This window comes from Acinetobacter sp. YH12241, from assembly GCF_013417535.1.
Classification (GTDB): Bacteria; Pseudomonadota; Gammaproteobacteria; order Pseudomonadales; family Moraxellaceae; genus Acinetobacter.
The window spans coordinates 1-46,801 of record NZ_VPDQ01000022.1 but is presented as its reverse complement, the minus strand read 5'-3'; the positions used below and the strand labels follow the sequence as shown (position 1 = coordinate 46,801).

Below are 46,801 nucleotides of genomic sequence, written 5' to 3'. Positions count from 1 at the left end.
GCTGTTTTGGAAGCAGGAATATCAACACAAAAGCATTGAATAATTTTTTTAATCTTGTAGTGACTTAATTTACTGTTTTCTATCATGATTCTAGACTAACATAATCATTTTGCTAGTCTAGAGCCTTTAATAATTTAAGTACTAAGTTTGCTTAATGAATAGACATGGATATTTTAAAAGAGAGCCAAGTTATACAAAAAATTGCTTAAATATCAGCAGAGCAAGCGTAGTATAGAAAGTATAGGTAATAAGAAGTAGCTAAAACTTAGAATCAGATTCAAATGAAAAGGAGTATAAGGTGGGTGGATCACATCATCATGATCATAGTCATGTAGAAGTTAGTGCGAAGAATGCCAAAAAACTGTCCATCGCCTTAGCCCTGACGACAGCCTTTTTAATTGTAGAAGTTATTGCCGGTTTTATGACTCAGAGTCTGGCCTTGCTTTCTGATGCAGCACATATGTTTACCGATGCCGCTGCATTGGCGATTGCACTGGCTGCGATTAAGATCGGGCAAAAACCCGCAGATGATAAACGTACCTTTGGCTACCAGCGATTTGAAATTCTGGCAGCTTTGTTTAATGCGATTATGCTATTTCTGGTGGCGATGTATATCTTGTTCGAAGCTTACCAGCGCCTGAGCCATCCCCCTGAAATTGAAAGTCTGGGCATGTTGATTGTCGCCATACTTGGACTGGTCATTAACCTGATCTCCATGAAAATTCTGGTTTCTAGCAGTCAGGAAAGCTTGAATATTAAAGGAGCTTATCTGGAAGTACTGAGTGATGCACTAGGTTCGGTGGGTGTCATTATTGGCGCAATCATCATCTATTTCAGCGGCTGGATGTGGATTGACACCGTGATTGCGGTCATGATCGGATTCTGGGTCATTCCACGGACATGGATTTTATTGAAACAGAGCATCAATATTCTGCTGGAAGGAGTTCCCGATGAAATCGATATTGAAAAACTGCGCCATGACCTACTGGCGCTAGACGGTGTTGAAGATATTCATCAGCTAAAAGTCTGGGCGATTACTTCCAAGAAAGTCATACTGACCGTTCATCTGGTTGCGCCAGAAGTTGACTATAAAAAGTTGCATCAGGAGGCGTTTGAGATGTTGCACCATGAACATCACATTACTGAGATGACATTGCAAATTGAAGCAGAAGATTGTCCCCCAGAACAGCATCGGCAATCAGCCCATTCGCATGAGCATCATGACCATAAAGAAAGCCATCAACATTAAGTTTAAAAAATTTTGCCATCACACTTAATGTATTTTTAAACTTCGATCTTTTATTTTAGCCTTTTAATAATGAAACAATTACATCTTTATAACTCGGTGGCGCTTTCACGTAATCGCGCTCTCGCAACATCTGATGCATTTTGGGCAGATTTTGATGCGGAACAGAGGCCATTAAATGATGTTCAATATGATAATTTACATGAATCGGTGCAACGAAAGCCCGCGCTAGCCAGCCTGCATGGGTGGTACGGGTATTAGTCAGTGCAGAATGGCTGGTTTCCAGGCCTGCATGTTCAGCCATTGCCCGTATACGGATAAACAGTGGGAAAGGAGTGATATAAGCTAACGGCCATAATAAATAAAGTTTTGGATGACCGCTGGCCCAAAGTGCGGAAAATAGGGCAGCATTGGAAATCAGCATGCCCGAGCTATTTTTTAACAGATTCTTTGCCAGTTCCAAGTTACTGCGATTACCACGAGGAATTGGTTTCGGATCATTGGAAACACTCCATTCCAGAAGTTCTAAATCCATCAAGACTCGGCCAGCCAGAAATTTTAGGCCGGATTGACCATTTAAATCTCTAAAGAATTTTCTAAATAATGATTGTTTAGTAATTGGAAAGTTTTTCACCAAACCTAAATCTGGATCATCAGGTTGAGAGGTGCGGGCATGATGTTTCAAATGATAAGGACGATATTTACCGACCTCATTCCAGATCGGACGGGCGCACAACCAGTCAGTGAAGTGTGTGTTTAGCCACTTGGTTTTAAACAGACTGTGGTGTGAGGCATCGTGCATTAAAATGGCCATAGCCAGCTGACGACCTGCCAGAATGGCTAATGCCAAGGCACATATCAATATTTTTCCCCAGACTGGTAAATATTCCCAGCTATAAGCGACTGTGCCAAAGGTCAAAACAATCACAGCCCAAGTTGAGCCTACTGCCAGAGCCCCCTGTAAGTCGGATGGGGTGGTCAGCTCTTTGATTTCTTCACGGCTAAATAGCTCTGTGACACTCACTTTACTGTTCATTATTCTGCCTTGATCTAGTTCTTGTATTTCTTGTCACTATATTTGAATTAAAATATTACAGTCAATTTATTTTTGTGAGTGTATAGGAAATAAATTATACGCCTTGCTGCTGAAAATATTGCTGCCATAACTGCTGGCCTTGCTCTTCCATACGCCGTACAGCCAGTTCAAACTTTTGTCGGGCTGGAGCGTCTAGCCACTCTTCAGGCAATAATGGATCTGCACGCAGACTAAATACGGCAGATTTCGCCAGATAAAAGGCAGTTTTAGCTGATTCAGCCAAGGATAAATATTCATGACTTTCAAACCACTGCTCAATTTCCTGACTAATATTTAAATAGGTTTGATGGAGACCATGAATATCCCAAAGTGCAGATACATGGGTGTGCTGATCGATCTCGCTAACCTGAAAAAATCGTGCGCCTTGATCTAGGCCAAACTTGACGGCTGCTGATTTAAGCTCGTTCAAACTGAGTTGTAAATTATCCGGGCGGATAAACACATTCTGTTCCAGCTCCTGAAATCCATAATAACGCAGGGCTTTTTCCCGTTTAGATAAGGCCGTACGATCTACTCGTCCCAACGCACCGGTATAAACCAGAATGTATTTGCCATCCCAAGCCGTAGCAGTCTGCATATTGGGATGTTTGTTCAGGCTGATAAAAGAAGTATCAAATTTTTTTTCAATTAACTGATAAATGCCGCGTTCTACTGACTGAATGATCTGATCCTGATTGAGTCGTGCGACTGCAACCCGCAAGCTGTTGTCAGAGATTCCTAATAAATCTGCTGCACATAACATCTGTTTGATGCTAACAGTAGAGTTATGTGAGGCATAGAGCAGGTCTAGCACCAGATGTCGGGCATTCAGTTTATAAGTCATGAAACTAGATCGTGATTAGAAAATGAGAAATTGGAAACTTTTTGTACAATAGCATTTTGAATAGGAAGAACCAAAGAGGAATACGACTAAAGTGTTTGTATATTCAGGCAATTAATTTTAATTAAAGGTAATGTTTATAAATAAAAATGACTAGATAAGGTCTTGGTTTTTTACTGGGACACAATATTTCACAATCAATAAGCTGGTCTAAGCAGCAAGTCAGCGAAAAAGACCTGAATCTGTTTTTATTTTTTTATTCTTGATTATTTTTAATCCCAGCTCCCTTGGGAGCTGGGATTACCTAAAAAAATAAATGAAGCGTTATTCCTAACGTCTACATGTTTGGGTATGAGAGGCAATGCCTCGCAAGAATTATCCTAACATTACATGTTAGGATAATTCGGACCACCAGCACCTTCCGGCACCACCCAGGTGATATTCTGAGAAGGATCCTTGATGTCACAAGTCTTGCAGTGTACACAGTTCGCCGCATTGATCTGGAAGCGTTTAGAACCATCATCATTTTCCATGATTTCGTAAACACCTGCAGGGCAGTAGCGCTGCGCAGGCTCATCCCATTTTGGCAGGTTGACGTTTACTGGAATTGAAGCATCGGTCAGTTTCAAATGTGCTGGCTGGTTTTCTTCATGGACTGTATTCGATACAAAGACTGAAGATAGACGGTCAAACGTCAGCTTGCCATCCGGTTTTGGATAGTTCGGCTTGAAGTTCACTGCATCCACCGTTTTCAGTGCACTGAAATCAGGAACTAAATCATGGAGCGTGAATGGAACTTTAAACACGTTCTGGTCGATGAAGTTGAATGCACCGCCCATCCATTGACCAAATTTGTGCATTGCCGGGCCAAAGTTACGTGCGCTATATAACTCTTCTTTCAGCCAGCTATTGTTGAACTTGTCTGTATAAGACGTGAGTTCTTTAACGAAGAAGTCTTCACCTTCAGTCACACGTGCAACTGCAAGATCACCACCTTTTTCTACACCAGCTTTGATCGCTTCAAAGACTGCTTCACCACATAACATGCCTGATTTCATCGCAGTGTGTGAGCCTTTGATTTTCGCAAAGTTCAGGAATCCAGCATCATCACCAATCAGTGAGCCACCCGGGAAGGTGAATTTCGGCAGAGAGTTGAAACCACCTTTGGTTACGGCACGCGCACCATAAGAAATACGCTTACCGCCTTCCAGATATTTTTTGATCAGTGGATGGGTTTTCCAGCGCTGCATTTCCATGAACGGGTACATGTGTGGGTTTTCATAAGAAAGATCCACGATCATGCCCAGAGTGACCTGGTTATTTTCAGCGTGGTATAACCACCAGCCGCCTGAAGAACCTGTTTCAGATAAAGGCCAGCCAGCACCGTGCATTACCAGACCTGGCTTGTGTTTGGCCGGATCAATTTCCCAAAGTTCTTTAATACCGATACCGTAGTGCTGAGGATCAGCATCTTTATCCAGATTAAACTTCTGGATTAAACGTTTACCTAAGTGACCACGGCAGCCTTCAGCAAAAATCGTATATTTCGCGTGAAGTTCGTAACCTGGGGTAAAGTTATGCGTTGGTTCACCATCTTTACCAATGCCCATATCACCAGTTTGGATGCCTTTGACTGAACCATCTTCATGATACAGAATTTCAGCAGCAGCAAAGCCCGGGAAGATCGAAACTTCCAGTTCTTCCGCTTTCTGGCCTAACCAACGCACCACGTTACCAAGAGAGATGACATAGTTGCCATCGTTGTGCATGGTTTTCGGTACCATCCAGTGAGGAGCTTCTTGTGATTTTTCATCTGAAAGAAGGAAGAAAGTTTTATCCTCTGTCACAGGAACATTTAAAGGCGCGCCTTCTTCTTTCCAGTTCGGGAACAGCTCGTTCATGGCACGAGGTTCAAGCACAGCACCAGAAAGAATATGAGCACCGACTTCGGAGCCTTTTTCCACGACACAAACGGACAGATCATTCAGGTTGTTTTCAATTGCAAGCTGACGGATTTTGATTGCCGCAGAAAGACCCGCAGGGCCTGCGCCTACGATGACTACGTCAAACTCCATCGATTCTCTAATAATATCTTCCATAATAAGAAATCCTGTTTCGCTTAGCGGTATTTTACCACAGTGAAAAAGTTTTTAAATAGAAAGTTGGGAATTGATTATGAAAAAAGCCTCCTAGGAGGCTTTTTCTAAAACGGATTAAGATTTTTGAGGATCGTAGAGTTTTTCTTTGATGAACAGGGCAGGAAGCAGACCACAGATAAAGTATGCAGCACCCATTACTAAGAAGCCAAGACCGATCGAACCGCCTGTTGCCAGATAACCAATCGTAGCTGGGGCAATTGCCGCACCTAAACGACCGACATTATATGCACCACCAATTGCTGTGCCGCGTACGTTGGTTGGGAAGCTTTCAGTCATATAAGTCGCATTCACACCATATGGAATACCATATAGGAAACCGAAGATCACCAATAAGTATAGAATGTTGTCTGGTGAGTTATAGAATACGATCAGTGGTAGGAAGATCGCAGTACCAATCGCACCGAAGGCATAAGTAAAACGACGTCCGAATTTATCTGCCATTAAGCCTGCAAGGATTTTACCTAGAATCATCGCGGTATAGGTACCGACCATGTAGGCAGTCATTTCCTTGAACTTCATACCCAGTTCACTTTCAAGGTATGTTGGCATCCAGTTGTTTACGCCATAGTAACCAAACTGAAGGAAACCGGCAGTCAAAGCCCATAAGATAAACATGTTACGGTTTTTCTTATCTTGGAAAATCAGCTTCCAGGTCGACTCAGTAGGTTTGTCAGTCACTTCAACTTTCTTGAAGCGGTTTTCTTGCCATGCCGCTGGTTCTGGTACCAGAATGTGCATCAAAATAGCCAAGGCAATTGGAATCGCAGCTACATAGAACAGCATGCGCCAGCCGTGATCTGGAATTAACCAGCCCGCAAGCAAGGTCGCAACGATATAGCCAACTGTCCAGCCAGCCTGTAATGTACCTAAAACGGTAGTACGATATTTAGTAGGTACGTACTCAGCCATTAAAGTATTCGATGCAATATACAAAGAACCCAAGCCAAGAGAAGCGAAGAAACGTAATGCACCAAATTGAGCAAAGCTTTGGGTAAAACCAAGACCACAAGTCAATGCCGAAAATAAAAGGATTGAGACAACGACGGTACGTACACGACCGAATTTATCACAAGCCCACCCTCCGAATATACCTCCAACTGCCATACCTGCAAGGGTAAAGCTTCCGAGCATCCCAGCTTCGACAGAGGTTAGGCCAAATTCAGCTTTAATACTGTTTAAGCTGTAGGAAAGCAGCATTAAATCCGCACCATCGACCAGCAGGGCGAGGAATGCAAAAATAAATGCGATTTTCCAGGTATTTGGGCCAATTTTTGAAATTGTATTCGTTATAGCCATCATCCATTACCTATAAAAAAGGCCTGATCGCAAGGAGAGTTGATCAGGCCAAACTTGTTACTGAGTCGCCTCGCGAATCATATTGCGAGCAATAATGACTTGCTGGATTTGCGTGGTTCCTTCATAAAGACGGAATAAACGCACATCGCGGTAGAAGCGCTCAATTGCATATTCACTGATGTAGCCCGCGCCACCATGGATTTGCACACCACGGTCAGCGACACGGCCACACATTTCTGTTGCAAACATTTTTGCGCATGATGCTTCAGTACTTACATTCTGGCCGGCATCACGACGACGCGCTGCATCAAGCACCATGCATTTCGCTGCATAAATTTCAGCTTTAGAATCTGCCAGCATGCCCTGGATCAGCTGGAAGTTGGCAATCGCCTGACCGAACTGCTTACGTTCAACGGCATATTGCAATGAATCTTCCAGCATACGGGTTGCAGCACCCACGCTCAGTGCAGCAATGTGGATACGGCCTTTATCCAGAACCTTCATCGCAGTTTTAAAGCCAACGCCTTCTACACCGCCAATCAAAGCTGATGCAGGGATACGGCAGTTTTCAAAGATCACGTCACAGGTATGTGCGCCTTTCTGGCCCATTTTCTTGTCACGTTTACCCAGTGAAATACCTGGCAAGTTACTGTTAACGATGAACGCTGAAATAGCTGCAGCACCTTTTAATTCAGGATTGGTACGTGCCATTACTGTGAATACACCCGCATGTGGCGCATTGGTAATGAAACGCTTGGTACCATTCAGAATGTACTCATCACCATCTTTTACAGCAGTAGTTTTAAGCGACGCTGCATCAGAACCAGAATCCGGTTCAGTCAGACAGAACGAGCCAATAATTTCACCGCTGGCAAGTTTTGGCAGGAAGTGCTGTTTTTGCTCTTCAGTACCATCGATGATCAGGCCAGATGCGCCGATACCGTTATTCGTACCAATCAATGAGCGGAAAGCAGGGGAAGTACGGCCCAGTTCAAAAGCGATATAGACTTCTTCTTCCATGGTCAGGCCAAGACCGTCATATTCTTCAGGAATGGTTAAACCAAATAAGCCCAACTCTTTCATTTGTTGCACGATTTCTGCTGGAATTTCATCCGTTTCTGCAACAATTTCTTCATTTGGGATTAATACGCCTTCTACAAACTGGCGAATCATATCTACCAACTGGTCTAAGGTTTCCTGATCACGAATCATGTCCTAACTCCGTATCTAGGATTTCGTTCTGTCCACATCTTGTCCAATGTGAATAAAAACTCATCACTAAGCTAAATTTATGCGGATACTAATTAAAATTAAAACAAGGATCAATATATACGAAAGTATATTTCGCTGTGCGATATTTATGTTTTACTTTAAAATTGGCTTTAAATAATTGATTTAATGTGATTAATGCTGTTTTTAAGGCGTTATAAAATATTTTTTGTTCAAATTTGAATAGTTTACTTTGAACTAAATTTATGTATATTGTTAATTAAATACCGCTGTGCGAAATGAGAAGATTATGGAAAGCACTGAAATTTTAAAATTGACTGTACAGGAAGATGGCGTCGCAATTGTTCAAATCCATCGCCCGGAAGCACGTAATGCCTTGAACCTGGAATTACGTCAGCAACTCTCTGAAGCATTTCAATACCTTTCAAAATTAGATGCTGTAAAAGCGATTATTTTGACCGGCGGTGAAAAAGTATTTGCTGCGGGTGCAGACATTAAAGATTTCACCACTGCAACTACAGCCCAAATGTATTTACGCCATACTGAACAATATTGGCAAAGCATTACTGATTGTCCGAAACCGATTATTGCAGCAGTCAATGGCTATGCACTCGGTGGTGGCTGTGAACTGGCCATGCATGCGGACATCATCATTGCCGGTGAAAGTGCCAAATTTGGTCAGCCTGAAGTGAAACTGGGCTTGATGCCAGGTGCAGGTGGGACACAACGTTTACTGCGCGCGATTGGTAAATATCAAACCATGCTTTGGGTATTGACCGGTAAATTGGTGAAAGCTGCTGAGGCTGAGCGTATGGGCTTGGTTTCTGAAGTCGTGGAAGATGAAAACACCATTACCCATGCGATTGAGATTGCTCAAACGATTGCGTCTTTCTCTCCAATTGCAGTGCAGCAAATTAAAGAAGTGACCAATCTTGGCCAAGATCAATCTTTACAAGGTGCTTTGGCATTGGAACGTAAAGCTTTCCAGATTTTATTTGATACCAAAGATCAGAAAGAAGGCGTGAATGCGTTCTTTGAAAAACGTCCTGCACAATACACTGGAGAATAAGACATGACCATTCAATCTATGGCGCTCATTGGTACTGGTGTAATGGGCATGGGTATCGCGCAAATCGCAGCCCAGGCAGGTCTGGAAGTGCGCTTATTCGATGCCAAAGCAGGTGCGGCAGAAGCAGGTTTGGCTAAACTTAAAGCTACGCTTGAAAAGCTGCAAGCCAAAGGTAAATTTACTGAAGAAGTTCTGAATGCAACTCTGGCACGTTTCAAAATCCTGAATAGCATTGAAGAAGTGGCTGGTGTTGATCTGGTGGTTGAAGCCATCATCGAAAATCTGGACATCAAGCAAGGTTTATTTAAACAGCTGGAAAGTATCGTATCTCCAGAAACCATTCTGGCAACCAATACCTCATCACTTTCAGTGACTGCTATTGCATCCAACCTTGAGCATCAAGGTCGTATGGCGGGATTCCATTTCTTTAATCCAGTGCCCTTGATGAAAATTGTCGAAGTGATTGCTGGCCTAGCAACAGATGAACAGGTCGTTGCAGATCTACTCGAACTGGCACAACGTATGGGGCACTTCGGTGTGCGTACCAAAGACACGCCTGGGTTTATTGTTAACCATGCCGGCCGTGCTTATGGTACGGAAGCACTGAAAATCCTAGGCGAAGGGATTGTCTCAGTTTCAGAAATCGACCGTATTCTGCGTGAAGGTGCCGGTTTCCGTATGGGACCACTGGAATTGTTTGACCTGACTGCACTGGATGTTTCTCATCCAGTGATGGAATCGATTTTCAACCAGTATTATCAGGAAGATCGTTATCGTCCAAGCGCTTTAACCCGTCAAATGCTGGCTGGTAAAAAAGTCGGTCGTAAAGTCGGTGAAGGCTTCTATAAATATCAGGATGGTCAAAAGACCAATGAAGCTCCGGCTCAGATTGCGCCTGAAGTAACTGAATTCAGCCCAGTCTGGATCAAAGCAGATCTTGAGCAGGATGCCAGCATCTTGCGTGACTATATCCGTGAGCAAGGCTTGATCATCGACAGTGCTGAAACTCCGGCAGCTGACAGTCTGATTCTATTGGCCACTTATGGTGAAGACACGACAACAGCTGCATTACGTTTTGAGGTTGATGCGACTCGTGCAATCAGCATTGATATGCTGACTGATTTTGCCAAGCACCGTACCATCATGCCTTCGATTGCAACTCAAAAAGCCTATATCGACCAAGCACATGCATTGTTTGCTAAAAATGGTCATGGCGTATCGGTAATTGCTGAAAGTATTGGCTTTGTCGCACAGCGCGTATTGGCAATGGTCGTGAATCTGGCTTGTGATATTGCCCAACAACAAATCGCAACTGCAGCCGATATCGATAAAGCAGTAAAACTTGGTCTGGGCTACCCACATGGACCAATTTCATGGGGTGATGTTTTGGGCGCAGAACGTATCCTGTTGATCCTGGAACGTATCCTGGCGAATACTGGTGACCAGCGTTATCGTCCAAGTACATGGTTACAACGCCGCGCCCGTTTAAAACTATCTCTTCTTCACACTGCAGCAGTTTAAGGAATCAAACTCATGTTAAATGCATATATTTATGATGGATTACGTACGCCATTTGGCCGTCATGCAGGAAGCCTGGCAAAGGTTCGTCCAGATGATTTAGCTGCACATGTGATTAAGGCATTGGTTGCAAAACATAATCTACCTGCTGATATTTTTGATGATGTGATTCTGGGGAATACTAACCAGGCCGGTGAAGACAGCCGTAATATTGCACGTCATGCAACGTTATTGGCGGGTCTAGATGTGAAAACGCCAGCACAAACTGTGAACCGTCTATGTGCTTCAGGTTTAGCAGCGGTGATTGATGCAGCTCGTGCGATTACTTGTAATGAAGGGGATATCTTCCTTGCAGGTGGTGTCGAGTCGATGTCTCGTGCACCGTTTGTCTTTGCCAAATCTGAAACACCATTTAGCCGTGATTTTAAAGTATTCGATTCAACCATCGGCGCACGTTTTCCGAACCCTGCCATTGAAAAACAGTTCGGCAATGACACCATGCCGCAAACTGGCGATAATGTAGCAGTAGAATACGGTGTAACCCGTGAAGATGCAGACCAGTTTGCTGCAGCATCACAAGCCAAATATGAAGCAGCTAAACAGGCAGGTTTCTTTGCTGACGAGATCGTGGGTGTTGAAGTGCCTCAAGGCCGTAAATTACCAGCAAAATTGGTCGATCAAGACGAACATCCACGTCCATCTTCTAACTTGGAAGCGCTACAGAAACTACGTCCACTGTTTGAAGGCGGTGTAGTGACTGCGGGTAATGCTTCTGGTGTCAATGATGGTGCAGCAGCGCTAATCATTGGTTCTGAAGCCGCTCAGGAAAAACTGGGCATCCAGCCAATGGCGAAAATCATCGCTTCAGCGGCTGCGGGTATTGAACCACGTATTATGGGCGCCGGTCCGGTTGATGCGATCAAACTAGCATTAAAACGTGCCAACTTGACGTTGGATGACATGGATATCATTGAAATCAATGAAGCATTCGCATCACAAGTTTTAGCATGCTTAAAAGGTCTGGGTGTGGCATTTGATGATGCTCGTGTGAACCCGAATGGTGGTGCGATTGCAGTTGGGCATCCACTCGGTGCTTCAGGTGCTCGTTTAGTGCTCAGCACCGCTCGTGAATTGCAGCGCAGCGGCAAAAAATATGCTGTGATTAGTCTGTGTATCGGTGTGGGCCAAGGTCTGGCACTGGTCATCGAACGCGTATAAACAAAGGAAAAACACATGGGTGCATTAGAGGGTATTCGCGTACTGGATTTAAGTCGCGTACTTGCAGGTCCTTGGTGTGGTCAAATCCTCGCGGATTTAGGCGCTGAAGTGATTAAAGTTGAACGTCCTAAAACGGGTGATGATACCCGTATGTGGGGACCACCTTGGATGAAAAATGACCATGGTGAAAATACACGTGAAGCGGCGTACTACCAGTCAGCCAACCGTAATAAAATGTCAGTTGCGATTGATATTTCAACGCCTGAAGGTCAGGAACTGGTCAAAGCACTGGCTGCTGATTCAGATGTGGTGATTGAAAATTACAAAGCGGGTTCATTGAAAAAATACGGTCTGGATTATGAAAGCCTCAGCGCGATTAATCCGAAACTGGTGTATTGCTCAATTACTGGCTTTGGTCAAACTGGCCCTCGTGCACCTGAACCAGGTTATGACTTTATCATCCAGGGGATGGGCGGTTTAATGTCTGTCACTGGTGAGAAAGATGACTTACCAGGTGGTGGACCACAAAAAGTTGGCGTGGCTTTTGCGGATTTGACGACGGGTTTGTACTCGACCATTGCCATTCAGGCTGCTTTGCTGAATCGTCATGTGACTGGCCTGGGTCAGCATATTGATATGGCACTGTTGGATGTGCAGGTTGCTTTGCTGGCAAACCAAGGGATGAACTACCTGGCTTCAGGTAAAATTCCAGGTCGTTATGGTAATGCGCATGCCAATATTGTGCCTTATCAAGTGTTCCGCGCTGCCGACCAAGACTTCATTATTGCCTGTGGTAATGACAAGCAATTTGTTGCCTTGAGCGCTGCAATTGGTTTGCCTGATTTACCGCAAGATCCACGTTTTGTGACCAATGCACTGCGTATTCAGCATCGTGCAGAAATCACAGAGCTGCTAGCCAAACATTTCTTAAGCAATACTGCGAAGCATTGGGTAGAAGCAATTCATGCAGTGAAAGTTCCGGTAGGCCTGATTAATAACCTTGAACAAGCTTTCCAGGAACCACAAGTGCAAGCGCGTAATATGCTGGTTGAGATCCCCCATCCGTTAAAAGAAAAATTAACGGTGATTGGCTCACCAATTAAATTATCGCGTACACCAGTGGAATATCGTAAAGCACCACCAATGTTAGGTGAGCATACGAATGAAATTCTTTCACGTGTCGTGGATGAGGAAAAACTGGAGGCCCTAAAAGCTCAAGGTATTGTTGGTTAATAAACAAGAAAACCCATAAGTCCAATAAAGAAGCAACTTAATCAAAGTTGCTTCTTTGCTATATACAAGATAATTATTTATAATTTCGCAATGCGAAACACTTATTATGAATTTGAAGGACGGTGAAGACATGTCTGATGATGTACCTGAAACCGATCAGTCGGAAGAAAAATTAATTGCGCCTTTGCGCCATGAGTTATTGCATCCGATCGAAGATATGCAGGATGAAAATGACCGTCAATTTATTACAGCTTTAGCACGTGGTCTGGAGTTACTGCGCTGCTTTAGTCCAAAACATCAGCATCTGGGCAATCAGGAACTGTCACAGATGACAGGTCTACCTAAACCGACGATTACCCGTTTAACCCATACCTTATCCCGTTTAGGATATTTAAAGCAGGTTCCGAATTCGAGCAAGTTTCAGCTCTCAGTCGGCGTACTGTCTTTTGGTTATTCGATGCTGTCGAATTTATCCTTGCGATCGGTTGCTCATCCATTAATGAAAAATCTGGCAGACTATGCTGAGGCAGCCGTTGCAATGGCGACCCGCGACCGATTGAACATGATTTATCTGGATGTGGTGCAGGGCAAAGGCAATGTCACCATGCGTCGTCAGGTAGGAACCCATTTGCCGATTCATTTAAGTTCAATGGGGCGTGCCTGTCTGGCTGCAATGCCAGAAGATGAGCGTGATTTTCTGCTTGATGCGATTCGCCGTAAACATGTTGAAGAATGGCCACAGATCCAAAAAAATCTGGAGAAGTCATTTAAAGACTATCAGGAATATGGTTTCTGCTTTTCAATCGGTGAATGGCATAAGGATGTGAATTCGGTTGCAGTTCCTTTTGTCCATGAACAGCATGGTCTACTGGTGTTTAACTGCGGCGGTCCAAGTTTTCTGCTCAATGAAGAGAAAATCAAAAATGATATTGCACCACGTTTATTACATATGGTGAACAATATTAGAAATGAATTGGGATAATACATTTCTCAATTGATTAATTTTAGAAAATAGTAGGTATTTCAATTAAATACCTGCTATAAAATATCTATAAAATTCATTGAAAATAATAACTCTTTTACCTGATAATAATTTATCATTATTTTACAAATACTTAATTAATTCCTCTATGGTAATTCATGAGTGTTTTTATCACTCATAAGACCTTAATTTAAATTAAAAATAGCTTGATAACTAAAGATGATAAGGGGTATGAAAACTAAGATGAAGACAATTACAACAGCTCTTTCTTTGGCGGTAGTTGTTATAATGGTGACTGCATGTGGTGGTGCAAAATCCTCTACAACAGTGAATACACCCCCGACTAATGGCGGTACTACACCGACTACGCTTGCTTATACCTATGACAAAGCTAAATTTAATGTTGTGGATAACGCTGCGCCTACTAAACAGGTAAGGATCGAGATTGCTGATCTTGATGTTCAAAAGAATGCATATCTGCAACATTCTGTCCAAAAGATATTTAAATACATTCAGGATTATCAGAATGGTACGATCACGGTTGAAGACCTGACCAATGCGGGGATCGCAATTCAAGATCCGTCACCAACATTTTGGCTGATGCTTCAACTGAAACTGATGTAACTGGTCTGGGCGCTTATGCAAAATGGCAATCTGACAAGGGTGTATATGTTTCAGGTAATGTGCAGCTTGGTTTCGGTGATGTTGAGTTTAACCGTACTGTGACTGATGGGCTTGATTCGGTGAAAGAATCCAATAAAGCTGATCTGTTTAAATACGGTGCTTATGCTGAACTGGGTTATGACTTCTTCGCTGACCGTCTGACTGTTTCACCATACATGGCTTTAAGCTATAACGCTGCAAAACTGGATGCGGTCAAAGAAGATACTGTTATTGGTCTGACTGTAAGTGATGTAGATGTGGCTGAAACTAAAGCGCATGTGAGTGTGCGTTTTGACTATGAGCTAAACCAGAATCTTTACCTGACTGGTTATGGTGAGTATGCCGATGCCTTTGATCGTGATAATGGCATGGTCACAATCTTGTCCAATGTAGATAATGCAATCCAGTATGGTTATCAGGCTCCGTCCTTTGACAAGGATTACCTCTTGTATGGTGTCGGTTTGAACTATACCAGTGGCAATAAATGGAACTTGGCGAGTTGACAGGCAATGCATCTGAATCAAGCGATTACCTGATTCAGTTAGGCTTGAAATACCACTTCTAAGTCCTGAAATGAAAAAGCCCTCTTAAGATAGGGGGCTTTTTTTAATTACTGAATTATGATTTTTCAATAATCAGGTGTAGCTTTCACGGATCATGCTGATGGTTTTACAGGTGGTATTTAGTAGATCATTATGGACTTTATTTCTGAAAGTCCTTAATTTCTTTACTCATACTGCAAATTGCAATTTAAGGCTCTTACGTTCCATGCATGATCTGTCTATGTAATAAAAAATAACCGCAGAAAAAGTCTTGAAAACTTTTCTTAAAACTTTATGAAAAATAATGCTTAGGTTAAGATGAACCATCATTTGTAAAAGCATTCTAGAAGACCTATGCAACCATTTGTTCTATATAACTCAGAGCAACGTAAAAAAGTAGAATTTGTGCCTCGTAAAGAAGGTCAGATTGATCTGTATGTCTGTGGGATGACGGTCTATGACTACTGTCATATTGGACATGCACGCACGGTGGTTGCATTTGACTATATTATCCGTTTCCTGCGCAGTCAGGGCTGGAAGGTGAAATACGTACGCAATATCACCGACATTGACGACAAGATTATTAAACGTGCCAATGAAAATGGGGAAAGCATTTCATCACTGACCAGCCGTTTTATTGATGCCATGAATGAAGACTTCGCCAAGCTGGGCTGTCTTGCACCAGATGTTGCACCAAAAGCCACTGACTATATCGATCAGATGCAAAATATGATTGATACACTAGTCCATAATGGCACAGCATATCCAGCCAATAATGGTGATGTTTATTTCGAAGTTGAAAAATTTGCCAAATACGGCCGCCTTTCAGGCCGTAAACTGGAAGATATGCAGGCAGGCGCTTCTGAACGTGTAGACGTCGAAGTTGAGAAAAAACACCCATTTGACTTTGTACTTTGGAAACATGCCAAAGAAAATGAACCTTCTTGGGCTTCACCATGGGGCAATGGTCGTCCAGGATGGCATATTGAATGTTCTGCGATGTCAACCTGCTGCCTGGGCAATCATTTTGATATTCATGGTGGCGGTGCTGATTTAAGCTTCCCGCATCATGAAAACGAGATTGCACAATCTGAAGCAGCGACAGGTGAGCAGTATGTGAACTACTGGATGCATGCCGGCTTCATCAATGTTGATGGTGAAAAGATGTCGAAGTCTTTGGGTAACTTCTTTACTATCCGTGATGTGATTGAAAAATTCCATCCGGAAGTGGTGCGTTACTTTATTGTGTCTTCACACTACCGCAGCCCAGTGAACTATTCTGATGTGGCCTTAAAAGAAGCGAAAAATACGCTGATGCGTTTCTATCATTCTTTCAAAGCTTATCAGGCAGTATATGGCGAACAACTGGTTGAAACTCTGGATCAAAGCTTTGTTGAGCGTTTCAATACAGCCATGTGTGATGACTTTAATACACCAGAAGCCATTGCTGTATTGTTTGAACTGAATAAAGAGCTGAATCGTGCAGTAAAAGATCAGAATCAGGAACAGGCTGCTGTTTATTATTCTACTCTGCGCCATCTCACCAATATTCTGGGTCTGGTACAGCACAATGTCGACGAATTCTTAAAGTCTGATATTGGTCAGGAAGCTTTAGGCTTGTCTGAAGAGCAGATTGAAGATCTGATCCAGCAACGTAAAGATGCCAAAAAAGAGAAAAACTTTGCTCGTGCCGATGAAATCCGCCAGTCTTTATTAGACCAAGGAGTGGTGCTGGAAGATACCCGTCAAGGAACTGTATGGCGTCGTGCTGATTAATTCGACAGTTGAATCAATAGAGAGTTGACAGTTAGCAGAAACTCTCTATAATTCACTCCCATATTGCGGGAATAGCTCAGTTGGTAGAGCACAACCTTGCCAAGGTTGGGGTCGCGAGTTCGAGTCTCGTTTCCCGCTCCAAAATTCAAAAAACCCTGATCGAAAGATTGGGGTTTTTTATTGCCTACGCAAAATAAAAAGGAAAATCAGAACTGATTAACATAATGAAATTCTGAATAATGAAGAGCTTTTGGTCAGGGAAATTTCTAAACATTCTGTTTAAGTTTTATGAAAAGCTCTACATTTTGAAACCTGACATTTGCATAGATATGATAAAATTGCGAAAATTATTTTTTGCTAGACTGAGTCAACTCTGTATAGAGTTAAGGTAAACCTACTTTGAACCCACCAAATATGCCAAATCAAATAGACTTCCAGAAAGTTGCACTTGAAACCTTGCGTATCGAAGAACAAGCATTACAGATTTTAGCCACGCAGATTGATGAGCGTTTTAGTCAGGCATGTGAAATTATCCTGCAGTGCAAAGGTCGTCTGGTGATTACCGGGATGGGGAAATCTGGGCATATTGGTCGTAAGATGGCGGCAACTTTTGCCTCTACGGGTACGCCTTCATTCTTCATGCACCCGGGCGAGGCAGGGCATGGTGATCTTGGCATGTTGGTACCGGGTGATGTACTGATTGCCATTTCAAACTCAGGCAAAAGCGATGAAATCATGATGCTGATGCCTCTGATCAAGCGTCTGGAAATTCCTTTAATTACCATTAGTGGTGATGCCAAAGGCCCAATGCCACAAAATGCTGATGTGGCTTTAACTCTGGGTCATCTTCAGGAAGCCTGTCCACTTGGTCTGGCACCGACTTCGAGTACAACGGCAACTTTAGCGCTGGGTGATGCACTGGCTGTCGCTCTTCTGGATGCACGGGGTTTTACTGCTGACGATTTTGCCTTGTCACATCCAGCAGGTGCCTTGGGTAAACGCTTATTGCTGCATGTAAAACACTTAATGCACACTGGTTCGGAATTGCCAAAAGTGTCACCAGATACACCAATGAATCAAGTTTTATACGAGATTTCAAATAAACGCCTAGGTTTAACCACAATTGTGGATCAAAATGACCTATTACTGGGTATTTTCACTGATGGTGACTTGCGCCGCCTGATCGACAAACAGCAAGGTTTTGATGTCAATTTACCGATTCAGGAAGTAATGACCAAAAATCCGCTGACGATTTCTCAGGAAGCGCGTGCTGTCGTTGCACTGGAAAAAATGAACGAACGTAAAATTAATCAATTTGTTGTGGTTGATGATGCCAATAAAGTCATTGGTGTAATTAGTATGCATGACCTGATTCAGGCTGGGGTAAATTAATAGATGGCATCTTATGTATTATTAGAGCAGGCACGTCATATTGAGGCACTGGTACTTGATGTAGATGGTATTTTAAGCGACGGTTTTGTCACATTGACCAATACGGGTGATGAGATCAAGTCTTTTGATATCCGTGATGGGCTGGGTATGAAACTGGTACAGCAAGCCGGAATCAAAGTGATCATTATCACTGGACGTCAAAGCAATATCGTACAAAAACGTATGTCGGATTTAGGTGTAGATCTGGTTTATCAGGGCCGCGAAGATAAAGGGACTGCTTTACGTGAAGCGTGTACTCAGCTCAATATCGACCCTGAAGACTGTTTATACATGGGTGATGACTGGCCTGATCTGTCTGCCTTCGCGATTGCAGGCATGAAAGTGACTGTTCCAAACGGGCATGTTGAAGTACGTCGTCGTGCTGATCTGGTAACGCAGGCCTATGGTGGTCGTGGTGCGGTACGCGAGATTTGTGACATGTTACTGATGTCCAAAGGTAAGTACCAAGAGTTACTTGAAAAATATACTCGTGCGCCTTATTAATAAGTCATACATCCTGGATTAAGTACACCGCTTATGGACACTAGAGTTTTATATCTTACGGCTATTATCATTGCCGCAATAAGTGGTGGTTATTACTATTACAGCGGTAAAGGCAACAAGTTGCAGACTGATTCTGCACGTAGCATGACCTATTCTGCGAATAATATTAACTTAACCCAAACTGATGAAAAGGGCATGTTGTCTGTTCGTGCCCAGGTCGACCAGCTTGAACAAAACCTGCAGCTAGAGACTTCAAGTCTCAAAAATCTGCAGGCAACGACCTATAAAGACGGTCAGATTGATGCGACATTCTTTGCCAAACAGGGCAACGGTTATGATGACAATACAAAAGTTGTACTTTCTCAAGAAGTGCTGGCGACCAAGATCATGCAAAATGGAAAAATGCAGTTCCGTACCGAGGAGCTGACCGCTTTTCCGAAAACACGTGAAATTGAAACCGATAAAACTGTCATTGTTGAATCTCCACAGGCTGAATTTATCAGTCAGGGCCTAAAAGCCAATCTTAATGATGGTCAATACGAATTCTTTAATATTCGAGGAAAGTATGAACCAAATTCCTAGAGCTAAAATGATGAAAACTTTCCTTAAGCGCGCTGCGTTATTAAGTCTGGTTGCATTGGGTTCAGCCACTGCGTTTGCATTGCCATCTGACCGTAACCAGCCGATTACCTTATTAGCTGACCGTGCGACTTTTAATGAGCGTACCGGAGTCACGACTTATTCAGGTAATGTCATTATTGAACAGGGCACCATGAAATTGCAGGCCAATTCGATTGTGGCGAATCTGAATAATAAAAAACAGATCAGCCTGATTACGGCAACAGGTAGCCCGGCTCAATTTCAGCAGAAAGTTGATCCTGCCAAAGGTTTGGCCAAAGGTCAGGCACAGAAAATTGTCTATAATGCGGAAACCGGGATTATTACCCTATCTGGAAATGCCTACTTGCAGCAAGATGGCGCTAGTATCCGTGGTAATACGCTGAAATACAGCATGAATAAAGGCGATATTGAAGCAACAGGTACACCAAATAAAACCGGTTCAGCAGCAGGTCGTGTACAAATCGTGATTCCGCCTTCATCTTCGAAATCCTTTCCGGGAGCACGTGATTAATGGCACAGACGCATCAGGTTCAAACTTTAACCATTAAGCATCTGGCGAAAAATTATAGTAAACGCTGGGTAGTCAAGGACGTTTCCTTCAGTATGGAAAGTGGGCAGATTGTTGGGCTTTTAGGGCCTAATGGTGCAGGTAAAACTACCAGTTTCTATATGGTGGTGGGTCTGGTGCGTATGGACAAGGGTGAGATCCATCTGGATGATCTCGATTTATCTGACTTGGCAATGCATGAACGTGCGCGTAAAGGTATTGGCTATTTACCGCAGGAAGCTTCTATTTTTAGAAAACTAACCATTTCTGAAAATATTATGGCGATTCTGGAAACCCGTAAGGATTTAAGCAAAGCTCAGCGTCAACAACGTTTAGCCGAATTACTAGCAGACTTTAAAATTACCCATATTAAAGATTCATTGGGTATGAGCGTGTCGGGTGGTGAACGTCGTCGTGCTGAAATTGCTCGTGCTTTGGCGGCCGACCCAAAATTCATGTTACTGGATGAACCTTTTGCCGGGGTTGACCCGATTTCCGTGGGTGATATTAAAGATATTATTACGACGCTGAAAGATCGTGGAATTGGGGTATTGATTACCGATCACAACGTTCGTGAAACTTTGGCCATCTGTGAACATGCCTATATTGTCAGCGAAGGTTCAGTTATTGCTGAAGGCACGGCACAAGAAATTCTGGCCAATGAAACGGTACGTAAAGTTTATCTGGGTGATGACTTTACTGTATAGAAAATTTTCATTATCAGAAAAACCCGCATTAAGACTTTAGTCGTCAAATGCGGGTTTTTTTTACTTAACTTAAGACGAAAAAGCTATCTTTTTGTATGATTTGATATATTGTTAGGCTAAAACACGAAACATTCATTATTATGCAATTTAGGGTGCAGCACTTAAAAAATATTCAGGGGATAATAGATAAAAATAAGGGAATATGGATCATTCTTCTTTTGCCTTTATCTGTGCCATTCGTACATGCAGAAAATTCACAGAATTATTTTAATAATATTAAAAGTGGGTTAGGAAAACTGATTGCTCCAGAGCCAACGCGATCAGCGCAGACGATTGATATTAGCTCACTGAGTCAGTACTCACTGGATACCTCAAAAGTAGCCGAACTGCCACAGATTAGTCGGCCGTAGCAGGGACAATCTTCAATTCGACCTATAAATGCTGGTATTCCTGCAAAAATGAGTCTGATTGAGGCGGTTCATACAGCAGTTCAGCGTCGTCCGGAAATTGCCCAGAGTATTTCGTCTTTATCTGCACAGGCCGCCAATATTGATGTGGCCAAAGCAGCCTATTATCCGCAGTTATCTGGCGGTGTAGGTACCGGAGATTTGACCTCAGGTGAACGTGGACGTCAGGTGGTTTCTCTGAATGCAACCCAGATGCTATATGACTTTGGCAAGATTAAAACCAATGTCAGTGTTGAAGAGGCGAGATTGGCAGAAGAACAGGCAAGAGTATTGGTGAGTCTGGATCAGGTGGCACTGGAAGTAGCGGATGCCATCGTCAATATTAAGCGCTATCAGGAAATTACCAAGATTGCCGAACAGCAGATTCAGGGCATCGCACGCATTGCAGAAATTGCCAATTTACGTGCCCGCGCCGGGATTAGCACACAGGCCGATCCGGTTCAGGCGCAGTCGAATCTGGAAGCTGCACAATCTAACCTGATCGTGCAACAGACCCAGTTAAGACAATATCAGCAACGTCTACGAACTTTATTGGGATTTGATGTCTCTGCAATCCAATGGGAAATTTCAGATCGTATCGTGACCCAGGCTGATCTTTATCAGGATCCTGAATTTACCCAGATTCCAAGCATGATCTTGGCACATTCAGGGGTAGATGTAGCTCGATTGCAAAAAGATCAGGCACGTTTAAGCCGTTATCCGACCATTAATCTGAAAAGTAGCTTAAGTCAGGCAGTCAATGGTCGAAATCCAAATAATAATGAAGATGATGGCTTTTATAATTCAATTATGATTGAAGCTAGCAGTAATTTTTATCAGGGGGGCGCTGTTCGGTCTCAGGCACGTGCTGCCAGTTATGCTGAAGAGGCTGCACGCGCACAGGTGAATACTGTCTATCTGGATGTGCTGGATCAGGTTCGCTTAATCCGGGAACAGATTGAAAATAAACAAAGACAAATGAATGTCCTGGCTCAGCGCCGTGAAACTACGGTACGAACCAAAGAGCTATATCAAGAACAATATAAATTGGGCACTCGGACAGTAGTGGATTTATTGAATGCAGAACAGGCGATTCACAGCGCAGCACAGGAAATTGAATCAGCGCGCTATGACATCTATTCGGCGATTGTGCAATACATTCAGGTAACAGGCCGTACACGGGATATTTACGCGCTTAACCGTATTTCCATTCAGGGGTTTGAAGTTCAGCCATGAGTACTATAATAAATTATCAGCCGTGGCTTCAGGCAGTTTTGAATATTGCCAAGCATTATCGGATTGAACCATCTGAGGAACGGATTCGTCTGCAACTGGACTGGAACCAGCATCATGACATTGATGAAATGCTCAAGGTTGTCAGCCGTCAGATGGGATTAAATGTCCGCAAAAATAAATTTGATAGCAGTCTGCTAAATCCTTGGCGTTTGCCCTTATTGGTTGAATTTGATAGCGGAGATGTCGGTGTTATTGAACGTATCGACACACAAGGTAATGTCAGTGTACAACTGAGTGGAGATGCTGGTTTATCGCAAAGTTTTACCATCGAGCAGTTAGAGGCTGGTGCGAAGCATGTTTATATCCTGCGACCAGAGTCTTCTGTACCGGATGCGCGTGTCGACGAATATATTAAACCCTTTGAGAAAAACTGGTTCTGGTCAATTGTTCTGAAAGACTGGAAACGCTATATCGATGTGATGTTTGCCTCTTTAATCGCCAATATTCTGGCTTTGGCAACTATTGTCTTCTCGATGAACGTTTATGACCGTGTCATTCCTTCACAATCGATTCCAACTTTGTGGGTGTTGGCTGGTGGTGTACTGATTGCGGCCATTTTCGAATTTGTATTGCGGGTATCCCGCATTTATCTTTCAGATATTATTGGTAAACGGGCTGACCTGAAAATATCTGACCGGGTATTTGGTCATTCCTTAAGAATTAAAAATAGTGAGCGTTCCAAATCGACTGGAACGTTTATTTCACAGATTCGTGAACTCGAAGGTGTGCGTGAACTGGTCACTTCCACTACCGTGACGGCAATTGCAGATCTGCCATTCTTCTTCCTGTTCCTGGGAATCTTTTGGATTATTGGCGGCAACCTGTTCTGGGTCATGCTACTGGTAGTACCACTCATGATTCTTCCTGGGATTCTGGCACAGAAAAAACTGGCCAAGTTGGCACAGTTGGGGATGCGTGAATCTGCAATCCGTAATGCCTTATTAGTGGAAGCTGTACAAGGGATTGAAGATATCAAGCTGTTAAGAGCTGAAACCCGCTTCCAGAACCAATGGAATCACATGAATGAAGTCTCTGCTGATGTCAGCATGCAACAACGTAAAATTGTTGGCTTAATGACAGCATGGACCCAAAAAATTCAGGGACTCACCTTTGCCATTGTGGTCTTGGTCGGTGCATTTGCGGTGATGGATGGTGAGATGACCACGGGTGCTTTAGTTGCCTGTTCGATTTTATCATCACGGATGCTGGCACCTATTTCACAAATCACTGGTGTCTTGGGGCGTTTACAACAAGCCAAAGTTGCTAAAGGCGGTCTGGATGAATTGATGAAAAAACCGGTGGATCAACCGGACTATTCACATCTGATTCACCGTCCTGTATTGGATGGTCATTATGACCTGAGTGGCGTGGTATTCAAATACGGCGATGATGATCCCAAACCGAGTCTGGTCATTCCAAAACTGGAAATTAAGCCAGGTGAAAAAATTGCAATTCTGGGCCGTAACGGTGCAGGTAAATCAACGCTGTTACAACTGTTGTCGGGCATGCAAACCCCAGCACAGGGTAAGGTCAAACTGGATGGTATTGATCTGACTCTGATCGATCCTTCAGATGTACGCCGTGATATGGGCCTGCTCAATCAGAATTCACAACTCTTTTACGGCAGTATCCGTGAAAACCTGACTTTGGGTGCACCGCTCGCTACGGATCAACAGATTCTGGAAGCCTTACAAATCACTGGTGCACTTAACTTTGTTCAAGAGAAAAAAGAAGGTCTGGATCATATCATTCTGGAAGGTGGAGTGGGCTTCTCTGGTGGACAGCGTCAAGCCTTATTACTCGCACGACTCCTGATCCGCCAGCCTAAAATTTTGTTACTAGATGAACCAACCGCAGCGATTGATGATGTTTCAGAAAAGCAGTTAATTGATCATCTGAAAGGGTATCTGTCCCATCGTACACTGGTAGTGGCAACGCATCGTCGTGCCGTACTGGAGTTAGTTGACCGTATTCTCGTGGTCAATGATGGCAAAATTGTCATGGATGGTCCACGAGACCAAATATTAAATCAGTCACAGGTAGGAACTAAACGGGTCGTGGGAGCAAGCGCATGAGTGAACCACAAACATTAACGCGTTCAAACAAAGTGAGCTTTCAGGAACCGCCATTACCGAAATCCAGTTTGATTATCTGGATTGTGGGCATTGGTTTGTTAATTTTATTGACTTGGGCTTGGTTATTTAAACTGGAAGAGGTCTCGACCGGTACGGGTAAAGTCATTCCATCGTCCAAAGAACAGGTGATTCAGTCTCTGGAGGGCGGCATTCTAACCAAGTTAAATGTCAAAGAAGGTGAGATTGTAGAACGTGGCCAAGTCTTGGCTCAGCTTGATCCAACCCGCTTTGAATCAAATGTCGGTGAATCAGAATCCTTACTAATCGCTTCACGTGCGACTTCCGCCCGTTTACGTGCAGAAGTGAGTGGTACGCCATTGTCTTTCCCTGAAGAAGTGCTGAAATATCCGAAACTGGTTAAAGAAGAAACCGCACTGTATCAGTCACGTCGTGCCAATCTAGAAGAATCTCTTGCCGGCTTGCAACAGGCATTGGTACTGGTACAACAGGAACTGGAAATGACCGCGCCATTGGTGGCTAAAGGGGCAGCCAGTGAAGTTGAAGTTTTACGGTTGAAGCGAGAAGCCAATGACCTGCGTAACCAGATGAATGATATTCGTAACCAGTACTATGTTAAAGCACGGGAAGAACTTTCCAAAGCCAATACTGATGTGGAAACTCAGCAACAGGTGGTACGCGGCAAGTCAGATACCTTGAACCGGACCATTTTTAAATCCCCAGTTCGTGGCGTGGTGAAAGAAATTGATGTCATGACTTTGGGTGGCGTGGTACCACAAAATGGCAAGCTGATGACCATCGTGCCTCTGGACGAGAAATTACTTGTTGAAGCCCGAATTTCACCACGTGATATTGCTTTTATCCGTCCTGATCAGGAAGCACTGGTGAAGATTACTGCCTATGATTACTCGATTTATGGCGGTCTAAAAGGTAAAGTGACCGTGATTTCGCCAGATACCTTGCGGGATGAAGTCAAACAGGATCAGTTCTATTATCGGGTGTATATTCGTACCGATAGTGACAAGCTGAGAAACGCCGCCGGGCAGGAGTTTAACATCACACCAGGTATGGTGGCTTCTGTTGATATTCGTACCGGAGCAAAAACGGTAATGGACTATCTGATCAAGCCATTCAACAAGGCTAAAGAAGCGTTACGTGAACGTTAAATTTAAAAGTAATCAATAAAATTAAATTGAATCAAGCCTCTCGTATAGAGAGGCTTTTTCTTTGCCACCTCAAAACAGGTATACTGCACAGGTGAAATTTGAATGCCTGAAGTTATGCCATTTACCATTGCCAGCCTTGTCAGTTTTGAGGAAGACATCAAAAAAAGCCGATTTCAGGCCTTTGCCACACCTGTAGAAAATGAGCAGGATGTGAAGGATTTTCTGGAGGCCTATCGTGATCCGACCACCACTCATCAATGCTGGGCCTGGAAAATCGGTCATCATGTACGCTTTAATGATGATGGTGAGCCATCGGGTACCGCCGGCCGGCCGATCCTCGCGACTATTGAAGGCAATGAGCTAACCAATGTACTGGTACTAGTGAATCGATGGTATGGCGGTATTAAACTAGGCACCGGCGGTCTGGTCCGTGCCTATGGGGGCTGTGCTGGACAATGTTTGTTATTAGCTGAAAAAATTAAGCTGATTGAAAAGAAAAAGGTCGAATTTGCCTGCCAGTTTAATGAGTGGGCGATTTTTCAGTATGAGCTGAATCAGCAGCAGATTGATTATCAGGAAGAATATATGGCTGAAGGTGTACAGGTTCAGGCACAATTTCAGAAACATCAGATTGAACCTTTTGCTCTGAAGATTCAGGATGTTACTCGCGGACGTGAACAATTAAAAATCATAGAAGAAGCCACAGATGACTGAACCAGATCCATTACTGAAATATCGTGAGCAGCATAAACACCGCCTGAATTATATGCCTTGGCTATATTGGTCTTTAAAACCCAAGAATCGTGGTTGGGCTGAAGCTTGGCAGAAAGAATATCAGACCTATCTGATGGAGATGGAAACAGTCGAAATTGGCGAAAACTGTTTTATTTCGCCGTTGGCGCATATCTTTGCTGAGCCGGGTCGTAAAATTAGTATCGGAGATAATACCTTTATTGCGGCAGATTGTACGCTACATGGTCCTTTGGAGATAGGGAGCGAAGTTGCAATCAATCATCACTGTATTCTGGATGGTGGTCGGGTGGGCATTAAACTGCATGACCAGGTACGTATCGCAGCTTATTGTCATCTTTATGCCTTTGATCATGGGATGGAACTGGAGCAGCCGATTTATCAGCAGCCAGTCAGGTCCAAAGGGATTGAGATTGGTCGGGATGTCTGGCTAGGTGCCCATGTCGGCATTAAAGATGGGGTGAAAATTGCCGATCAGGCGATTATAGGGATGAATAGCATAGTCACGAAAGATATTGAAGTGCGTGCAATTGTCGCCGGAAATCCGGCAAAATTGATTCGATATCGGGATTAAAATAGTGAAAGAAGTTCTTGGAAAAAGGATTTATATCAGGTGCTTAATATTCGGTAAAGGCCTTAGAACATCACATAAAAGTTAACATATTTCAATTCAAGCCTTACAGATTTCAGTGCACATTTACTAATGCTTGTGCTAAGTTAAAAATAACTAAGAAATTTTTATTATAAAAGAGAGGCTGAACATGAAACGTGTCATTGCCTGCATAGACTCCTCACCATGCACGAACGCACTTGCAGATGCGGCTGCATGGATTGCCAAACAGACTGGTCGCGAACTGGTTTTATTACAGGTTCTGGATTATTACCCGGCCAGTTATCATCTTGGGGAAATTAGCGGTGTGATTGGCTTTGAAAGCAATGCCATGTTGCTTAAAGAGCTGGCTGAGCTGGAGCAAAAGCAAAGTGAAATTGCGCTTAGTTATAGCAATAATCTGCTCCAGCATATTTCGGATCGTATCTTTAAAGATTATGGCATCCGCACCACCCATATTCAGGAAAAGGGTGATTTTCTGGAACAAAGTTTTCAGATTCTAAAACCTGATGATATTGCAGTCATTGGACTACTCGGTGAGCGTTCTGCCGAGAAAAATAAGCCAATCGGCACCAATGTAGAAAACTTTATCCGTGGTGCTAACTGTACAGTGATGACTGTAGGGGAACACTTCAGACCACCGACACGTTTTATCTTTGCTTATGAATATTCGCCGACTTGTGTGAAGATGATGAAACGCATTGCAGAAAGTGATTTATTAAGACAATTACAATGTCATCTGCTTTATATCGGGGATCATGTGGAAATCCTGAATGAGCCTCTGCAATATTTGACAGAAGCAGGACTAGAGGTCGTTCCAGAATACCGCTATGGAGAAGTAGCTGAAAATATCCTGTCTTATCAGCAGGAACATGGGATTCAGTTAATTGTCTTGGGGGCATTCAGTCACAGCAAGATCCACCAGTTCTTCTTGGGCAGTATTGCGACAACGATTTTCCGAAATTCTAAAGTGCCATTATTGGTAGCGAAGTAGAAAGAGGGTGATAAAACCTACAGAAATGTATTTTTTGATAAATTGTTACAGCTTGAATTAAAAACAACCAGAGTTATCCTCATATATTGTGGATAACTCTGTGGTTACATTCTGTAAGATGATGTTATTTATCAGGAATACTTTATTGGCTGATTTTTGTTCTAGTCGTATTATTTGACAATTGCGAGTGCAAAACCATCATGTCCTTTACTGCCAACGGTCTGTAAAGCAGTACAAGATAAGATACGTGGATGATTTTCCAGCGCTTTAAACATGTCACGAATGCCTTCAATACTTGGTTTTTTATTGTCCGGATTGATGATATCACCGGCACGAATCACATTGTCCAGGAAAATAATGGTACCGGAGTGGGAAAGGTTTAAGCTCAGCTCCAGATATTCAGGATAGCTTTGCTTATCGGCATCAATAAAAATAAAGTCGAAAGCTTCAGTATCTTCAGGCAGGGCACGAAGCACATCTGCAGCACGGCCACATTTCAGCTCAACTTTCTGTTTTAACTGTGCACGATCAATATTTTCCTGTCCCATGGCAGCATGCGTATCACGGCCTTCAATGGTTAGAATATAACCGTCTTCAGGGAGGGCACGAGCCAGCCACATGGTGCTATATGCAGCAAAGGTTCCCAGTTCCAGTATACGTTTGCACTTATTCATCTGAATCAGCATTTGCAGCAGCATGCCCTGATTCGGCGCAACAGCCAGATGATCTGGAAAACCATGTGCAGCAGTATTTTCAAGAGTCTGATTCAGAATAGGATCTTCAGGAATTAAATGTGAATCAATGTAGCGGTCAATATCTGTCCACATTTGTTGCATAGTACTCGCACCTTTGTTGTGATGCGTGCATTTTAAACTTTTCCGGGCACAGCGCAATTTATTGTTCTATATTCGCTGGTTTTTTAGGCTATACAAAGCCAAAAGCTGGCTTTGTATAGTAAATGGAATGACTTAGTAATTACACATTGATGAGCGACGGCTTAAATCCGGACCCCAAGTGCGATAACCTTGGGTATCAATATGGATTTGGCCAGAGGCATATAAACCGAGCCCCATATTCAGGCTTTGTCCATGCTGTAACCAAAACTGGCACAGTTTGAACTTGGTATTTTCAATTGCTGCATAATCCTGAGCCTGTGGGTACTCAGGTCCGATCCGAAAATCAATTGCCGAGTTAAACAGGTGACGTGAAGAATTGGCTCCACCGGCACACTGATTTAAAGGCAGGTCACGATAAACCGAAGTGACTTCAAAATCAGTCAGTACATTGGCAGCAACCAGATATTTGAAGACACGTAAAGTAGGCACCTGATTTGACCAGAGCTCACGGCTTGGAATCATATATTGCGATCGACCACATTTAGCCCAATCCCGTGCAGTACGCATCAGCTCAAAACTTGGAATAATATTTCCGACCCCTTGCTGGGCCAAAAAGTTTTCATATTCACGTACAAGAGACAGGTTATTCAGTGCCGATACCCAGTGAGTATAGACATAAGGAACCGGTTTAGGCTGTGGTTTATGGTTGTACTGGACTCGTTCTTCTGGGATGTAAATCCTTTTATCTGGAGTTACCTTACCAGACTGTTTTGTGGTGGTAGCACATCCTACAAAGACAAGCGGGATTATACAAACACTCAATAACCCCTTTATTAAATGCTTCATTGATAGCAATTCAGATATTTTAAAATAGCGCTATTTTAGTCCACTTTTACGGAGAAAATCAGGATAAATTGCAATGAAATGTGTGGATGGGGTATAAAAAAGACCAGTCTATGCTGGTCTTTTTTTAAGATTTGAAAAATTATTTTTCAAGATATTGTAATTTATCAGTTTTACCATTCCACTCTTCACGGTCAGCAGGTTGCTCACCAATTTGTGTGATGTTCGGCCATTTTTGAGACAGTTCAGCATTTAGCTCGATAAAGACTTCTTGACCTTCCGGTAATTCATCTTCAGAGAAAATTGCATTCGCAGGACATTCAGGCTCACATAACGCGCAGTCGATACACTCGTCCGGGTTAATCACAAGGAAGTTAGGACCTTCATAGAAACAGTCTACTGGGCAAACTTCAACACAGTCTTGATATTTACATTTAATACAATTTTCAGTGACAACGAAGGTCATGGCGACAGCTACCTAAAAAATATGGTTCTAATGACGAATACCGTATTTTAGGCAAAAATAGAGGGAACAAACAATTCCTTTTATTGATATTTGTTATATATAGGGCTGTTAAATTTGAAAAAACTGCGATGATTGGATGAAAGGCTTAGGGAATGAGAATCATCATCAGCTAAGCCCTATGCGGGATAGGGCTTAGAAGAGATTTTAACTTGGCTGTTTCATGAGATCTTTAAGAGCATAAAGTTGCTGTAATGCTTCACGTGGGCTCAGATTGTCGACATCAATGTCTTCTAATAATTCAAGCGCTGCTGAAGGCTTTTCAATCTCGATGACTTTTTCGATGATTTCAGGCATCGCAAACAGATCATGCTGCGGACTCTGTGGTTTGGCCTGATGCTGCTTTTCCAGAATCTTCAAGCGATGCTGAGCTTCTTTAATTACAGCCGCAGGAATACCTGCCAGTTTAGCCACTTGTAAACCATGACTCTGGCTAGCTGGGCCATGTTGGACTTTATGCAGCAGAATAAGGTTGCCATTTAGTTCTTTGGCTGTGACATGATAGTTATCAATTCCTGCTTCTTTGTCCAGTTCGGTTAGCTCAAAATAATGCGTTGCGAACAGACATAGACATTGAATCCGTTTAGTCAGATCCAGCACACAAGCCCAAGCCAGGGACAGCCCGTCATAGGTACTGGTTCCACGACCCACTTCATCCATCAGGACTAGCGACTGGCTGGTAGCATGATGCAGAATTTGCGAAGTTTCCGTCATTTCCACCATAAAGGTTGATTTGCCAGTCGACAAATCATCTGCAGAGCCAATCCGGGTAAAGATTCGGTCAATTGGACCCAGTGTTGTCGATTGCGCTGGCACATAACTACCGCAATAAGCCAGTAGGGCAATCAGGGCAGTCTGGCGCATAAAGGTGGATTTACCACCCATATTTGGACCGGTGATAATGGCCATACGGTGCTGATAATCCAGCTGGGTATCATTTGGAGTAAAGGCTGCTTTGCTTAAGGCTTCAACCACAGGATGACGGCCGGCAACGATTTTCACACCAATTTCAGGGCTGAATTTTGGTCGTGCCCAATTGCGTAAACGTGCCTGATGGGCAAAGTTTGCCAACAGATCGATCTGGGCAATCGCACTGCTCATCATCTGTAGATTGCCAATATCCTGACGCAGTTCATCCAGCAACATTTCGAATAGCATTTTCTCGCGAGCAAGTGCACGGGATTCGCTAGACAATACTTTATCTTCAAAAGCTTTTAGTTCAGGCGTGATATAACGCTCAGCATTTTTCAGCGTTTGGCGACGGATATAATGTTCAGGTGCCTGTTCAGCTTGTGCACGAGTCAGTTCGATATAATAACCACTGACACGGTTATAGCCGATTTTCAGGGTAGGAATGCCACTTTGCTCCCGTTCCTTAATTTCCAGATCAATCAGGAACTGGCCGGCATGATCACGGATTTTACGCAGCTCATCCAGCTCGCTATCGAAACCTTCTGCAATGACATTGCCATCACGTAGCAGTACCGGCGGATTTTCAACAATAGCTGACATCAGGCGCTGATGCAGGCCATGAAAATCGCCCAGTTCTTCATTCAGCTGTTGCAATAATTTCGAATTCTGCTGACTTAACAGCGGTTGTAACGCATGGCGTAAAAATGGAATCTGTGCACAAGCTTGACGTAATTGAACCAGATCGCGTGGACGAGCACTACCTAAAGCGATACGGCTGAGTACACGTTCAATATCACTGATTTCTTTTAAGACAAGACGGACTGGCGATTCATGGAAACCTTCAAGCAATGCCTGTGTCGCATCCAGTCGCTCATCCAGTATCGCAGTATCACGAAGCGGTTGCATCAGGGTGCGGCTAAGCAGACGGCCACCCATAGCGGTCTGACAGTCATTGATCAGCTGAAACAATGAAGTGCCATGTTCAAATAAAGGCTCAATCAATTCGAGGTTGCGACGGGTGACTGGATCCAGTGCAATAAAGTCTGAACTTTGTTCCAGTTGAATGGTTCGGATATGCGGTAAAGCCGTTTTCTGGGTTTCTTTAGCATAGTGAATCAATGCAGCCGCAGCAGCTTTGGCCAAAGGCAGATGATCAATTCCGAAACCTGAAAGTGTACTTACTGCAAACTGGTCGCATAAGGTCTTCTGGGCATTGTTCTGGTTGAAGTCGACATTCGGACGTTTACTGATTGGAACATCTAGTTGTTGTTTTAAGTGTTTTACCAGAGCTTGATCTTGCAGATTTTCATCAATCACAATTTCGCTTGGCATCAGGCGTGCCAACTCAATGGCTAACTGACTTAAGTCATAATCGATTTGCTGGACTTTAAATAAACCCGCACTCAGGTCGAGAAGTGCAATTCCGATTTGTTGGTGTTGAACACACAGAGCAACCAGGTTGGAGGTTTGATGCGCACCTAATAAGGCATCATCAGTTAAAGTCCCGGGAGTGATAATTCGGACGACCCCACGTTCAACTGGACCTTTACCAGTCACTTCACCGATCTGCTCGCAGATCACCACCGTTTCGCCTTTTTTTACCAGACGAGCCAGATATCCTTCAGCAGCATGGAAAGGTACACCGGCCATCGGAATTGGCTGACCATTGGCTTTACCGCGATGGGTCAGGGTAATGCCTAAAATTTTGGCGGCCTTATGGGCATCTTCAAAGAACAGTTCATAGAAATCACCCATGCGATAGAACATCAATGAGTGTGGATGCTGCATTTTGACCGACATGTATTGCTGCATCATGGGCGTTAAGCTAGAGAGATCAGCCACAAGTTCTGAACTGGTCATTAAGAAAAAATCCTTTAAATATATAAAGCAAAACCGAAATCTTTTTCCGAAACACTATCCTCGGAAAACCTGGAAAATAGCCTAAGCTAAAATCCTGTAAAGACTGGTTTGAATGTCAAAAATAATTGTCTCAAGTCTAACAAATTTAATTTTTAGAAAGAAACATAAATCCGCAGGAATCTGTATTTGTACGGACTTAGTCGATATAAAGAATAAAAGGGTATTGATACATGGGTTGCCCATAAAAAAAGCCACCGATAGGCAGCTTTTTTATATCGCTTATCAAAATTTAATCAGAATCATACAATCCCAGGTCGACCAGATGTAATCTGAGAAGGCGGCGGAGTTCCAGTACAGCCTCGGGAGTTTCCTGAACGGAATGTCCACCTTTGATAATTTTATTGGAAGCCGCACCTTCAAGATATGCACTCTGATAAGCGACGACATCATCAGTCATAATATTTTCATCATCGCTATCTGTATTGTTGCCAATAATCGAGTGAAATTTGAAACCTGGTGCCGGATTAATATCTTTAGTCAGTGCCGTGAATTTTGATTTCTTACTAAGATCACTCGGCCCATTCTGAATCAGGTCACGACCAACTTCATGCAGAAAATCACTTAAGCCAATTTCACCTTGGACAGTATCGGCAAATGCACCCAAAAAGGCACTCGGCACACGAATAATTTTACGTGCCAATTTGGTATGCCAGCGATCTGCATAATCGGTCCCTTTATGCGGTGCTGCCAGGAAAATAGCACGACTGAAATTCGGAACAGGCTGCATTTTGAAACGCGCTTTAAAGAGTGGATTGTCCCGGAACTTGGTCAGCTTTGAATCTTTTACAATATTAAAAGCGGGCTCGGTAATATCTGCATCACTCACCAATAGACGGGCAATGACACCACCCATACTGTGTCCGACCAGTACAGCTTCTTTTTTGGCTGGTGCATTATTGCTAATACGCGCGAAACCTTGTTGAAGCAGCGCATTAATCTGGAAACGGCTTTCCAGAATAGGCATGTTGGTTGAGTAGAAGACCTGCCACACCTGGAAATTTTCTCTTAAGACCGGATCACCCATAATATCATTCGTTAAACGAATCCAGGCTTCCGGGCTGCTGGCCAAACCATGAATCAGCAATAAAACCTTCTTATTTGGATTGTAAGGTTCCAGCATAAACAGATGCGGCATGACCAGATTATCGTCACGATTGATCAGTGTCAGATAAGCTGCGCGTCCCAGATTGTTTTCTGCCAGCCATAGCCCATAAGGCGCTGAAAAGTTTGCCGCTAAAGCATATTCCTTATTGGCAACTTTAATCTTGTCATATTTATACGGGTCATAAAGTTTTAAATGGAAGTTGCTGTTATTCAGGATCTGTTCTACAGAGTTTGCTGATTCTGGAATGGCGGTAATCGTGGTTGCCAGATAACGTGCTGAATGAATAAAAGGATTTATGCCATTTTGATATTGGTGATTTAGTGGATCGACCAGATATTTTTTATCTTTTTTGGAAATTTCTTCTTCTGGCAAGACCACTAGAAACTCAGAGCCGAAACCGTCACGACGGGTAATCGAGCGCAGACCAGAGAAGTTCATGTTATAGGTCGACATTAACTGTTCAATTGGCTGATTCTTGAGCTGGGGGAAATTGTCCAGATTAATGGTATAGACGCTGTTGCCAACCTGCAGACGTTGACCGGCTTCTTTAGTTTTATAACGTTCCGCGTAGATCTGGATTAAATGAGCAATTGCCAGGTTATAAAAGTCACGAATCTGAACTTGTCGGTTGTCGAAGATCCGGTCCTGTGGTGCACGTTCAGTCTGAAACAGATAGGCATAACTGTAGCGGATACTTTTATCCAGCATTTGTAACTGCTGTTCCTGACATTTTTGCAGGTTCTGGGTTTGCAGTTGCTGTTTTTCTTCAGATCGGGTCTTAGCCAGAGCACTGGTTTTACATTCAGCCGATTTACCAAGCTGGAGTGATTTAGCTAGATATAATTCACTCGATGTTGAAAGTAATTGCTCATCCAGAATCTGTGGAATTTCTTGTAGCTCTTTCACACATTCTTCTGGATTATTTTCACAGACTTGTGCTTCACGTCCGGTCATGGACAGGACATTCAGACTGGCTTCACTCAACTTATCGCGTGTAAGAATGCTATCGCGTTCATTATTGATGGTGACATTAATAGCCTGCTCTTTAACACTCACCACCTGACAGCCACTCAGTACAGCTGTCATGAGTACAGTGCAAAGTAATGCTATCTTATTTATTTTCTCGTGCATAAAGACTTTGAACACTCATTTAAAATTATAAAGCTTGATAATGCTTTGTATTTTACTAATTTTTTCCCATAAAAATAGACCGCCGGAGCGGTCTATTTGTAATATTATGAATCTGAAATATAGCTTATTGTGCTGGTGTAGGCGCAGGGGTTGTTGGTGCAGGAGCGGCTGTTTGCATGACTTGCCATACGTTCCAGCGACCCTGTTTTTCAATTTCCTGAATCAGACGATCAGCGACTTCAGCTTCTTGCGGATATTTAATTTTGTAATTATTCAGAACCTGAACAGCGTTCTTTTTATTCTCCATGGCAATGTAGTTATTTGCCGCAGATAAATAAGCTTCTTGAACACCTGCCTGCATTGCCTTGTCCAGATACTGAATTGCTTCGCGGTGACCACCACCTTCAGACAGACCAAAACCGAACCAGAAGTTTGCTTCAGCATCATCCTGGTTAATACGAAGAATGCGCTGTGCATAGGTCATTGATTTGGTGGTATAGATAGAACCCAAATCAAGATTACGTGCCATCACGCTGGCCTTAAATGCACGCATTAAGACATCAAATGAAGCATTCGGACGTGAAGCCAAAGTATCCAGCTGTTGAGAAACTTCGCGAAGTTTTGCTTCAAAACCACGGCGTTCCTGACGGTCGCTAAAGCGGGGTGGATAATGACGCGCTTTACCTTCTACCATCTGCAAGAAATCATCGATTTCGGTAATGTCGATTTCATTTTCATTGGCAAGTGCTGCATAACGCATACTGCGTGTATTGCTATCCACCATCGGGATGATCAGCTTGTTCACATCTAGGGTTAACTGTTTAGACGGATCTTTAGGATCAGTGACCACCATTTTCGTCACTGGCTGCGCAGCGGCTTTTTGCAAATGAACTTCAAATGGAGGTGGTTCGTTATAGTTAAATGGATTTAAAGCATAAAATGGCGGAGTAAGTTCAGGTTCAACAAAAACTACCTGATCAGCTGGTTTCTGTTCTTGTTTGCTTGAGGTCGGTGCCATAGAGCACGCCGTCATGGTAAAAGCTAAGCAAGCAATTGCTAAGGGCTTCAAGGTCATAATATCCGTCCATTCATGTTATTTTTTAAAACATCTATTCAAAAAATGCATGATCGTCAGTCTATGAAAAGTGCTGCGATCATGCAAGCAAATGCGTGTTACAAAAGAATTACGATTTATAGTCAGGCCTTGGACTGACTGGTTTGTGCTTCGCACTCACGGCGCGCATCTTCCAGAATTTTAAGTTCTTCCTTGCTAAACGGCTGTTCATTTAACTGGTTTTTCTTAAAAGTCGGGTCAAGCAGAGACAGGCGGTTGCACAGTGTATTCATGCGTTTTTCATTTTGTTGAATACGGTCAAGTAGAACACGCATACCTTCTAGAATCGGGTCTGTCTGATCCTGTGTAGTTGCATAAGGCTGGAAACCAATGCTTTCCGCATAATCACGACGACGTGCTTCAGCATCCTCTTTTGGCTGGTCTTTGGTAATAAATCGGGCAGGATTGCCGACCGCTGTGGTATTCGGCGGAACTGCTTTGGTAACCACAGCATTGGAACCAACCTTGGCATTTTTACCTACCGTGAATGGCCCCAGGATTTTAGCACCTGCACCAACAACAACACCATCTTCCAGAGTCGGGTGACGCTTGCCTTTATTCCAGGTGGTACCACCCAAAGTCACACCATGATACAAGGTGACATCATCGCCAATTTCCGCAGTTTCACCAATCACAACGCCCATGCCATGATCAATGAAAAAACGTTTACCAATCTTGGCACCTGGGTGAATTTCGATACCTGTTGCAAAACGGCTAAAAGAGGACAAAACACGCGCTGTACCTTTACAGTCTTTTTTCCATAGCTCATGTGCCATGCGATGCATAATCAGTGCATGGATGCCAGGGTAGGTGGTTAAGACTTCTAAGGTATTGCGTGCTGCAGGATCGCGCGCAAAGACAGCTTGGATATCTTCTTTGAGCTGTTTTAGCATTAGTTTTGATCCTCATCCTGTTGTGATGTATGGGAAGATTTTTTCCAGGTGCCGTTATTCAGTGCCTGAACACGAGTGAAAATACCACGAAGTAAGTGATATTCCATACGATCTAATTGTATACGTCCGAAAAGGCGACGCAAGCGTAAAGGAAGTAATCGTGGGTTTTTTGGATCCATAAATTCAATTTCTGCCAGCATTTTTTCCAGATGCGGGTAGAACTGTTCCATCTGTTCATGGGTCACCAGTGGTTCATCCCATTCCATTTCAATGCCATCAATGACTTGCATGGTGGCTTTTGGATCACGTGGGTGTTCAACCTGATCCAGTGCTGCCATACGCAGTTCATAGCAGATCACCTGAATGGCTTGAGCAACATTCAAAACACCATAATCCGTATTCACAGGAATGGTTAAGTGATAATTCGCCATTGCCAGTTCTTCATTGGTCAGACCGCGGTCTTCACGGCCAAACAGAATCGCAATTTCCTGTTTATCTTCAACTACAGTTGAAAGTGCTTTTTCTGCGGCTGGACGGACATCTAGTAAAGGCCATGGAATGGTGCGGCTACGCGCACTGGTCCCAAAGACGATCTGGCAATCCTTAATGGCTTCTTCTAGCGTTTCTACGATTTCAATCTGCTCGATCAGATCGGTTGCACCTGCAGCTAGGGCATCAATGTCCGGATGTGGGTAGGTTTTAGGCGCAACCAGAACCAGCTTGCACAGGCCCATGGTTTTCATGGCACGTAAGGCACTACCAATATTGGCAGGCAGGGTAGTATTAACCATGACAATACGCACATGAGAGAGATGTGCTGAAACAGCAGCATTGTCAATTTGACTCATGATGATTCCAGTTTGGATATATTAAAATGGGAGATTTATGAATACTGCGGCTGAGATTCAGCTTCATATTGTGCCAGAGCATCGTCCATACTCATGTCAGCAGGTGGGGGCGGAACCTCGACCGGCTTGGCTTGTTCATAAGATACGGCACGTGCAGCTTTAGACTTCACCTGATACTCGATATAGAGCGCAGTCTTGCCAAAATAATCACGCAGCTTGGCGAGAAGATCATCCAGCGGCGCAACTTTCCAGCTTAAACCCAGATGCAGTTCGGCCGTGGCATAGCCATAATCCAGATATAGAATCACGGGAATATGCGTGCTCATGTCCACATTGGTATATGGCACTAGAATCTGCTGCAAGTCACGGCTGAGGGTTTTGCTGTAATGTTCAGCTTGCAAGGTAATCTTGATGCTGTTAGCACGTTTCTGACGGATTTCATTCAGGCTAAAGGCCTTAGTTAAACGACCGAGTGGACGGTCAAAACCTTCACGTTCGTAGATTTCACCTTCAATCACTACCACTTTATCGACCTGAACGATGTCTTTAAAGCGCTGGAAGCGTTCATGGTTGGTGGAAATTTCGATACGTGCCGTACCATCATCTAATGTCACCATCATCCGGTTCGGGAAGTTAGCGACATCGACTACCAGACCGGCAAACACAGTCGTTACACCACGACGGGTTGGGGTTAATTCATTGATCTGACAAGGTACAAAAGCTTTTAGTTCATTACGATATACATCAATTGGGTGACCAGTCAGGTATAGACCTAAGGTATCTTTTTCACCTTTCAGACGAACTTCATCTGACCAAGGTTTCACCGGTTTGGCAGGTTTACGTTGGACTTCTTCAACTTCCCCGAACAGATCCATGATCCCGGTTTCACGGTTCTGACGCGCCTGATCCGCAGCTTGTACCGCTTCAGGCAATTGTGCCATTAGGTCAGCACGTTCAATGCCTAGACAATCTAGTGCACCCGCACGGATCAAGGCTTCGAGCGTACGTTTGTTGATTTTCTTCAGGTCAATACGGTGACAGAAGTCAAACAGGTCTTTATATGGACCTTCTTTCTGACGTGATTCAATCACGGACTGCATTGCCGCTTCACCGACGCCTTTAATCGCACCCAAACCATAAACAATGGTTTTTGGATCACTGGCATGGAACTGGTAAATCGACATATTCACCGATGGTGGTAATACTTCCAGTCCGTTATGACGGCAATCATCAATCAGGAACACCACGTTATCAGTGTTCTGCATTTCCGAGGTCATCACCGCTGACATGAATTCAGCAGGATAATGCGCTTTCAACCAAGCTGTTTGATAGGCGACAAGTGCATAGGCTGCAGCATGCGATTTGTTAAAGCCATAGCCTGCGAATTTTTCCATATAGTCGAAGATATGGTTCGCCGTTGCTTCATCGATATCTTTTTTCGCAGCACCTTCAATGAAGATCTTACGCTGCTTGACCATTTCTTCAGGTTTTTTCTTACCCATCGCACGACGAAGTAAGTCCGCACCACCCAAGCTATAGCCGGCACAGAACTGTGCCGACTGCATTACCTGTTCTTGGTATACCATGATCCCGTAAGTCGGCTCTAATACCTTTTCCAGTAATGGATGCAGGTATTCAAACTCGCCACCATGCATACGATGGATAAAGTCAGGAATCAGATCCATTGGACCCGGACGATATAACGATACGAAGGCGATAATTTCTTCGAACTTGCTAGGACGTGCTTCCTTCAACATCTTTTTCATGCCGACGGATTCAAACTGGAATACCGCGGTTGTATTCGCCGTCGCGAAGATGTTATAGGCTGGCTTGTCATCCAGCGGAATATAGGAAATATTCACCGGTTCGGTCACGTCTGGGCGTGCATTGATGTGCTTGATGGCATCTTCAATAACGGTCAGGTTACGTAGACCCAAGAAGTCGAATTTCACTAGACCGGCAGCTTCGACATCATCCTTATCAAATTGAGCAACACGTGCTGTACCATCCGCATCACACATCACGGCTGAATAGTCGGTCAGTTTGGTCGGTGCAATCACTACACCACCGGCATGTTTACCGGTATTACGGGTAATGCCTTCAAGCTTGAGTGCCATTTCCCAGATTTCTGAGGCATCGTCATAATCGGGATTCGATGGATTGGTGACGATATCTTTCAGTTGAGGTTCAGCTTCCAATGATTCTTCAAGGCTTAAACCCAGAGGCTTGGTTGGAATCAGTTTGGAAATACGATCAGCCAGACCATAAGATTTACCCAAGACACGGGCTACATCTCGAATCGCACCTTTCGCTGCCATGGTACCGAAAGTCGCAATCTGCGATACCGCATCACGACCATAAGTCCGTGCCACATAGTCAATTACGCGGTCACGACCAGCGATACAGAAATCGACGTCAAAGTCGGGCATCGAAACACGTTCCGGGTTCAAGAAACGTTCGAACAGCAGGTCATAGCGCAGAGGATCAAGATCGGTAATTTTCAAACTATAGGCTACGAGGGAACCCGCACCTGAACCACGGCCCGGACCTACCGGTACGCCATTTCCTTTGGACCATTGAATGAAGTCCATCACGATCAAGAAGTACCCTGGGAAGCCCATATCCAGAATAATCTTGATCTCAAAGGCCAGACGTTCATCATAAGGCTGACGGATTATAGGCCAATCTTCTTCACGTTTTTCTGGTGGATACAGGAAGTTCAGGCGTTCTTCTAAACCTTCTTCACATAAATGTGCGAAGTAGGTGTCAATAGTATGGCCTTCAGGAATTGGGTAATCTGGTAAGTCGTTGAAACCTAAACGTAGGGTGACATTACAACGTTTTGCGATATGGAAGGTGTTTTCAATCGCGGTTGGAATATCGCTAAACAGTTCCGCCATTTCTGTTGAGCTTTTAAAATATTGCTCAGGGCTATAGGTTTTAGGACGGCGATTATCACCAAGCACATAACCATCTGCGATACAGACACGCGCTTCATGTGCTTCAAAATCTTCACGGGCAATAAAGTGCACGTCATTATGTGCAACCACACCGATGTTATATTTTTTAGCGAGCTTTACCGCTTCTTCAATGAAAGTATCTTCATTAGCACGGCCGGTGCGGGTGAGGGCTAGATAAACACGGTTGCCAAATTTCTCTACCCATTCTTGTAGTAGCGGTTCAGCTTTATCAGGATTTGAGGTAATCAGCATTTTGCCGACATCGGATTGCATGCCCAATAACACGATCATGTCATCGTGCTGGTTCAAGATCCAATCTTTCTGTACGCAGGGAATATCCAGTTGCTGGCCGCTGATATAACCTTCAGAAACCAGTTCGGTCAGGTTGCGCCAGCCTTTGTTAGTCATGGATAGCAGGGTGACACGATGCTCGGCATCATTCAGGCGGATTTCAGAACCGAGAATCGGTTTGATGCCTTTATCTAGACATTTTTTATAGAATTTTACCGCGGCATGTAAGTTGGATAAATCAGTCAGCGCGAGTGCTGGCATCTCGTCATTCGCAGCAGCTTTGACCAAGTCAGGTATACGTACGATGGATTCAGTAATCGAAAATTCTGTATGAATACCAAGATGAACAAAGTGCATAAATGAGTCCCTGCAAAAACCACTCGATAGTTTAGCACGGGATTTATTGTTTCAGTTTGAAATTGAGGGGAAATGGTGAACTTTTAGATCTTAATTTAAAGTGGGCTTTGGAGTGATTATTCTACTTAAACAAGGATAATTTCCCTGAAATTAAATCTATAGCCCAGCGACATGGATGTCGCCAGTTGATCTGTGGCACAAGGAAGTGCCATCAGATCAACAAAGGGGTTTTGTTACTTTTGCCCCGTCAAAAGTAAGGGGAAACTTTTAAAGGTAAGGTTGGTTATCCTAAGATCAAAAGAAAATAATATTTAGTAATAATTTTAATAGACAGCTCATAAATTCAGAAGAATTGAAATTTCAAAAATAAATGATTTCTATAATTCATGAGCGAGTACACTAAATCTCTTACTTTACTTTGAAAGATCAAAAGTAACAAAAATCTTCTGTTGGTTTGATGATATGTCCATATATCACAATCCAACGGGCGACATCCATGTCGCCAACCTCGATAGTTAATAGATTTATTATGGTGTTATAGATTTTTATATAAGAATAAAACCCTCAAAAAGAGGGTTTTATTCTTATATATTTAGCTTAACGAAGTCGTGATAACCAGTCCCCAACACTTTGTACAATCTGCACTAGGATCAACAAGACAATTACAGTCATGATCACGACAGAGGTATCAAAACGCTGGTAACCATAAGAAATCGCTAAGTCGCCAATACCACCGGCGCCGACTGCACCTGCCATCGCTGTTGCACCAATCAAGCTGATGGTTGCTGTGGTCAGGTTCAGAATCAGTGAGCTACGTGCTTCCGGCAGAATAAACTTAAAGATGATCTGCATTGGTGTTGCGCCCATGGCTTGTGCAGATTCAATAATGCCTTCATTCACTTCAAGTAAAGATGTTTCTACCAAACGGCCAATATAAGGACCGACATAAATCGTTAAAGGCACAATCGCTGCCCAAGTCCCGATAGAAGTACCGACCAAAAATTTAGTAAGTGGAATCACCGCAATTAGCAAAATAATAAATGGCAGGGAACGCAGTGCATTCACAATCGGGTTTAGAACGTGGTAAATCACACGGTTTGGCAGAATGCCGTTTGGACGAGTGACAAGTAAAATGATCGCCTGAATAAAGCCCCAGATACAGCCAAACAGCATTGCGAAGAACACCATGTGAAAGGTTTCTTGCAGTGCAGTAACAAACTGATCCATCGATAGTGAACTTTTCCAGAATGGCGCAGTAATAGTGGTCAACCACTGTACAATTAAGTCTCTCATTCTTGTACTCCTGCTTGATCGACTTGTACGCCGTTATCTCTCAGATATTGCATTGCCGCTGTGATTTGCGCTGGATCGCCTAAAAGTTGGATAAACATCTGGCCAATCACTGAACCATTAATTTCTGTCATATTGGCAAACAGGATATTTAAACTGACATCAAACTGTTTGATCACACCTTGAATCACGGTTTCCTGCGCTGAGCTGCCCAGGAATTTTAAACAATAAATACTGTGATGATTCTGGTTTTCCAGATTCGCCAGAATATTCACTGGCAAGTTTTGCTGGAGTACAGTTTGAATGAAATTCTTGGTTGTTGGATGCTGAGGTTGACTAAAGATCTGCAGGGTAGAACCGGTTTCAATCACATCACCTTTTTCCATGACAGCCACATAATCACATACGGTCTCAATGACATCCATTTCATGGGTGACCATAACAATGGTAATGCCTTGTTCCTGATTAATGCGTTTCAGCAATTGCAGTACAGATTTGGTGGTTTGCGGATCTAAAGCAGAAGTTGCTTCATCACACAGCAGAATTTTGGGATGATTCGCGAGGGCACGCGCAATACCGACACGCTGCTTTTGACCGCCTGATAACTCGTCCGGAAAAGCATGACGCTTATGTTTTAGGTCAATAAAATCCAGCAGTTCTTCGAGACGTTTTTCCCGTTCAGCCTTACTCCAGCCAAGCAACTTCATTGGCATTTCAATATTGGCAGCCACTGTTTTAGTCTGCATCAAGTTAAAATGCTGAAAAATCATGCCGATCTGGGTACGTTCCTGACGCAATGATTTGGCATCCAAAGCAGTAAAGTTCGTGCCATTGATAATCACCTGACCAGACGTTGGGCGTTCAAGCAGATTAATCAGGCGGATCAGGGTACTTTTACCAGCACCACTATAGCCAATAATGCCAAAGATACTGCCGGTTGGAATCTGTAAATTGATCCGATTCAAGGCACGTAAGGTTTGACCCTTGAGCTCATACTGTTTGGAGATGTCTTTAAATTCAATCATAGTGTCAAATACTGCATCACGAATAAAAAAACAGGCAAGAAATCTTGCCTGTTCTGAATATTGATTATTGTATTACTTTTCTTCGGTTAAATAAGTCACTGGTTTATTTACAGCAACTTTAGTACCACCGAAGTGTTCATCAACATAGGCTTTCACAGCAGGAGTATGATACAACTGGCCAACTTTTTGAAGTACAGGATCATTTTGACGGTCAGCAGCGACAGCTAAAACGTTAACATTCATTTTAGTACTTTGATCAATCGCTTCGTAATAGATCGCATCTTTCAATACGTTCAGACCACCTTCCATTGCCAAAGTATTACCTAGAACAATCGCATCAACTTCATCTTTCACACGAACTGCGGTCGCCATTTGAATTGGCTTAATCACAATCTGTTTCGCATTTTCAGTAATGTCAGCAGGCGTGCCTTTTACCAGGTCAAAGTTTGGTTTAAGTTTTACCAGACCAGCAGATTGTAATAATAACAATGCGCGTGATTCATTCGCACCGTCGTTTGGAATTGCAATCGTCGCACCTGTTTTAAATTCTTCTACTTTTTTTACTTTGCTTGAGTAGATCCCCATTGGCTCAAGATAAGTCGTAGAAAGCGGAGCGATCTTTTGAGTATTGGCGTCGTTATAAGCAACCATATAGGCATAAGACTGGAATGCGTTGACATCAATTTCTTTGTTGGCAACAGCAGTATTCATCGCCACATAGTCAGTGAAGTTTTTCACATCAAGTTTGATGCCGGCTTGTTTAGTTTCAGGCAAAGTTGAAATGTAGCGCCATACGTCAGCATCTGAACCAGTAGATGCCATAGTAACAGTTTGCAGTTCACCTGAGTCTTTGTTTTGTGCTGCATCCGTTGCAGGTGCTTCTTGTTTTCCGCATGCAGTTAAAGTCAGTACAGATGCACTGAGTAAAACGCCAAGTAGCTTTTTCATAAAGATGTCCTAATTTTCGTGTTGCCTAAAGTATATGCATTTTAAGGTCATGTTAAAGTGGAGTTTTATTACACTTTCAGCTGACCTTAGATCGAGTCGCATGTGGCTCCGGCAGGGAAAATGCAAATGTACTGCAACAGTTCACGTTAATTCGATCGGGTCAGAGTTCACCAAACCACTATAGAGATTCCCTATTTGGAGAGAGTAAATAGAGGTTTTATAAAAGATATAGTCAAATTTGGTACTCTGAATGGGCGCAATCATAGCAATTATTATTTATTCAATATAGTGGATAAAAACTATTTACTTATCTTTTTAATAGAATATAAATTGAATGAAAATGATCAAAATATCAATGAATACAATATATTATTTTTATTGAAGATAAGGCGGAATTTCATATCGTTTAAAGATTGATCTTTATAAGATTTTATCCAATAGAAATCATAAAAATGAATAAACATGATAAATACATCAGCTCATTAAGCTACTGAAAGATCTTTTTTAATAAATGTTTAGGGAGGATTTGAGCCGTGTCTTATTTACCTGAGTAATTACTTTGATTGATTTCATACAATACATGCCAACATAAAGGGTGATCTTCCGGCAGCTTTGGATGCTGAAATTCTTGAGTCTTTACCATACCTATCTTTTTCATCACAGCCTCAGATGGGGTATTTGATTTGGCAGTAAACGACACAACTTTATCTAGGTTTAAAGTATTAAAGGCATAATCTAGGACTGCACGTGCACCTTCAGTAGCATAACCTCGATGCCAACACTTTTTCGCCAGACGCCAGCCAATTTCAACACAGGGCGAAAACTCAAAAAGATCAGGTTGTGGTTGCAGGCCAATAAAGCCAATAAATTCTTTAGTCTGTTTTAGTTCAACTGCCCATAAACCCCAGCCATGCTGATCAATCTGCCGAGTCACCTTTTGAATAAATTGTAGACTTTGTTCAGGTATCAGTGGGGCGGGAAAATAACGCATGACCTCATCATCTGCGCACATTTGGATAAATGGGGCAGTGTCAGCGTCTTGCCATTGGCGGAGGATGAGGCGAGGGGTTTTTATAATTGCAATCATGTTTATCTTGAAATTTGTAAATTTGAAGTAATAATTGTATGAGATCAAATTAAGAGTAGAAAAATGGATCTATTAGAAAAAACATTAGAAAATATAAAGGATTTAGCACAAGAAAAAAATTTATATGCTTATATTTTTGGCAAGAAAAGTAAAATATTTTTAGAAAATTCTAGTCATCGTTATTGTATCGATGATGGAAGACTTCTGAAATTATCACGTATGAATGATAAAAAGTGTGTGCTGTTGGAGATTGAATTAAATAATGGCTTAAAATTATATAAGCATAGAACTGAAGTTTTAACTAGAAAATATAAAGGACGTTCTGTTAGTCTGGAATAGATTAAGGGATTTATAAATGCAAACAAAGATACATCAATTTTATTAGATACAAAAAATCCTAACCAATTAGAAGAAAAAGATTTAAGAGATATTTACAAACAAACATTTAATACTGTAGATACAATTTTTTGTAAACAATGTGGTGGTGATGGGGCTGAATGGTAGATGTCCAAGATGCTCTGGCAATGGATTAGAGCCTATTGTTTAAAATGAGAGCATTTAAAAACCCCGCACTCAGCGTAATGCCAGTCAGTTAAGAGATTGACTGGCTTTTTCTTGGGTATTTTTGAGGTTTTCCTTTTACAACCCTTGGATAACTCCTCACTCTTCTCTCAGGTATAACATACCGATTAGATTTCTCCATTA

General features: G+C 43.0%; 38 protein-coding genes, 1 tRNA gene and 2 pseudogenes. 22 read left to right on the top strand and 19 right to left on the bottom strand.

Annotated elements, in window-relative coordinates; genetic code table 11:
* Positions 1-86 (bottom strand): annotated as a pseudogene (locus FTV18_RS11850) (IS1595 family transposase); the annotation flags it as partial.
* 212 nt (positions 87-298) lie between these two features.
* Between FTV18_RS11850 and FTV18_RS11845 the strand changes: the two are divergent.
* Entirely contained in the window at positions 299-1,249 is a 951-nt protein-coding gene (locus tag FTV18_RS11845; protein WP_180018209.1) for a cation diffusion facilitator family transporter, read from the top strand.
* 55 nt (positions 1,250-1,304) lie between these two features.
* Here FTV18_RS11845 and FTV18_RS11840 read toward each other — a convergent pair whose 3' ends face one another.
* The 5 genes from FTV18_RS11840 to FTV18_RS11820 form a co-directional block, all read right to left on the bottom strand.
* Positions 1,305-2,282, bottom strand: a complete 978-nt coding sequence (locus FTV18_RS11840) for a fatty acid desaturase family protein (protein ID WP_180018207.1) — start codon at positions 2,280-2,282, stop codon at positions 1,305-1,307.
* Positions 2,283-2,376: 94 nt separating this feature from the next.
* On the bottom strand, positions 2,377-3,165 hold the full coding sequence (locus FTV18_RS11835; protein WP_180018205.1) for a PaaX family transcriptional regulator C-terminal domain-containing protein: 789 nt from the start codon (positions 3,163-3,165) through the stop codon (positions 2,377-2,379).
* A gap of 383 nt (positions 3,166-3,548) precedes the next feature.
* Positions 3,549-5,261 carry an electron transfer flavoprotein-ubiquinone oxidoreductase gene (locus FTV18_RS11830; protein ID WP_180018203.1) on the bottom strand — a complete coding sequence of 571 codons (1,713 nt, stop codon included), beginning with the start codon at positions 5,259-5,261 and terminating at the stop codon, positions 3,549-3,551.
* Positions 5,262-5,375: 114 nt separating this feature from the next.
* Positions 5,376-6,617 carry an MFS transporter gene (locus tag FTV18_RS11825; protein WP_180018201.1) on the bottom strand — a complete coding sequence of 414 codons (1,242 nt, stop codon included), beginning with the start codon at positions 6,615-6,617 and terminating at the stop codon, positions 5,376-5,378.
* A 57-nt stretch (positions 6,618-6,674) separates the two neighbouring features.
* Positions 6,675-7,829, bottom strand: coding sequence for an acyl-CoA dehydrogenase family protein (locus tag FTV18_RS11820; protein ID WP_180018199.1), 1,155 nt, complete (start codon positions 7,827-7,829; stop codon positions 6,675-6,677).
* A 307-nt stretch (positions 7,830-8,136) separates the two neighbouring features.
* Between FTV18_RS11820 and FTV18_RS11815 the strand changes: the two genes are divergently transcribed.
* The 20 genes and pseudogenes from FTV18_RS11815 to FTV18_RS11720 all read left to right on the top strand — a co-directional run bounded on the left by FTV18_RS11815 (position 8,137) and on the right by FTV18_RS11720 (position 28,013).
* Positions 8,137-8,916 carry an enoyl-CoA hydratase gene (locus FTV18_RS11815; protein WP_180018197.1) on the top strand — a complete coding sequence of 260 codons (780 nt, stop codon included), beginning with the start codon at positions 8,137-8,139 and terminating at the stop codon, positions 8,914-8,916.
* A 3-nt stretch (positions 8,917-8,919) separates the two neighbouring features.
* Positions 8,920-10,437: a 3-hydroxyacyl-CoA dehydrogenase gene (locus FTV18_RS11810; protein ID WP_180018195.1), complete on the top strand. Its 1,518-nt coding sequence runs from the start codon at positions 8,920-8,922 to the stop codon at positions 10,435-10,437.
* Positions 10,438-10,449: 12 nt separating this feature from the next.
* Positions 10,450-11,652 (top strand): 3-oxoadipyl-CoA thiolase, encoded by a 1,203-nt coding sequence (locus FTV18_RS11805; RefSeq protein WP_180018193.1) that lies wholly within the window; start codon positions 10,450-10,452, stop codon positions 11,650-11,652.
* A gap of 15 nt (positions 11,653-11,667) precedes the next feature.
* Complete coding sequence (locus tag FTV18_RS11800) at positions 11,668-12,885, top strand: CaiB/BaiF CoA-transferase family protein (protein WP_180018191.1); 1,218 nt, start codon at positions 11,668-11,670, stop codon at positions 12,883-12,885.
* Positions 12,886-13,015: 130 nt separating this feature from the next.
* Entirely contained in the window at positions 13,016-13,867 is an 852-nt protein-coding gene (locus tag FTV18_RS11795; RefSeq protein ID WP_125279305.1) for an IclR family transcriptional regulator, read from the top strand.
* Between the two features lie 243 nt (positions 13,868-14,110).
* On the top strand, positions 14,111-14,491 hold the full coding sequence (locus FTV18_RS11790) for a hypothetical protein (protein WP_180018189.1): 381 nt from the start codon (positions 14,111-14,113) through the stop codon (positions 14,489-14,491).
* Positions 14,461-15,033 carry an autotransporter outer membrane beta-barrel domain-containing protein gene (locus FTV18_RS11785; protein WP_180018187.1) on the top strand — a complete coding sequence of 191 codons (573 nt, stop codon included), beginning with the start codon at positions 14,461-14,463 and terminating at the stop codon, positions 15,031-15,033. Before FTV18_RS11790 ends, FTV18_RS11785 begins: the two co-directional genes overlap by 31 nt.
* 393 nt (positions 15,034-15,426) lie before the next feature.
* Positions 15,427-16,848 carry a cysteine--tRNA ligase gene (gene cysS / locus FTV18_RS11780; protein WP_180018185.1) on the top strand — a complete coding sequence of 474 codons (1,422 nt, stop codon included), beginning with the start codon at positions 15,427-15,429 and terminating at the stop codon, positions 16,846-16,848.
* Between the two features lie 65 nt (positions 16,849-16,913).
* Positions 16,914-16,989: transfer RNA gene (locus FTV18_RS11775), tRNA-Gly, on the top strand.
* 273 nt (positions 16,990-17,262) lie between these two features.
* The gene (locus FTV18_RS11770) at positions 17,263-18,240 is read left to right on the top strand and encodes a KpsF/GutQ family sugar-phosphate isomerase (protein ID WP_004786235.1); all 978 of its coding nucleotides are present in this window, start codon (positions 17,263-17,265) and stop codon (positions 18,238-18,240) included.
* 3 nt (positions 18,241-18,243) lie between these two features.
* On the top strand, positions 18,244-18,783 hold the full coding sequence (locus FTV18_RS11765; RefSeq protein ID WP_034170294.1) for an HAD family hydrolase: 540 nt from the start codon (positions 18,244-18,246) through the stop codon (positions 18,781-18,783).
* Positions 18,784-18,816: 33 nt separating this feature from the next.
* Entirely contained in the window at positions 18,817-19,365 is a 549-nt protein-coding gene (gene lptC, locus FTV18_RS11760) for an LPS export ABC transporter periplasmic protein LptC (RefSeq protein WP_034705852.1), read from the top strand.
* Positions 19,349-19,915, top strand: a complete 567-nt coding sequence (gene lptA / locus FTV18_RS11755; protein WP_159122791.1) for a lipopolysaccharide transport periplasmic protein LptA — start codon at positions 19,349-19,351, stop codon at positions 19,913-19,915. Before lptC ends, lptA begins: the two co-directional genes overlap by 17 nt.
* Positions 19,915-20,658 carry an LPS export ABC transporter ATP-binding protein gene (lptB, locus tag FTV18_RS11750; RefSeq protein ID WP_004786227.1) on the top strand — a complete coding sequence of 248 codons (744 nt, stop codon included), beginning with the start codon at positions 19,915-19,917 and terminating at the stop codon, positions 20,656-20,658. Before lptA ends, lptB begins: the two co-directional genes overlap by 1 nt.
* A gap of 140 nt (positions 20,659-20,798) precedes the next feature.
* A pseudogene (locus FTV18_RS11745) lies at positions 20,799-22,340 on the top strand (TolC family outer membrane protein).
* Complete coding sequence (locus FTV18_RS11740) at positions 22,337-24,475, top strand: type I secretion system permease/ATPase (RefSeq protein WP_180018181.1); 2,139 nt, start codon at positions 22,337-22,339, stop codon at positions 24,473-24,475. The pseudogene FTV18_RS11745 and the gene FTV18_RS11740 overlap by 4 nt, the downstream one beginning before the upstream one ends.
* Positions 24,472-25,659 carry an HlyD family efflux transporter periplasmic adaptor subunit gene (locus FTV18_RS11735; RefSeq protein WP_004786223.1) on the top strand — a complete coding sequence of 396 codons (1,188 nt, stop codon included), beginning with the start codon at positions 24,472-24,474 and terminating at the stop codon, positions 25,657-25,659. Before FTV18_RS11740 ends, FTV18_RS11735 begins: the two co-directional genes overlap by 4 nt.
* A gap of 114 nt (positions 25,660-25,773) precedes the next feature.
* Positions 25,774-26,373: a YigZ family protein gene (locus FTV18_RS11730; protein ID WP_034170371.1), complete on the top strand. Its 600-nt coding sequence runs from the start codon at positions 25,774-25,776 to the stop codon at positions 26,371-26,373.
* Entirely contained in the window at positions 26,366-26,983 is a 618-nt protein-coding gene (locus FTV18_RS11725) for a DapH/DapD/GlmU-related protein (RefSeq protein ID WP_180018179.1), read from the top strand. Before FTV18_RS11730 ends, FTV18_RS11725 begins: the two co-directional genes overlap by 8 nt.
* A 187-nt stretch (positions 26,984-27,170) precedes the next feature.
* Positions 27,171-28,013, top strand: a complete 843-nt coding sequence (locus tag FTV18_RS11720; RefSeq protein ID WP_034703837.1) for a universal stress protein — start codon at positions 27,171-27,173, stop codon at positions 28,011-28,013.
* A gap of 170 nt (positions 28,014-28,183) precedes the next feature.
* On the opposite strand, the gene FTV18_RS11715 is transcribed toward FTV18_RS11720, so the two are convergent.
* The 13 genes from FTV18_RS11715 to FTV18_RS11655 form a co-directional block, all read right to left on the bottom strand.
* Positions 28,184-28,849 (bottom strand): O-methyltransferase, encoded by a 666-nt coding sequence (locus FTV18_RS11715; protein WP_180018177.1) that lies wholly within the window; start codon positions 28,847-28,849, stop codon positions 28,184-28,186.
* A 132-nt stretch (positions 28,850-28,981) separates the two neighbouring features.
* Positions 28,982-29,695: a D-Ala-D-Ala carboxypeptidase family metallohydrolase gene (locus FTV18_RS11710; protein WP_004786214.1), complete on the bottom strand. Its 714-nt coding sequence runs from the start codon at positions 29,693-29,695 to the stop codon at positions 28,982-28,984.
* 139 nt (positions 29,696-29,834) lie between these two features.
* The gene (fdxA, locus tag FTV18_RS11705) at positions 29,835-30,158 is read right to left on the bottom strand and encodes a ferredoxin FdxA (RefSeq protein WP_004786212.1); all 324 of its coding nucleotides are present in this window, start codon (positions 30,156-30,158) and stop codon (positions 29,835-29,837) included.
* Positions 30,159-30,362: 204 nt separating this feature from the next.
* Positions 30,363-32,987 carry a DNA mismatch repair protein MutS gene (gene mutS / locus FTV18_RS11700; protein ID WP_180018175.1) on the bottom strand — a complete coding sequence of 875 codons (2,625 nt, stop codon included), beginning with the start codon at positions 32,985-32,987 and terminating at the stop codon, positions 30,363-30,365.
* 289 nt (positions 32,988-33,276) lie between these two features.
* Positions 33,277-35,283 (bottom strand): triacylglycerol lipase, encoded by a 2,007-nt coding sequence (locus FTV18_RS11695; protein WP_180018173.1) that lies wholly within the window; start codon positions 35,281-35,283, stop codon positions 33,277-33,279.
* Between the two features lie 124 nt (positions 35,284-35,407).
* Complete coding sequence (locus FTV18_RS11690; protein WP_004786208.1) at positions 35,408-36,358, bottom strand: ABUW_2363 family tetratricopeptide repeat lipoprotein; 951 nt, start codon at positions 36,356-36,358, stop codon at positions 35,408-35,410.
* A gap of 122 nt (positions 36,359-36,480) precedes the next feature.
* A complete protein-coding gene (gene cysE / locus FTV18_RS11685) occupies positions 36,481-37,290 on the bottom strand; it encodes a serine O-acetyltransferase (RefSeq protein ID WP_159122783.1) in 810 nt (269 codons plus the stop codon).
* The gene (locus FTV18_RS11680) at positions 37,290-38,138 is read right to left on the bottom strand and encodes an RNA methyltransferase (protein WP_180018171.1); all 849 of its coding nucleotides are present in this window, start codon (positions 38,136-38,138) and stop codon (positions 37,290-37,292) included. The genes cysE and FTV18_RS11680 overlap by 1 nt, the downstream gene beginning before the upstream one ends.
* Positions 38,139-38,173: 35 nt before the next feature.
* Positions 38,174-41,746 (bottom strand): DNA polymerase III subunit alpha, encoded by a 3,573-nt coding sequence (gene dnaE, locus FTV18_RS11675; protein ID WP_180003147.1) that lies wholly within the window; start codon positions 41,744-41,746, stop codon positions 38,174-38,176.
* Between the two features lie 597 nt (positions 41,747-42,343).
* Positions 42,344-43,039: a methionine ABC transporter permease gene (locus FTV18_RS11670; RefSeq protein WP_180003144.1), complete on the bottom strand. Its 696-nt coding sequence runs from the start codon at positions 43,037-43,039 to the stop codon at positions 42,344-42,346.
* Positions 43,036-44,061, bottom strand: coding sequence for a methionine ABC transporter ATP-binding protein (locus FTV18_RS11665; protein WP_104426216.1), 1,026 nt, complete (start codon positions 44,059-44,061; stop codon positions 43,036-43,038). Before FTV18_RS11665 ends, FTV18_RS11670 begins: the two co-directional genes overlap by 4 nt.
* 72 nt (positions 44,062-44,133) lie before the next feature.
* A complete protein-coding gene (locus FTV18_RS11660; RefSeq protein ID WP_004786195.1) occupies positions 44,134-45,009 on the bottom strand; it encodes a MetQ/NlpA family ABC transporter substrate-binding protein in 876 nt (291 codons plus the stop codon).
* 538 nt (positions 45,010-45,547) lie between these two features.
* Entirely contained in the window at positions 45,548-46,087 is a 540-nt protein-coding gene (locus tag FTV18_RS11655) for a GNAT family N-acetyltransferase (protein ID WP_180018211.1), read from the bottom strand.
* A 72-nt stretch (positions 46,088-46,159) separates the two neighbouring features.
* Here FTV18_RS11655 and FTV18_RS11650 point away from each other — a divergent pair, with 72 nt between their 5' ends.
* A complete protein-coding gene (locus FTV18_RS11650) occupies positions 46,160-46,435 on the top strand; it encodes a hypothetical protein (RefSeq protein WP_159122780.1) in 276 nt (91 codons plus the stop codon).
* The last annotated feature ends 366 nt before the right edge of the window (positions 46,436-46,801 follow it).

What these genes read in the sequence shown, in the direction of transcription:
- lptB (WP_004786227.1), top strand. Translation starts at nt 19,915, where the DNA reads ATGGCACAGACGCATCAGGTTCAAACTTTAACCATTAAGCATCTGGCG.
- lptC (WP_034705852.1), top strand. Translation starts at nt 18,817, where the DNA reads ATGGACACTAGAGTTTTATATCTTACGGCTATTATCATTGCCGCAATA.
- FTV18_RS11690 (WP_004786208.1), bottom strand. Translation starts at nt 36,358, where the DNA reads ATGACCTTGAAGCCCTTAGCAATTGCTTGCTTAGCTTTTACCATGACG.
- mutS (WP_180018175.1), bottom strand. Translation starts at nt 32,987, where the DNA reads ATGACCAGTTCAGAACTTGTGGCTGATCTCTCTAGCTTAACGCCCATG.
- FTV18_RS11670 (WP_180003144.1), bottom strand. Translation starts at nt 43,039, where the DNA reads ATGAGAGACTTAATTGTACAGTGGTTGACCACTATTACTGCGCCATTC.
- FTV18_RS11800 (WP_180018191.1), top strand. Translation starts at nt 11,668, where the DNA reads ATGGGTGCATTAGAGGGTATTCGCGTACTGGATTTAAGTCGCGTACTT.
- FTV18_RS11825 (WP_180018201.1), bottom strand. Translation starts at nt 6,617, where the DNA reads ATGGCTATAACGAATACAATTTCAAAAATTGGCCCAAATACCTGGAAA.
- cysS (WP_180018185.1), top strand. Translation starts at nt 15,427, where the DNA reads ATGCAACCATTTGTTCTATATAACTCAGAGCAACGTAAAAAAGTAGAA.
- FTV18_RS11840 (WP_180018207.1), bottom strand. Translation starts at nt 2,282, where the DNA reads ATGAACAGTAAAGTGAGTGTCACAGAGCTATTTAGCCGTGAAGAAATC.
- FTV18_RS11730 (WP_034170371.1), top strand. Translation starts at nt 25,774, where the DNA reads ATGCCATTTACCATTGCCAGCCTTGTCAGTTTTGAGGAAGACATCAAA.
- FTV18_RS11805 (WP_180018193.1), top strand. Translation starts at nt 10,450, where the DNA reads ATGTTAAATGCATATATTTATGATGGATTACGTACGCCATTTGGCCGT.
- FTV18_RS11665 (WP_104426216.1), bottom strand. Translation starts at nt 44,061, where the DNA reads ATGATTGAATTTAAAGACATCTCCAAACAGTATGAGCTCAAGGGTCAA.
- FTV18_RS11765 (WP_034170294.1), top strand. Translation starts at nt 18,244, where the DNA reads ATGGCATCTTATGTATTATTAGAGCAGGCACGTCATATTGAGGCACTG.
- fdxA (WP_004786212.1), bottom strand. Translation starts at nt 30,158, where the DNA reads ATGACCTTCGTTGTCACTGAAAATTGTATTAAATGTAAATATCAAGAC.
- FTV18_RS11820 (WP_180018199.1), bottom strand. Translation starts at nt 7,829, where the DNA reads ATGATTCGTGATCAGGAAACCTTAGACCAGTTGGTAGATATGATTCGC.
- FTV18_RS11715 (WP_180018177.1), bottom strand. Translation starts at nt 28,849, where the DNA reads ATGCAACAAATGTGGACAGATATTGACCGCTACATTGATTCACATTTA.
- FTV18_RS11815 (WP_180018197.1), top strand. Translation starts at nt 8,137, where the DNA reads ATGGAAAGCACTGAAATTTTAAAATTGACTGTACAGGAAGATGGCGTC.
- lptA (WP_159122791.1), top strand. Translation starts at nt 19,349, where the DNA reads ATGAACCAAATTCCTAGAGCTAAAATGATGAAAACTTTCCTTAAGCGC.
- FTV18_RS11710 (WP_004786214.1), bottom strand. Translation starts at nt 29,695, where the DNA reads ATGAAGCATTTAATAAAGGGGTTATTGAGTGTTTGTATAATCCCGCTT.
- FTV18_RS11740 (WP_180018181.1), top strand. Translation starts at nt 22,337, where the DNA reads ATGAGTACTATAATAAATTATCAGCCGTGGCTTCAGGCAGTTTTGAAT.
- FTV18_RS11810 (WP_180018195.1), top strand. Translation starts at nt 8,920, where the DNA reads ATGACCATTCAATCTATGGCGCTCATTGGTACTGGTGTAATGGGCATG.
- dnaE (WP_180003147.1), bottom strand. Translation starts at nt 41,746, where the DNA reads ATGCACTTTGTTCATCTTGGTATTCATACAGAATTTTCGATTACTGAA.
- FTV18_RS11720 (WP_034703837.1), top strand. Translation starts at nt 27,171, where the DNA reads ATGAAACGTGTCATTGCCTGCATAGACTCCTCACCATGCACGAACGCA.
- FTV18_RS11735 (WP_004786223.1), top strand. Translation starts at nt 24,472, where the DNA reads ATGAGTGAACCACAAACATTAACGCGTTCAAACAAAGTGAGCTTTCAG.
- cysE (WP_159122783.1), bottom strand. Translation starts at nt 37,290, where the DNA reads ATGCTAAAACAGCTCAAAGAAGATATCCAAGCTGTCTTTGCGCGCGAT.
- FTV18_RS11770 (WP_004786235.1), top strand. Translation starts at nt 17,263, where the DNA reads ATGCCAAATCAAATAGACTTCCAGAAAGTTGCACTTGAAACCTTGCGT.
- FTV18_RS11695 (WP_180018173.1), bottom strand. Translation starts at nt 35,283, where the DNA reads ATGCACGAGAAAATAAATAAGATAGCATTACTTTGCACTGTACTCATG.
- FTV18_RS11835 (WP_180018205.1), bottom strand. Translation starts at nt 3,165, where the DNA reads ATGACTTATAAACTGAATGCCCGACATCTGGTGCTAGACCTGCTCTAT.
- FTV18_RS11660 (WP_004786195.1), bottom strand. Translation starts at nt 45,009, where the DNA reads ATGAAAAAGCTACTTGGCGTTTTACTCAGTGCATCTGTACTGACTTTA.
- FTV18_RS11650 (WP_159122780.1), top strand. Translation starts at nt 46,160, where the DNA reads ATGGATCTATTAGAAAAAACATTAGAAAATATAAAGGATTTAGCACAA.
- FTV18_RS11680 (WP_180018171.1), bottom strand. Translation starts at nt 38,138, where the DNA reads ATGAGTCAAATTGACAATGCTGCTGTTTCAGCACATCTCTCTCATGTG.
- FTV18_RS11725 (WP_180018179.1), top strand. Translation starts at nt 26,366, where the DNA reads ATGACTGAACCAGATCCATTACTGAAATATCGTGAGCAGCATAAACAC.
- FTV18_RS11830 (WP_180018203.1), bottom strand. Translation starts at nt 5,261, where the DNA reads ATGGAAGATATTATTAGAGAATCGATGGAGTTTGACGTAGTCATCGTA.
- FTV18_RS11790 (WP_180018189.1), top strand. Translation starts at nt 14,111, where the DNA reads ATGAAGACAATTACAACAGCTCTTTCTTTGGCGGTAGTTGTTATAATG.
- FTV18_RS11795 (WP_125279305.1), top strand. Translation starts at nt 13,016, where the DNA reads ATGTCTGATGATGTACCTGAAACCGATCAGTCGGAAGAAAAATTAATT.